This is a genomic window from Bifidobacterium psychraerophilum (assembly GCF_000741705.1).
GTDB classification, from domain to species: domain Bacteria; phylum Actinomycetota; class Actinomycetes; order Actinomycetales; family Bifidobacteriaceae; genus Bombiscardovia; species Bombiscardovia psychraerophila.
The window spans coordinates 115,344-173,014 of sequence record NZ_JGZI01000002.1 but is presented as its reverse complement, the minus strand read 5'-3'; the positions used below and the strand labels follow the sequence as shown (position 1 = coordinate 173,014).

At 59.4% G+C, this 57,671-nt stretch carries 45 protein-coding genes (1 of these 45 only partly in view); 19 read left to right on the top strand and 26 right to left on the bottom strand.

Annotated elements, in window-relative coordinates; all coding sequences use genetic code 11:
* Nucleotides 1-53 precede the first annotated feature (53 nt).
* From yicI to BPSY_RS01090, 3 genes are read left to right on the top strand one after another with little or no spacing between them, the layout of a single operon-like run.
* The gene (gene yicI / locus BPSY_RS01100; RefSeq protein WP_033495924.1) at nucleotides 54-2,081 is read left to right on the top strand and encodes an alpha-xylosidase; all 2,028 of its coding nucleotides are present in this window, start codon (nucleotides 54-56) and stop codon (nucleotides 2,079-2,081) included.
* Nucleotides 2,082-2,122: 41 nt separating this feature from the next.
* A complete protein-coding gene (locus tag BPSY_RS01095; protein ID WP_081884045.1) occupies nucleotides 2,123-3,685 on the top strand; it encodes a glycoside hydrolase family 43 protein in 1,563 nt (520 codons plus the stop codon).
* Nucleotides 3,666-5,642, top strand: a complete 1,977-nt coding sequence (locus BPSY_RS01090; RefSeq protein ID WP_238556761.1) for a beta-galactosidase — start codon at nucleotides 3,666-3,668, stop codon at nucleotides 5,640-5,642. Before BPSY_RS01095 ends, BPSY_RS01090 begins: the two co-directional genes overlap by 20 nt.
* A gap of 99 nt (nucleotides 5,643-5,741) precedes the next feature.
* Here the strand turns inward: BPSY_RS01090 and BPSY_RS01085 are convergent, their stop codons facing one another.
* The gene (locus BPSY_RS01085) at nucleotides 5,742-6,566 is read right to left on the bottom strand and encodes an alpha/beta hydrolase (RefSeq protein ID WP_033495926.1); all 825 of its coding nucleotides are present in this window, start codon (nucleotides 6,564-6,566) and stop codon (nucleotides 5,742-5,744) included.
* Between the two features lie 81 nt (nucleotides 6,567-6,647).
* A complete protein-coding gene (locus BPSY_RS01080) occupies nucleotides 6,648-9,143 on the bottom strand; it encodes a glycoside hydrolase family 94 protein (RefSeq protein WP_033495928.1) in 2,496 nt (831 codons plus the stop codon).
* A gap of 268 nt (nucleotides 9,144-9,411) precedes the next feature.
* On the opposite strand from BPSY_RS01080, the gene BPSY_RS01075 reads away from it, so the two are divergent.
* Nucleotides 9,412-10,233, top strand: coding sequence for a TetR/AcrR family transcriptional regulator (locus BPSY_RS01075; protein WP_033495930.1), 822 nt, complete (start codon nucleotides 9,412-9,414; stop codon nucleotides 10,231-10,233).
* Between the two features lie 159 nt (nucleotides 10,234-10,392).
* Here BPSY_RS01075 and BPSY_RS01070 read toward each other — a convergent pair whose 3' ends face one another.
* The gene (locus BPSY_RS01070) at nucleotides 10,393-11,964 is read right to left on the bottom strand and encodes a dolichyl-phosphate-mannose--protein mannosyltransferase (RefSeq protein WP_238556760.1); all 1,572 of its coding nucleotides are present in this window, start codon (nucleotides 11,962-11,964) and stop codon (nucleotides 10,393-10,395) included.
* 116 nt (nucleotides 11,965-12,080) lie between these two features.
* Between BPSY_RS01070 and rsmI the strand changes: the two genes are divergently transcribed.
* A complete protein-coding gene (rsmI, locus tag BPSY_RS01065) occupies nucleotides 12,081-13,160 on the top strand; it encodes a 16S rRNA (cytidine(1402)-2'-O)-methyltransferase (RefSeq protein ID WP_238556759.1) in 1,080 nt (359 codons plus the stop codon).
* Nucleotides 13,161-13,204: 44 nt separating this feature from the next.
* Here the strand turns inward: rsmI and BPSY_RS10845 are convergent, their stop codons facing one another.
* Together BPSY_RS10845 and BPSY_RS01055 are read right to left on the bottom strand one after the other, a co-directional pair.
* Entirely contained in the window at nucleotides 13,205-13,507 is a 303-nt protein-coding gene (locus BPSY_RS10845) for a variant leucine-rich repeat-containing protein (protein ID WP_081884042.1), read from the bottom strand.
* 87 nt (nucleotides 13,508-13,594) lie between these two features.
* Nucleotides 13,595-14,215: a hypothetical protein gene (locus BPSY_RS01055; protein ID WP_052118884.1), complete on the bottom strand. Its 621-nt coding sequence runs from the start codon at nucleotides 14,213-14,215 to the stop codon at nucleotides 13,595-13,597.
* A 228-nt stretch (nucleotides 14,216-14,443) separates the two neighbouring features.
* Here BPSY_RS01055 and metG point away from each other — a divergent pair, with 228 nt between their 5' ends.
* The 7 genes from metG to gndA all read left to right on the top strand — a co-directional run bounded on the left by metG (nucleotide 14,444) and on the right by gndA (nucleotide 26,965).
* Nucleotides 14,444-16,315 (top strand): methionine--tRNA ligase, encoded by a 1,872-nt coding sequence (gene metG / locus BPSY_RS01050; protein WP_033495933.1) that lies wholly within the window; start codon nucleotides 14,444-14,446, stop codon nucleotides 16,313-16,315.
* Nucleotides 16,316-16,895: 580 nt separating this feature from the next.
* Nucleotides 16,896-18,740, top strand: a complete 1,845-nt coding sequence (locus tag BPSY_RS01045; RefSeq protein WP_033495935.1) for an ABC transporter ATP-binding protein — start codon at nucleotides 16,896-16,898, stop codon at nucleotides 18,738-18,740.
* Between the two features lie 10 nt (nucleotides 18,741-18,750).
* On the top strand, nucleotides 18,751-20,655 hold the full coding sequence (locus BPSY_RS01040; RefSeq protein WP_081884057.1) for an ABC transporter ATP-binding protein: 1,905 nt from the start codon (nucleotides 18,751-18,753) through the stop codon (nucleotides 20,653-20,655).
* Between the two features lie 47 nt (nucleotides 20,656-20,702).
* Entirely contained in the window at nucleotides 20,703-21,659 is a 957-nt protein-coding gene (locus BPSY_RS01035) for a TatD family hydrolase (protein WP_033495937.1), read from the top strand.
* A 277-nt stretch (nucleotides 21,660-21,936) separates the two neighbouring features.
* Complete coding sequence (locus BPSY_RS01030) at nucleotides 21,937-24,462, top strand: KUP/HAK/KT family potassium transporter (RefSeq protein ID WP_081884041.1); 2,526 nt, start codon at nucleotides 21,937-21,939, stop codon at nucleotides 24,460-24,462.
* A gap of 71 nt (nucleotides 24,463-24,533) precedes the next feature.
* Nucleotides 24,534-25,403, top strand: coding sequence for a class II glutamine amidotransferase domain-containing protein (locus BPSY_RS01025; RefSeq protein ID WP_033495939.1), 870 nt, complete (start codon nucleotides 24,534-24,536; stop codon nucleotides 25,401-25,403).
* 92 nt (nucleotides 25,404-25,495) lie between these two features.
* The gene (gndA, locus tag BPSY_RS01020; RefSeq protein WP_033495941.1) at nucleotides 25,496-26,965 is read left to right on the top strand and encodes an NADP-dependent phosphogluconate dehydrogenase; all 1,470 of its coding nucleotides are present in this window, start codon (nucleotides 25,496-25,498) and stop codon (nucleotides 26,963-26,965) included.
* A gap of 569 nt (nucleotides 26,966-27,534) precedes the next feature.
* On the opposite strand, the gene pgl is transcribed toward gndA, so the two are convergent.
* Genes pgl through zwf form a run of 3 tightly spaced genes read right to left on the bottom strand, consistent with a single transcriptional unit; the run spans nucleotide 27,535 to nucleotide 30,781 of the window.
* Nucleotides 27,535-28,326 (bottom strand): 6-phosphogluconolactonase, encoded by a 792-nt coding sequence (pgl, locus tag BPSY_RS01015; RefSeq protein ID WP_033495943.1) that lies wholly within the window; start codon nucleotides 28,324-28,326, stop codon nucleotides 27,535-27,537.
* A 50-nt stretch (nucleotides 28,327-28,376) separates the two neighbouring features.
* On the bottom strand, nucleotides 28,377-29,303 hold the full coding sequence (locus BPSY_RS01010; RefSeq protein WP_033495945.1) for a glucose-6-phosphate dehydrogenase assembly protein OpcA: 927 nt from the start codon (nucleotides 29,301-29,303) through the stop codon (nucleotides 28,377-28,379).
* Entirely contained in the window at nucleotides 29,300-30,781 is a 1,482-nt protein-coding gene (gene zwf, locus BPSY_RS01005; protein WP_238556766.1) for a glucose-6-phosphate dehydrogenase, read from the bottom strand. The genes BPSY_RS01010 and zwf overlap by 4 nt, the downstream gene beginning before the upstream one ends.
* A gap of 252 nt (nucleotides 30,782-31,033) precedes the next feature.
* Here zwf and BPSY_RS01000 point away from each other — a divergent pair, with 252 nt between their 5' ends.
* The gene (locus BPSY_RS01000; protein ID WP_033495949.1) at nucleotides 31,034-31,717 is read left to right on the top strand and encodes an HD domain-containing protein; all 684 of its coding nucleotides are present in this window, start codon (nucleotides 31,034-31,036) and stop codon (nucleotides 31,715-31,717) included.
* A gap of 51 nt (nucleotides 31,718-31,768) precedes the next feature.
* Here BPSY_RS01000 and BPSY_RS00995 read toward each other — a convergent pair whose 3' ends face one another.
* Together BPSY_RS00995 and BPSY_RS00990 are read right to left on the bottom strand one after the other, a co-directional pair.
* Complete coding sequence (locus tag BPSY_RS00995; protein WP_033495951.1) at nucleotides 31,769-32,401, bottom strand: TetR/AcrR family transcriptional regulator; 633 nt, start codon at nucleotides 32,399-32,401, stop codon at nucleotides 31,769-31,771.
* Between the two features lie 197 nt (nucleotides 32,402-32,598).
* Entirely contained in the window at nucleotides 32,599-33,678 is a 1,080-nt protein-coding gene (locus tag BPSY_RS00990; protein ID WP_033495953.1) for a hypothetical protein, read from the bottom strand.
* Nucleotides 33,679-33,862: 184 nt separating this feature from the next.
* Here BPSY_RS00990 and spxB point away from each other — a divergent pair, with 184 nt between their 5' ends.
* The 3 genes from spxB to BPSY_RS00975 all read left to right on the top strand — a co-directional run bounded on the left by spxB (nucleotide 33,863) and on the right by BPSY_RS00975 (nucleotide 38,099).
* A complete protein-coding gene (spxB, locus tag BPSY_RS00985) occupies nucleotides 33,863-35,608 on the top strand; it encodes a pyruvate oxidase (protein ID WP_033495955.1) in 1,746 nt (581 codons plus the stop codon).
* 493 nt (nucleotides 35,609-36,101) lie between these two features.
* Entirely contained in the window at nucleotides 36,102-37,361 is a 1,260-nt protein-coding gene (locus BPSY_RS00980) for a CE1758 family FMN-dependent luciferase-like monooxygenase (protein ID WP_238556758.1), read from the top strand.
* Between the two features lie 18 nt (nucleotides 37,362-37,379).
* Nucleotides 37,380-38,099, top strand: coding sequence for a CE1759 family FMN reductase (locus BPSY_RS00975; protein ID WP_033495957.1), 720 nt, complete (start codon nucleotides 37,380-37,382; stop codon nucleotides 38,097-38,099).
* Nucleotides 38,100-38,157: 58 nt separating this feature from the next.
* Here the strand turns inward: BPSY_RS00975 and BPSY_RS00970 are convergent, their stop codons facing one another.
* The 3 genes from BPSY_RS00970 to BPSY_RS00960 form a co-directional block, all read right to left on the bottom strand.
* A complete protein-coding gene (locus tag BPSY_RS00970) occupies nucleotides 38,158-39,576 on the bottom strand; it encodes an MFS transporter (protein ID WP_033495959.1) in 1,419 nt (472 codons plus the stop codon).
* Between the two features lie 91 nt (nucleotides 39,577-39,667).
* On the bottom strand, nucleotides 39,668-40,150 hold the full coding sequence (locus tag BPSY_RS00965) for a DUF1801 domain-containing protein (protein ID WP_051921355.1): 483 nt from the start codon (nucleotides 40,148-40,150) through the stop codon (nucleotides 39,668-39,670).
* A 66-nt stretch (nucleotides 40,151-40,216) separates the two neighbouring features.
* Entirely contained in the window at nucleotides 40,217-41,608 is a 1,392-nt protein-coding gene (locus BPSY_RS00960) for an Nramp family divalent metal transporter (RefSeq protein WP_051921354.1), read from the bottom strand.
* A gap of 240 nt (nucleotides 41,609-41,848) precedes the next feature.
* Between BPSY_RS00960 and BPSY_RS00955 the strand changes: the two genes are divergently transcribed.
* Nucleotides 41,849-42,595, top strand: coding sequence for a metal-dependent transcriptional regulator (locus BPSY_RS00955; protein ID WP_051921352.1), 747 nt, complete (start codon nucleotides 41,849-41,851; stop codon nucleotides 42,593-42,595).
* Nucleotides 42,596-42,673: 78 nt separating this feature from the next.
* Here the strand turns inward: BPSY_RS00955 and BPSY_RS00950 are convergent, their stop codons facing one another.
* From BPSY_RS00950 to ptsP, 7 genes are all read right to left on the bottom strand, one after another.
* The gene (locus tag BPSY_RS00950; protein ID WP_033495961.1) at nucleotides 42,674-43,666 is read right to left on the bottom strand and encodes a putative RNA methyltransferase; all 993 of its coding nucleotides are present in this window, start codon (nucleotides 43,664-43,666) and stop codon (nucleotides 42,674-42,676) included.
* Nucleotides 43,667-43,837: 171 nt separating this feature from the next.
* A complete protein-coding gene (locus BPSY_RS00945) occupies nucleotides 43,838-45,220 on the bottom strand; it encodes an ATP-binding cassette domain-containing protein (protein ID WP_033495962.1) in 1,383 nt (460 codons plus the stop codon).
* Nucleotides 45,217-46,539: an ABC transporter permease gene (locus BPSY_RS00940; protein WP_033495964.1), complete on the bottom strand. Its 1,323-nt coding sequence runs from the start codon at nucleotides 46,537-46,539 to the stop codon at nucleotides 45,217-45,219. Before BPSY_RS00940 ends, BPSY_RS00945 begins: the two co-directional genes overlap by 4 nt.
* Before the next feature lie 354 nt (nucleotides 46,540-46,893).
* On the bottom strand, nucleotides 46,894-48,414 hold the full coding sequence (locus BPSY_RS00930; RefSeq protein ID WP_033495968.1) for a PTS ascorbate transporter subunit IIC: 1,521 nt from the start codon (nucleotides 48,412-48,414) through the stop codon (nucleotides 46,894-46,896).
* Nucleotides 48,415-48,475: 61 nt separating this feature from the next.
* Nucleotides 48,476-48,748, bottom strand: a complete 273-nt coding sequence (locus tag BPSY_RS00925) for a PTS sugar transporter subunit IIB (RefSeq protein ID WP_033495970.1) — start codon at nucleotides 48,746-48,748, stop codon at nucleotides 48,476-48,478.
* 46 nt (nucleotides 48,749-48,794) lie between these two features.
* Nucleotides 48,795-49,244 carry a PTS sugar transporter subunit IIA gene (locus BPSY_RS00920; RefSeq protein ID WP_033495972.1) on the bottom strand — a complete coding sequence of 150 codons (450 nt, stop codon included), beginning with the start codon at nucleotides 49,242-49,244 and terminating at the stop codon, nucleotides 48,795-48,797.
* 71 nt (nucleotides 49,245-49,315) lie between these two features.
* The gene (gene ptsP / locus BPSY_RS00915; protein WP_033496144.1) at nucleotides 49,316-50,965 is read right to left on the bottom strand and encodes a phosphoenolpyruvate--protein phosphotransferase; all 1,650 of its coding nucleotides are present in this window, start codon (nucleotides 50,963-50,965) and stop codon (nucleotides 49,316-49,318) included.
* 240 nt (nucleotides 50,966-51,205) lie between these two features.
* On the opposite strand from ptsP, the gene BPSY_RS00910 reads away from it, so the two are divergent.
* Both BPSY_RS00910 and BPSY_RS00905 read left to right on the top strand, forming a co-directional pair.
* Nucleotides 51,206-51,475, top strand: coding sequence for an HPr family phosphocarrier protein (locus tag BPSY_RS00910; protein WP_033495974.1), 270 nt, complete (start codon nucleotides 51,206-51,208; stop codon nucleotides 51,473-51,475).
* Between the two features lie 70 nt (nucleotides 51,476-51,545).
* Nucleotides 51,546-52,580, top strand: coding sequence for a LacI family DNA-binding transcriptional regulator (locus BPSY_RS00905; RefSeq protein WP_033495975.1), 1,035 nt, complete (start codon nucleotides 51,546-51,548; stop codon nucleotides 52,578-52,580).
* Nucleotides 52,581-52,696: 116 nt separating this feature from the next.
* Here the strand turns inward: BPSY_RS00905 and BPSY_RS00900 are convergent, their stop codons facing one another.
* The 6 genes from BPSY_RS00900 to BPSY_RS00875 all read right to left on the bottom strand — a co-directional run.
* On the bottom strand, nucleotides 52,697-53,389 hold the full coding sequence (locus BPSY_RS00900; protein WP_033495976.1) for an L-ribulose-5-phosphate 4-epimerase: 693 nt from the start codon (nucleotides 53,387-53,389) through the stop codon (nucleotides 52,697-52,699).
* A 51-nt stretch (nucleotides 53,390-53,440) separates the two neighbouring features.
* Nucleotides 53,441-54,808, bottom strand: a complete 1,368-nt coding sequence (locus tag BPSY_RS00895; protein ID WP_202961752.1) for an MFS transporter — start codon at nucleotides 54,806-54,808, stop codon at nucleotides 53,441-53,443.
* 49 nt (nucleotides 54,809-54,857) lie between these two features.
* On the bottom strand, nucleotides 54,858-55,817 hold the full coding sequence (locus tag BPSY_RS00890) for a sugar kinase (RefSeq protein ID WP_202961751.1): 960 nt from the start codon (nucleotides 55,815-55,817) through the stop codon (nucleotides 54,858-54,860).
* Nucleotides 55,818-55,966: 149 nt separating this feature from the next.
* Nucleotides 55,967-56,839: an L-ribulose-5-phosphate 3-epimerase gene (locus tag BPSY_RS00885; RefSeq protein ID WP_033495977.1), complete on the bottom strand. Its 873-nt coding sequence runs from the start codon at nucleotides 56,837-56,839 to the stop codon at nucleotides 55,967-55,969.
* On the bottom strand, nucleotides 56,836-57,507 hold the full coding sequence (locus BPSY_RS00880; protein WP_202961749.1) for a 3-dehydro-L-gulonate-6-phosphate decarboxylase: 672 nt from the start codon (nucleotides 57,505-57,507) through the stop codon (nucleotides 56,836-56,838). The genes BPSY_RS00885 and BPSY_RS00880 overlap by 4 nt, the downstream gene beginning before the upstream one ends.
* A gap of 5 nt (nucleotides 57,508-57,512) precedes the next feature.
* Nucleotides 57,513-57,671 carry the final stretch of a phosphotriesterase family protein gene (locus tag BPSY_RS00875; protein ID WP_033495979.1) on the bottom strand. It continues 831 nt past the right edge of the window, so 159 of the gene's 990 nt are visible here — the last part of the coding sequence; its start codon lies beyond the right edge, outside the window — the gene reads right to left on this strand; it ends in the stop codon at nucleotides 57,513-57,515.

Below are 57,671 nucleotides of genomic sequence, written 5' to 3'. Positions count from 1 at the left end.
CCACTGCACAGGGATTGCACTGCACACGAGAAGGTATCAAAGGAGACACAGTCATGAAATTCCTCAACGGCGGATGGATGGTCAAAGACGGTTTTGACGTCAGGTACGCAGCCAATGTGTATGAGGCGGATGTATCGGACGGCTCACTGACGCTCTACAGTCCTTTCGGTTCACCGATCCACCATCCCGGACAGACCTTGGATGGCGGGCTGCTGACCATCGAGGTGAGCAGCCCGCGCCCGGACGTGATCACCACCCGTTTGATCAATCATCGTGGTGGCCCGGATCGTCGGCCCGCCTTCATCCTTGACGAGTGCGACGCCCAGGTGGACATCAGCGAGGATGATGAGGCCTGGGTCTTCACCTCGGGCAGATTGTCCTTGTACATCGCCAAAGGCGAAGCGATGGATTTCAGTTACCGATATGACGGCAAGGAGATCGCCCATAGCGGGCCGCGCGCCAAAGGACTGGTGGACGATCCGGACGGGCTGCTGCACGTCTGCGAGCAACTCGATCTGGGCGTGGGCGAGAAAATCTACGGACTGGGCGAACGCTTCACCAATTTCGTGAAAAACGGCCAGAGCGTTGACATCTGGAACGAGGATGGCGGCACAGGAACCGAGCAGGCCTACAAAAACATCCCCTTCTACCTGAGCAACAAGCGCTATGGCCTGTTCGTGGACACCCCTGGACGGGTCGAATTCGAGATCGGCTCGGAAAAAGTCTCCCGCGTGCAGTTCTCCGTTCCCGGAGAGGAACTGAAATATTCGGTGATCGGCGGCGCCGATCTCAAAGCCATACTGAACACATACACCGATCTCACCGGGAAGCCGCCTCTGGTGCCCGATTGGAGCTATGGGCTCTGGCTTTCCACATCCTTCACCACCGACTACGACGAAGCAACCGTCATGAGTTTCGTGGATGGCATGGCTGAGAGGAATATCCCTCTGTCGGTGTTCCATTTCGACTGCCGTTGGATGAAAGAGCTTGAGTGGTGCAACTTCACGTGGGATGAACGCAAGTTCCCCGATCCTGAAGGGATGCTCGCCAAGCTGCATGAGCGCGGTCTCAAGGTCTGCGTCTGGATCAACCCCTACATCGGCCAGAAGTCACCACTATTCGCCGAAGGCGCGAGCAAGGGGTATTTCATCACCAACACCGATGGAAGCGTCTGGCAGTGGGACAAGTGGCAGGCCGGGATGGCCATCGTCGATTTCACCAATCCGGAGGCGGTCTCGTGGTACCAAGGCAAGCTCAGGCATCTGATGGACCAGGGGGTCGATTGCTTCAAAACCGACTTCGGCGAGAGAATTCCGACCGAAGGCGTGCGATACCACGATAATTCGGATCCCGAGTTGATGCATAACTATTACACCCAGCTGTATAACCAGGCTGTATACGACCTGGTGGCAGAGGTCAGGGGCAAGGACGAGGCGATTGTCTTCGCGCGTTCCGCAACGGCCGGTGGTCAGCAGTTCCCGGTCCATTGGGGAGGGGACTGTTCATCCAATTACGCCTCGATGGCCGAATCACTGAGGGCGGGTCTCTCATTCGGCATGTCAGGCTTCGGGTATTGGAGCCATGATATCGCCGGATTCGAGGACAAGGCTTCGCCGGACCTCTACAAACGCTGGACCCAATTCGGCCTGCTCTCATCCCACTCGCGTTATCACGGTTCGACCGAATACAAGGTGCCCTGGCTCTATGGCGACGAGGCGGTGGAGGTCACCCGCGAATTCACCGAGCTGAAGCTGCGTCTCATCCCGTATCTGCGCACGGTGGCACAGGAGGCGCATACGACCGGGGTCCCGATGATGCGGGCCATGGTGTTGGAGTTCCCCGATGATCCCTCCTGCGAGGACATCGACACGCAGTACATGCTTGGCGGCGATCTGTTGGTAGCGCCGGTTTTCAGCCCTGATGGCGTCGCACGCTTCTATGTGCCGCAGTCCGAGGACGGTGGATTGTGGAGGAATGCGCTGACCGGCAAGACATACGAAGCGGGATGGCACACCGAAGCTTTCGATTACCACACACTGCCCGTGTTGGTCCGTCCAGGAACCCGGCCGATCGAAGGCTAGTGCCGGCGTAGGACGCGATAAGCAAAGCGAGAGGATCACCGATGACTTTGTTCAACTGCAAGCCGGCACATCGCATAGTGTCCGGTTTCCACCCTGACCCGAGCATCTGCCGTACCCCTGAGGGACGGTATCTGATGGTCAACAGTTCCTTCGAATTCTTTCCGGGGCTACCGGTATTCGAAAGCGAGGATGGCGAGCACTGGACGAAGATCGGCGATGCGCTCGCCAGATCCAGCCAGTTCGTGTACGAGAGGATCGGCAACAGCCAGGGCATGTATGCGCCGACCATCAGGGTGCATGACGGTGTCTACTATCTCATCGTCACCAATGTGAACGCGGGGAATCTGATGCTGACCGCCTCCGACCCACATGCCGGTTGGTCCGACCCGGTATGGATCGACGGGTGGCCCGGGATAGACCCCAGTCTCTTCGTTGATGATGACGGCACGGCATACATCTGCGGCAATGAGGGTGCGCAGACGCAGGAGGATGGTGAAGCTGAGCCCGCCGGCATCTATATGTCGCGTATCGATCTGTCGACAGGCAGGGTTCTGGATGCGCGTCGACGCATCTGCGCGGGCATCACCGGTTCCAATCCCGAAGGTCCGCATATGTACAAACGCGCAGGCATGTATTACCTGATGTGGGCCGAAGGAGGGACGGAATCCGGTCATATGGAGAACATGGCCCGCGCTCGTGACCCTGAAGGGCCATATGAGATGTATCCGGGAAATCCCCTGATCACGAACCGCAGCACCCATCTGACCTTGCAGGCGATAGGGCACTGCGACTGTGCGGATTTCGAGGATGACCGGAGTTTGATGGTCTTTCATGGGACCAGGAACAACAACGAATACCCCGCACAGGGGTGGATCGGCCGTGAGCCATATGCCGTCCGTTTCACCTGGAAGGGTGGATGGCCCGATCTGAGCGACCAATCCTATGAGACGCAGCTGGAAGGGAAGGGTGATGCGCTGGAGCGCGCCGTTGCCTGGATCACTCCGGGAATCGATGTCGCCGGACGGCATAGGGTGCATCACCATGCCGACTCGACCTCGGTCGTCATAGCCGCGGGCCGTGCGACCTTCGACCCCGCTTATGGGGCACCGCTTATCGGTACCAGACAGACCGATATGATGTGCGACTTTTCGGCGGTACTGCTTGACCCAAGCCGGATCCTGGCCGGAGAGGCGGGAATCGTCATCTATGCGAATGCCGGGCACTACATGACCTTGTCCGTGCAGGCTCCGAGAGATGGCATGTCCCTCATCGAGTGCCGTGTGCACAACGTCGGCTTGGATAGCATCGTCGCCTCGGCACGTCTTTCCGACAGGTATCCGGTACGCGTTGGTGTGCGCGGTGACGATACAGGGTATTCCTTCCGCGCGAGCAGCGAACCCGGGAGCGGCATCGATCTGGGGCATGCTCCCGGCAAGGTGCTCAGCTTCACGAATGCCGGTGGTTTCACGGGGACGCTCCTCGGCTTCTACGCGCATGGGGAGGGGCTCACGGTGTTCGACGATGTGGAATACACGCTGGCGGAAGGTGTCACGGGCGCTGCGACGTCACATGAGGAAGGAAGGCATGATGAAGGCGATGTTTGACCGTTTTCTCTTCGGAGGGGATTGGAATCCCGAGCAGTGGGACGAATCGACATGGGAGCGCGACATCGTCATGCTGGAACACGCCCATATCAACGAAGCCACGATCAACGTGTTCTCATGGACCCAATTACAGCCTGAGAGCGGTCGATACGATTTCGCGACTTTGGACCGCATCATCGCGCTGCTTCAGGCACATCACTTCGGCATCGTACTGGCCACATCCACGGCCGCCGTGCCCGCATGGATGTCCCGGGAGTTCCCCGAGGTGATGCGAGCCGGTGCGGATGGCGTCAGACGGGTGTTCGGAGGCCGACATAACTTCTGTCCCAACTCCTCCGTCTTCCGCAAGTTCTCGCATGCCCTGGCGGGTGAGCTCTCACGACGGTATGCGGGTATGCCGGGACTGCTGGTGTGGCATATCGGCAACGAATACGGCGGCGGTGGAGGTATGTGTTACTGCGATCGCTGTGCCGAGGCCTTCAGGGAATGGCTCCGGGACAAGTACGGCAGCGTCGCTGCACTCAACGAAGCCTGGTGCGCGAACTTCTGGAGCCATACCGTCACGGACTGGAGGGACGTCGTTCCGCCCAGCGAATATGCGGACGGCATCGGTACCGAGAAGGCGGTCATATCCGGACTGCTGATGGATTACAGACGTTTCCAGAACGACTCACAGCTCGCATGCTTCATCAACGAGCGTGAGGCCATTCGGGAGTTCGATGCCACCACCCCGGTAACCACGAATCTTATGGGTGCTTTCAAGGACCTCGACTATTTCCAGTGGGGACGTGAGATGGATGTGGTCAGCTGGGACAACTATCCGGGTATGGATACCGAACCCAGCTATACCGCCATGTGCCATGACCTGATGCGCGGTGTGGGTGGTGGGAAGCCTTTTATGCTGATGGAGCAGACACCCAACCAGCAGAATTGGTTCCCCTACTGCAAGGTCAAACGGCCCGGTGAAGTGAGGGCGTTGAGCTGGCAGGCCGTCGCCCACGGCGCCGATACCGTCCAGTTCTTCCAACTCAAGCAGTCCCTCGGCGGATGCGAGCGATTCCATGGTGCGGTCATAGGGCATGACGGTAGCGAGGAGACCCGTGTATTCAGGCAGAGCGCCGCACTCGGTGAGGAGCTGAAGGATCTCGGAAGGGATGTGATGGGTGCGCAGACCAGATCGGCGGTTGCGGTCATATTCGATTGGGAAAGTTACTGGTCGCTTGAATCGTGTGTGGGACCGACCACGGGTTTCTCATACCCTCAGGAGGTGCACCGTTTCTACCGTGCGCTGCACAAGCTGAATATACCGGTCGACATCATCGCCAGCACCACACCACTGGAGGAGATGCGACGCTATGCGGTGGTGGTGGCGCCCGCACTGATTATGATCAAGCCCGGTGTGGCGCGGACATTGGAGGCCTTCGTCGACGAGGGCGGCCACCTGGTGACCGGCTATATGAGTGGTCTCCATGATGAGCATGATCTGGTGATTCCTGGCGGTTACCCGGGTCCGCTGCGCGAGCTGTGTGGCGTGTGGGTCGAGGAAATCGACGGTCTCGCCCCGGAGGAGTCGATTCCGGTGGTCTTCAACGGGGATGGGACGACGACGCAGGGAACAATCGTCGCCAGCATCATGCATCTGGAAGGTGCCGAGGCCGTGGCCGATTACGGTGGCGAGGATTTCTACGCCGGCACCCCTGCCGTGAGCGCCAATGCCTATGGCGATGGACGGGCCTACTATGTCGGCACGCCTCTGGATGAGCGGGGTATGGATATGCTGATCAAATCCGTGATCCGGCATGCCGGTGTCGAATCGATTGAGACGCCGGATGGGGTGGAGCTGTGCAGGCGGTACGGCGATGACGGACGTGTCTTCACCTTCACGATCAATCTGACCGGTGCGGTGCGGGGCGATATGCAAGCCTATGAGGTGAGGGTCACGTCGGACTCGGCCTGAAGGAGGCCGCGCGCCTTCCTCCTGATATAAGAGGTGGATTCCCGTATCGCCCGGCATCCCGGAAAGGATGATGCCGGGCGATACGCGAATCCGGAGGTCTCAGGACTTCTGGAACAGGCGGGACAGCCAATCCAAAGCCAGCTTGGGCCAGATCTGTATGCATGGGAAGATGTTGCCGGAGCCGCCCCATGCCGTTTCGGCTGTGCCCAGCGCCAGACCGTGGCCGCCTTCGGGGAAGAGGTGGGCCTCGACGCTCACCCCGGCATCCTTGCAGGCCTGAATGAGCATCAGCGAATTCTCGACGGGTACGGTGTCGTCGGTCATGGTGTGCCATACGAAAACAGGCGGGGTGCCGCCGTCGATATGCCTTTCGATCGAGAGATCATCCAGCAGGCCCTGATCGTCCCGATGATCTCCCAGCAGGTTATCGAAGCTGCCCTTGTGGGCCAGGGGACCCGATGTGATCACCGGGTAGGCCAGCATCAGGGCGTTCGGCCTGGTCAGCTCCGGGTCATAACCATGTTGGGACAAGGTCCCGTCCCCTGCACTGGTGGACAGGTTGGCGGCAAGATGACCGCCGGCCGAAAAGCCGAGAACCGCTATCGCAGCAGGGTTCACATGCCATTCATCGCTATGTTCGCGAATGAGCCGCATCGACTCCGCCGCCTGCAGCAGAGCCACGGGATAGGTGCTGGGCGCAACGGAATAGCGCAGCACGAATGCGTTGTATCCGGCACCGACGAAGGTCAGCGCGATGGGTTCCGCCTCCCTGTCGGAGGTCATCGCATAACCGCCTCCGGGGATGATGAGCACGGCGGGACGGTGCCGCTCCATGTCCACCTCGGGGCTGTTGTCTATGCAGTAACCGACTAAGCGGCCCTCGCTGCCGTCCGTGCCAGCGATGTCTGTTTCGAAATATCTCATGCCTGTACCTTTCCTAGCATGCCGTGTTGTTGTGGAGTATAGCCGCTTCGCATCAGGCCTTCATCGGATGCGAAGACATCCTCAGAAGGTGGAGAGCACATTCACCGTGGTGACGCCTTCATCGGGCAGTGGGACGGTGCTGCCGTCGACGCTCTGTCCGTCCACGCTCAGCGTGCGTTCGCCGCTTCTGCGCAAAGCGATGTGATAGGTCACGCCGCGGTACACCCGCGTGACCGACAGGTCGTCGAATCCGCCCGGGAGATGCGGCTCGACGGATAAGCCGTCCAGCGTCGGGCGGATACCGAGCAGGTATTGGGAGACATTGACGAAGGTCCACGCGGCGGTTCCGGTGAGCCAGGAGTTCTTCCCCTCTCCGGGATTCGCCGCCTCGGGGCCCGCAACCATCTGGGAATAGACATAGGGTTCCACTTTCCTGATGTCCGAATGCTCCTCCACGTAGGCCGGGCAGTTTCGACGGTAGATGGCGAAGGCCTCCTCGTCATCGCCGATAAGCGCATTGGCGATGGATATCCACGGATTGTTGTGGCAGAAGATGCCGCCATTCTCCTTGTATCCCGCAGGATATGTCGAGATCTCGCCGAGCTCGATGCGGTAGGTGGAATAAGCCGGGGCCAGAATCGCCGTCCCCCATTCGCTGGTGAGCCTGCTCGTGACGCTCTGCAGCGCGCGGGCCGCCTTGCCGTCCTGTACGCCGATGCCCGCCATGACGCACATCCCCTGTGGCTCGATGTAGATGCTGCCTTCCGGGTCCGCATGACTGCCGACCGGATGCGAGTAGGCGTCATAGGCCCGCAGGAACCACTGACCATCCCATCCGGCGGTTTCCACCGTCTCGCTCATCACCCGCACCGCCGTACGTACGGAGGCGGTCTCCTTCGTGATCTGCTCCGTGGACATCGAGCATGCGGATCCGTAGCGCTCGATGATGTCGGCATACTGGCCTCCATAGAGCACGAACATGCCTGCTATGAACACGGATTCGGCCACGTCGGTGTTGATGTTCTCCACGGTCTGGAAGCTTTCCCCCGGGTCCTTCGAGAAGCAGTTCAGATTCAGGCAATCATTCCAGTCCGCGCGGCCGATGAGCGGCAGCTTGTGCGGGCCTGTATGCGTGAGCGTGAAGGCGACCGATCTGCGCAGATGTTCCAGCAGCGGGGATTGCGTCCCTTCGGCATTGTTGAAGGGGACCTCTTCGGTGAGTATGGAGACGTCGCCCGTCTCCGCGAGATAGGCGTGGACGGCGGCGATGAGCCAGAGGGGGTCGTCGTTGAAGCCGCCGCCGATTTCGGCATTGCCCTGTTTGGTCAGCGGTTGGTACTGGTGCCACGCCGATCCGTCGTCCAGCTGTGTGGACGCGATGTCGATGATGCGTTCCCTGGCCCGCTCCGGGATCAGGTGGACGAAGCCGAGGATGTCCTGGTTCGAGTCCCGGAAACCCATGCCCCGGCCGGTTCCCGACTCGTAGTAGGAAGCAGATCTGGACATGTTGAAGGTGACCATGCACTGATACTGGTGCCATATGTTGACCATGCGGTCGAGTTTGGCATCCGTGCTGCTGACCTTGTATGTGCCCAGCAGCGTCGTCCAGTGTTCGCGGAGCTGCCGGAACGCCGCATCGACCTTTTCGACGGTGTTGAAACGGGCGAAGAGTTCGTGTGCCGGTCGCTTGTTGATGATTCCTGCCGAGGCGGGCCCGTCCCACTTCTCATCGGGATCCACCTCCACATATCCGAGTGTGAACACCAGGCTGCTGCGTTCGCCGGGCATCAGCCGGATGCGCACGCGGTTGGCGGCGATGGGGTACCAGCCATGCGCCACGGAATCATGCGCCCGTCCTTCCGTGATGGCCTGTGGGGTGTCCCAGCCGTTGAATATGCCGAGGAAAGAGTCCCGATCGGTGTCGAAACCGCTTGTGGCTGCGTTCACGCCGAAGAAGGCGTAGTGATCGCGACGCTCCTTGAATTCGGTTTTGTGATAGAGCAGTGTGCTGTCGTCGTTTCGCTCGATTTCGACCTCTCCGGTCGAGAGGTTGCGTTGGAAATTGGTGGAATCGTCCACAGCATTCCAGAGGCACCACTCAACCGATCCGGTGATGTCGAGAACGATCGGGAAATCGTTGGTATTCGTCACATCCAGGCGGTTGATTTCGGCATTCGCCTTCAGTGGGACGAAAGCGGTCAGTGAGCTGGCGACACCATGAAGGCTGCTTTCGAAAACCGAATATCCAAGACCGTGCCGGCATCGGTAGCTGTCCAAGGGGGTTTTGGCAGGCAGGAATGCAGGAGACCAGGTCTCGATGGGTGAAGCAGCCTCAGCGTCGCCGTCCATCAGGCTGATGTAATAGTTGCGCGCGCCGCTGTCCGCCGGCACATCGTTGTACCTGTACCTGGTGATGCGCCGTAATTTGGCGTCCTTGTAGAAGGAGTAGCCGCCCGCGGTGTTGGAGATGAGCGAGAAGAAATTCTCACTGCCGAGATAGTTGATCCAGGGCAACGGTGTGGCTGGGGTGTCGATTATATATTCGCGTGCCTCATCATCGAAGTGACCATACTGCATTGTGTGTTTCCTTTCCGAGCTGCATCGTTGCGGCTGGCGGCCTGAGCTGACGGGTTGAGGCCAGACTGCTTTGTTATTGACCACCTTATAGATAAGATAGCACTTATTTATAGACTTATAAATAAGATGTCATGGCTCGGTTACAATAGGAGTGAACAATCAGTGATACGCCTAGGCATCACAGGAGATGCCATCATCGTCGCGGCAGTCGCCGATCGTTCGAGCGCATGGCGTTGAGACGCGGGCGCCTTCAGGACAAGGAGCAGATATGGCGGTTAGAGGGTGGAGCAGATTCCGGGAGCAACAGCATCTTGAACACATTGACGCGGCGTCGGTTGATTCGACCTTCTCCAGCAATCCGCAGGCCAGGGAGGTATTCGGCACCAGCAGCTTCACACGCCGAAAACGTATGAGCCCTGCCGATCGACGGCGTCAGATCACCGTGGCCGCGGCTAAAATCATCGCGGCGAAAGGCTTCTGGGGCATGTCGCTTCAGGATATAGCGGACGAGATCGGGATCACCGAATCGGCCCTGTACCACTACATCAGCACCAAGAACGATCTGCTCGGCATGGTCATCGAGGAACTCTACGATTCATCGGCGGCCGACGAATACATCTACGGCAATGCGAGGGGGGAGGACCGGGACGGGCATGAGTTCTTCTATTTCCCGCGCTTCTGTCTGGACAACGTCCTGTTCAACATCAAGAGGCCCGAGATGGTGAAGCTCTTCTCGATACTCAACGCCGAAGCCCTGAATCCCGAGCATCCCGCCCATCTCTACTTCATCAACCGCCAGCAGAAATTCTGGCGGCAGATCTCCGCGATGAACTGGGTGCTGCCCGAGCCCTACCGCACCGACATCAACCGTTTCCGTCACCTCTGGAGTCTCTCGATGAGTGCGATGGACGGCCTGCAGTTGCGATGGCTGGCCGATTCGTCGGCGAATCTCGTCGAGGAGTGGTTCGCCTATTCGGAGGAGTTGTTCCCCGAGAATGTCTGGGAGGGGTTTTCGGACCCCAGCGAATACGGTTCCAAGGATGCGGCGTGCCTGCTCCCCAAAGGACTGCAAAGCTCCAAACGACCGTAAAGGCATCGCGTAGCGGTCACGGAATATTTATATCCAGCTGTTTATATCCAGCTGGGGAACCACATATGCCGAGCCGTTCAGTGTACAGTCCGGTGGACTGTACACAGGCGAGGTGAGAGCCTTGCGGGCTCGAGGGCTCATGTGTGGTTCCCCAGCTGCTTATATCCAGCTGGGGAACCACATATGAGCAAGCCAGAATTCGTAGGGCACCGGTATCGCGGTCCAGATCGGATAGAAGAACAACGAGACCAGGGCGATCAGGCCCAGAGCGGCGCCGACCGAGCTGCGATAGACGGTGGCTTTCACATTCTGCCGCAGCCAATCGGCCATGTAGCAGATCGCCAGCACGATCCAGGGCAGAATGACGATTGAGTAGAAGGTGAAGGTGGTGCGGTGTATGTACTGCGCCCATGGGAGCCAGCCGCCGATGAAACCTATCAGCACGGCCCACATCCGCCAGTCCCCTTTACGCAGGAGCACCGCCACGACGATGCCCACCAGCACGCATGCGGATCCGAGCCACCAGATGAGCGGATTGCCCAGTGACGTGACCGCGCTGATGCATTTGGAGTTCTGTGCTATCGCGCATAATCCGGGATGGTCGTTCAGCTCTTCCCAATAGAAGCTGGTCGGACGTGTCTGCAGGGGCCAGGTGAGTGGATTCGCCATATAGCTGTGCGGTGTTTCCAGCGTGGTGTGGAAGTCCCACATCTGCCGGTGGTATTCCACGAAGGAACGCAAGGTCTGGGGGAGCCATGTTATGCCTTCACCGGGGTTCTCAGCCGCCCAATTGTGCATATACGAGTCGGAGTGCATGAACCAGTTGGTCCAGGAAGCCAGATATGTTCCGGCCCAGATCGGTACCATCACCAGCGCGGTAGGAAGGCCGTCCTTCCAGATGCCGCTGAGCAGCCACATGCGATACCCGGCCTTATGTCTCTCCCATGCATCCAGCAGCACGGAGAACAAGGCGAAGGCCGCGAAGAAGTAGATGCCGGACCATTTGGTTCCGGTGGCCAGTCCGAGCAGGACCGCCGCGACGACCCGCCACCATGAGAAGAACACCGCTGGCCCGGGGGAATCGAGCATGAAGCGGGTGTGGCCTTTGTGCTTCCCCCATCTCGGGGTGACGGGTATGAAGCGCGCGGAGCGTTTTTGAGAGTCCGCCAGATAGGCGGCCTGCAGTCTCGATGCCGTGCGGTCACGGTGCGCCAGCAGACAGGCGAATGCGCACAGCACGAAGATCATGATGAAGTTGTCGAGCAGCGAGGTTCGGCTCATCGTGATGCCCAGGCCATCAACGGAGAGCAGGAATCCCGCCATCAGTGCTATCGGCAGGTTGTGGAACAGGCGGAGCGCCACACGGCAGAGCACCAGTATGGCCAGGGTGCCCACCAGGGCCGTTGAGAAACGCCAGGCGAATGCGCTGTCCGCGCCGCCGAAGAGTTTGAGCCCGATGGCGATCATCCATTTGCCTATCGGCGGATGAACCACGTACTCGGCTGTGGCGAGCCACTGATTCGTGTCGCCCTGAGCGAACAAGGTGTCGATCGGTATGTTCGCCGGCCCGATTTCCTTGGGCCAGTTTCGTGCCTCGCCGGTCATCAGCATGGTCCAGGCGTCTTTGACGTAGTATGTTTCGTCAAATACGATGGCATGCGGGGAACCAAGGCGGATGAAGCGCAAAGCGCCCCCGAAGGCCGCCATGAGCAGTGGCAGCAGCCAGCCCATCAGTCGTGGTCCGAGCCATCTCGGATGCAGTAGCAGCCGCCGGTCGCGTGCCGGGGTGTTTTTAGAATTAGTATTTGCAAAGCCCATCAATACTAAGATTAGGGGATACTGGAGCTATGCATACCGAGTCCGCCCAATCCACACAACAATTTGGAGAAAACGACACCCGACTTGACCGTGTCGATGATGTCGAATCCCTCCCCCCGCAGCACAGACAGGAACACGGAAGCCAGGATCATCAGGCCTCCCCGAATACTGATTCGGATGAGGGTTCGCTTGCCGCCGATCATGCTGCCGTTGCTGGCCGCAATCCGGTTCCCAAAGGGACCGTCGTGCTCGCCGCCACCCCGATCGGCAATGTGCTCGATGCATCGGCCCGACTGGTGGCGTTGCTGAAGGACGCCGATATCGTCGCCGCAGAAGACACGCGCAGACTGTATGATCTGGCGAATCGCCTGGGCGTGCATGTCAACGGCAAGGTCATCGCCTATCACGACCATAACGAGCAGGAGAAATCCAAGCGGCTGTTGGATCAGGTCGAAGAGGGCGCCTGCGTGCTGGTCGTCTCCGATGCGGGCATGCCGACGATTAATGATCCCGGTCTGGCGATTGTTCGCAGAGCCATCGAGCGTGGTATCCCGGTGACTTGCGCCCCAGGTCCCAGCGCGGTGCTCGATGCGCTCGCGCTTTCCGGGCTCCCCACCGATCGTTTCTGCTATGAGGGTTTTCTCCCGCGCAAGCATGCCGAACGCATGCAATATCTGCGAAGCATGCAATCTGAGCAGCGGACGATGGTCTTCTATGAAACCTTGCACCGCATCGACGATTCGATGAAGGATCTGTTGGAGACCTTCGGTCCCAACCGCCCTATGGCCTTGTGCCGCGAGTTGACGAAGGATTATGAGGAGATTCGCAGGGCGTCCATCGCCGAGGTGCTGCATTCGGTTCAGGAGAACCCGCCTCGCGGTGAGATGGTGCTGGTCGTCGCCGGCGCTTCCGATGATGAAGCCCTGGCTGCGGCACCGGCCGCCTTGCCGATCGAGGATCTTGCGGTTCTGGCGATTGACCGGGCTCTGGAAAACGGTTTGCGCATCAAGGAGGCGATCGGCCAGGTCATCGCCGAGCATCCGCTGCCGGATGGTTCCTTGCCCAGCAGGAAAGAGGTCTATTCGGCTGTGCTGACGCTGAAGCACTGAGCCGCGATCGCCAAGGCCCGACGCCGTTGTGTGCGTCGGGCCGTTCAGTCATCGCCATGTTCGATGGATTCCAACAGAATATCCAAAGCGTGCGCAACGCCGGGTCCTCCTGACTGGGCGATGTATTCCAGCAGTTCGGCGTCGGAGGCGGGATTGGCCACAAGCCACCGGCGGAGTTCGGGGTATGACCGGGCGAATTCCCACAATGTGCTCTGCGGCGTGCGGGGGTCGCATGCGTGGATCGGGGTGGGTTGCGGCGGTGGCGCCGGTGGGGCCGAGGGCGGTGCCTCCCGGCCTCGGCCCTGCCGCTGTTGCGTGCTGCCGTCCTCGTCGGCGGATGCTTTCATCCGGTCGAGCCGTGTGTTGCGCCGTCGGTTGTGGCGCCCATGCCGGTGAGGGTGCTCTCCTTGCGGGAATGGTCTCATCATGTACCGCTAAGAGTCGAAGTCATGTTTCATCGCGTTGAACAAGGCCACCCCTCTGGCGTGCCCGGGCCACCGTGGATTGCTTGCAAGCAGATGCAGGCAGGCGGAGGGTGTGAGCTGGTGCTGGTGGAGCACCGCGCTGATGATCCGGAGCAGTTCGGGGCCGCCGTGCCCATCGTCGCAGGCCAGATCGCATGCCGTCCGCTGCGGGGATGTGACCCATAGCCGCCCCATGCGCATCAGATGGTCCGGTGGGATGTTCCGGTTGTGCACCCTGATGAGATGCCCGTGGACAGGTGCCCGATAGTGTGACTGTGAAACGATGTCAATGGTTTCGGGGAATGGGCCGCCGGTCCAGATCCAAGCGGCCAGCAGTGTGCACGCCGCCGATCCGGTGGGCACCAGTGCCGATGCCACGGTGGCCCGCCCATACAGCGAGCCCGCATCATCGCTGAGGAACGCGCTTCCCTCATCAAGAGGGATCACGATACCCAGTTCATGCAGCCATCTCATGCTCAATGGCCCTGGAAGATCGTTTGCCAGTATCAGAGTCCGTCGTGTCCGTGATTGAAGCTGGGCGGGCCTTGCATCCGTGCGCTCCAATATGCCCTGTCGTGATGATGTTTCCATGAACGGACGGTATGCCATTACGGTGCCTACCGTGCTACGGGCGGCTCGATAATGTGGAAATGTGGACAATATGGGTGATTTTCGGGTCTTTCTGTGCATAACGGCAGCTTGCAACCGTGCGTATGTGCATAAGAGCAGGGGTGATATCAGGGTCCGCCGCCTCACAGGACGCAGTCACCGCTCCCAGAGCTGCTGAGCTGTCCTCGCCGCCGCCAATAATCGGAGATTATGAGTCATATCCTTGTTGCCGTCGCATGGCCTTATGCCAACGGACCACGTCATATCGGGCATGTTGCAGGTTTTGGTGTTCCTTCGGATGTCTACGCACGCTATGAGCGCATGAAGGGCAACGATGTCCTGATGGTGTCTGGCACCGATGAGCACGGCACACCCATTCTCGTGCAGGCCGAAGCCGAGGGCGTGAGCGCGCAGGAACTCGCGGATCGGTACAACAAGGTCATCGCCAAGGATCTGTGCGATCTGGGATTGAGCTACGACCTCTTCACCCGCACGACCACCGGCAACCACGAGCGCGTGGTGCAGGAAATGTTCAGGCAGTGCCTTGCCAATGGCTACATATACAAAGACAAGCAGCAGGTCGCCATTTCGCCTTCCACGGGGAGGACGCTGCCCGACCGCTACATCGAGGGCACCTGCCCGATCTGCGGCGCCGCGGGTGCTCGCGGCGACCAGTGCGACAACTGCGGCAATGAGCTCGATCCCGATGAGCTCATCAATCCCGTTTCCAAGATCAACGGCGAGACCCCCATTTTCGAGGAGACCGAGCATTTCTTCCTGGACCTGCCCGCACTCGCCGAAGCCAACCTCACCTGGCTCAAGGGCACCGAGGGATGGCGCACGAACGTCATCAACTTCTCGATCGGACTGTTCAAGGAAGTCAAGCCCCGCGCCATCACCAGAGACATCGATTGGGGCATTCCGGTCCCCGTGGACGGGTGGATCGATAACCCGAACAAGAAACTCTATGTATGGTTCGACGCCGTCATAGGCTATTTGTCGGCATCCATCGAGTGGGCACGGCGTCAGGGCGATCCCGATGCCTGGCGCCAATGGTGGAACGACCCCCAGGCCCCGGGCTACTACTTCATGGGCAAGGACAACATCACATTCCATTCCCAGATCTGGCCCTCGGAACTGTTGGGATACAACGGCGAAGGATCCAAAGGCGGGGAGCCGGGTGAATTCGGGAAGCTCAACCTGCCGAAGGAAGTGGTGGCCAGCGAGTTCCTGTCGATGGAAGGCAAGAAATTCAGCTCGTCACGCGGCATCGTCATCTATGTGAAGGACATCCTGGCCCGCTACCAGGTGGATGCCGTGCGTTATTACATCTCGATCGCAGGCCCCGAGACGTCCGACGCCGATTTCACATGGGCTGAATTCGTCCGTCACAACAATGAGGAACTGGCCGCAAGCTGGGGCAATCTGGTCAACCGTGTCGCCAATCTGCTGCACAAGGAGTTCGGCCGCATCCCCGAGGTGGATCCCGGTGATCTGCACGATGAGGACCGCACCCTGCTCGCACATATGAATGAGGCATTCGACACCGTCGGGAACCTGATCGAGCAGCATAAGCAGAAAGCCGCTTTGAACGAGGCCATGTCCTCGGTCGCCGCGATCAATCGCTACATCTCCGCGATGGAACCGTGGAAGATCAAGGATGATGACACACGTCTGGCCGTGGTGCTGCATACGGCCGCCCAGGCCGTCTCCGATGCCAACACCCTGCTTGCACCGTTCCTGCCACATTCGGCGCAGCGTGTGCACGAGACGATGGGTGGTACCGGCGTCTTCTCCCCGCTGCCCCATATCGAAGAGGTGGAGGATCTGGACAGGCCAGGATTCCGTTACCCGGTCATCACCGGGGAATACCGCCTTGGAGAGAATGTGCATCCGTGGAAGCGCGAAGCGATCAGGGATGGCGTTCCCATTGCGAAGCCGACCCCGATTTTCGCCAAAATCCCCAAGGAGGCCGTACAGGAGGAACTCGACCGTTTCCAGAGCGAACTCGATGCACGACGAGCGAAGGAGTCGGAGAGACTCGCTGCGGAGCAGGCGAAGTTGAAGCAGGGTGAGGACTGAGATCGGATCTGGCGCTGAAGCGGGAAGGATACCTGAATCGCCGATGCACACGATGCGATTACAAGATTCACAGAGTTCTTTGAGCTTACCGCATCACATTTCCAAGAAAGCGTTGCTTATATAAGAGATGTCAGCAGATAGCACGTTGGCGAGGTTCCACCCAGAACCCCATAATTGAACCCTTCTTCTCTCTTCTCTCAAGCCCGGCGGTTCCCTCCGCCGGGCTTATCCTTTTGTGGCGTGGCGTCCTGCACGCATCGATTGTTCCCACACATGCATCAGCGGAAGCCTTCGGATCGCACACCCATATGTCATGCCTGATTCGCGTGGAGCGAATATTGCATATCCGCCATACTCGATGAATCTTCCCAAGCCCTTGTGCGGTAACGAAGAGACGTCGTGACACGCCGAAGAACCGCCGGTTGAAAAGCGCTAGGTCTCGCATAGAATATTGCGAGCTTACGTATTCGACGGGGAATTTTGGGAACGGACATCACCATTCGAACTTCGTTATACGAGCGGGGAATCCCGGAGAGAACCGGGTAGGAGAGAGCAACAAGGAACGCGGGGGTTGTCCCTGATGTACGTCGATCCGAACAACAATCAACAAGCCAGCAACATGCGCTGGATACTGCCATACTGCAAACCAGATCTGCCGAGGATAATCGCCGTTTCCGTGCTATTCGTCATCGACAAGGTCCTGGTGATGATCATGCCGCTGTTGGCGGGGATGATCGTCGATCAAGTCATCACACAAGGTCATCATGACCGTCTGCCGCAATTCTGCTTCGCCATGATCGCGGTCACCCTGGTGAGGACCGTCGTTCGATACGGCTACCAGATGTTCATGGAGCGATTCGGACAGAACACCATCTATCGTCTGGTATCAGACGAATACGAGAAGCTCCACAGCCTGGACTTCACCTACTTCAACCACACCCGTATCGGCGACATCATGAGCCGCATGACCTCCGATACCGATGCCATACGCCATTTCCTGTCATGGGTAACCTACAACGTCGCGGACTGCGTGATCCTCTTCGTGGGCTCCCTGTGCGTCATGGTCACCATAGACTGGCGTCTGGCGCTCGCGCTGGCCTGCGTGACGCCTTTCCTCTTCTTCTTCACACGTGCGCTCGCCAGCCACGCGCACCCGCTGTTCTTCGACATCCGCAACTCCCTCGCCCGTCTGAACTCCATGGTCGAGGAGAACATCGAAGGCAACCGCGTCGTCAAGGCCTTCGTGCGTGAGCCCTTTGAAACGAAGAAATTCGACGAGCACAACGACGACTACATGCAGCGCAACATGAAGCTGGCCTACAACAGCCGTCGTTACATGCCCTGGCTCGATGGCTCATCCTTCATGCTGCAGCTGATCATCCTGGTCTTCGGTGGCTGGCTGGTGATCGAAGGCATGATGACCCTGGGTGACCTGGTGGCTTTTGACAGCTTCCTGTGGATGATCGATGGGCCGGTGCGCCAATCGGGATGGCTGATCAACGACATCCAACGATTCAACGCATCCTGCATCAAGATCAGGCGTCTGCTGACCTCGCATTCAAGAATCGTCGAGCGGCCGGATGCCGAGTCGTCGGTCGAACACGCCAATGCCTTGCTGGCGAAGATCAGCAACACCGAATCGAAGGCGCCCGAACGCATCGGTGGCGAAATACGTTTCGACCATGTCAGCTTCGCCTTCCCGGACGATCCCGAGACCCCGATCCTGAAGAATCTCGACTTCTTCGTGCCCGCGGGTTCCAAACTCGGCATCCTGGGCGAAACGGGATCAGGCAAATCCACCCTGGTGAGCATGATCTCACGTTTCTACGATCCGACGGTCGGCCATGTCTTGATTGACGGGATCGATGCCCGTGACTGGCCGCTTTCCACCTTGCGCTCCCAGGTCAGCATCGTCGCGCAGGACACCTTCCTGTTCTCAGACACCATCGGCGGCAATATAGCCTTCGGCGCCACCGCCAACGATGAGGATTTCGTCAGTCGTGTGGCTGCGATAGCAGGGGCCGATGGTTTCATCCGGAGCATGCCGGAGGGCTACAACACCGTCGTGGGAGAGCGCGGTGTGGGTCTTTCCGGAGGGCAGAAGCAACGTCTGAGTCTGGCTCGGGCTCTTGCGGACGATCCATCCATCCTGGTGATGGACGACACCACATCGGCCGTCGATATGGAGACCGAAGCGGAGATCCAGAGACATCTGAGCGAGTTGGAGACCAAGAAGACGATCATCACCATCGCCCACCGCATCTCCTCGGTGAAGGATGCGGATCTCATCCTGGTGCTGGAGCATGGTGCAATCGTCGAGCAGGGGACGCATCAGGATCTCGTTGAGGCCCACGGGCGCTATTGGGAGATATATCGCAAGCAGCTTGGCTTGCAGTCCGGTCAATCCGCCGGTTTCGAGGAGTAGGGGCATGCACATGGCAAGACGTAACGGTGCACAGAGAAAGAATGCACGGCGCAGCGCGGACGAGGCGGCGAAGGAAAGCGTGCGCAGCAACGGACAGCGACGCAACACCTTCCGTGAGGACGAGGAGCTCGAAGAGCAGATCAACCTCAGGGACATCATGCGTGTGGGGGTGTATCTCAAACCATACATCGGCGAGGTCGTGAGGATTCTCACGGTGGTCATCCTGATGAGCGGCATCCTGGTGGCGGTGCCGTACCTCATCAAAATCATCATCGATTCAGTGATCCCGAACAAGGACGTATCCCAACTGCTGCTGTTGGGTGGCGTCTTCCTCGTGGCGATCGTGATCTACGAACTCTGCCTGCGCTACCGCACGGTTTCGATCACGCGCGTCGGCCAGCTGATGCTCAAGGACATGCGACGTGATCTGTTCTCGCACATCCAGACGCTTCCCTTCTCGTATTTCGATTCGCGTCCTCACGGCAAGATCCTGATCCGCGTGGTCAACTACGTGAACACCCTGTCGGACACCCTGAGCTCCGGGCTGATCAACGTGATCTCCGACGTGTTCACCTTCATCATCACCCTGGTGGTCATGTCGGTCATCGACTGGAAGCTCACGCTCTGGTCGCTGATACTCTTCCCTGTGCTCATCATCTGGGTGCGGGTGCTGCAGTTCTTCCAACGCAAGGCGTATCAGAAGCTCTCCAACAAGCAGAGCAACCTCAACGCCTACATCCATGAGTCGATTGCAGGTGTGAAGACCACACAGACCTTCGCCCGTGAGCGCACGCAGTACGAGACCTTCCAGGAGCAGCAGGGCGAGGTCCGTAAATCGTGGATGACGGCTGTCCACATCCAGTTCCTCATGTGGCCGGGTGTGCAGAACATCTCCACGATGACGATCGCCTTCATCTACTACGTGGGCGTCATGGGATTCGGCGGCGTCAATGTGAGCACCGGTGTTCTGATCGCCTTCATCGGGTATGCCAATAACTTCTGGAACCCGGTCATCAACATCGGCAACTTCTACAACCAGCTCATCACCTGCTCGGCCTACCTGGAACGCATCTTCGAGACGCTTGACGTCGTGCCGGAGATCCAGGACAAACCGGGCGCCGCCACACTCCCTCAGATCCGTGGCAAGGTCGATTTCAACGATGTGGTGTTCCGGTACGAGGAAGGTGGGCGCAACATCCTGAATCTCGTGGACTTCCATGTGGAGCCGGGACGCACCATCGCATTGGTCGGCCCGACCGGGGCGGGCAAGACCACGATCATCAACCTGCTCTCACGCTTCTATGACGTCTCCGAGGGTTCGGTGACGATCGACGGCTACGATGTCCGCGATGTCACCCTGGAGTCCTTGCGTCGCCAGATGGGCGTCATGCTGCAGGACACCTTCATCTTCTCGGGCAACATCAGGGACAATATCCGATACGGCAACCTTGATGCGAGTGACGAGGAGATCGAATCCGCGGCCAAGGCCGTGCATGCGCATGAGTTCATCATGGAGATGCCCAATGGGTATGACACGGTGGTGGAGGAGAGGGGAGCCACGCTGTCGGCAGGACAGCGCCAGCTCATCGCCTTCGCCAGGGTGCTGCTGGCCGATCCACGGATCCTCATCCTCGATGAGGCTACGAGCAACATCGACACCAGAACCGAGGAGGCCCTCCAGGCGGGGCTGGACCATCTGCTCAAGGGAAGAACATCCTTCATCATCGCGCACAGGCTTTCGACGATCGAGAACGCCGATGAGATCTTCTACATCGACCATGGGCAGATCATGGAGCACGGATCGCATGATGAGTTGTTGGCGCTCAAGCAGGCCTACTTCAGGTTGTACGAGTCGCAATACGCGATGATCCGTGTGGCCAATGGCGGTGAGGCCTTGCAGGCCGAGCAGGCATGAGGGGGGGTTGGTGTTCGGGGCCGCTGCTGGTGTACTGTGCAGGAGCTATGAGCAAGCATCATCGCAAACGCAGTTGGGCACCGGCACCTGAAGCACTGCCGGAAGGCGTCGAAGTGGTGGATGACCATACGCATCTCGCATCGGTCATCCCCTTCGTGGCCGCCATGTCCGAAGAGGCGCAGGCCAAGGGGCAGGAGGCGGTTCCCGTCTACTCGGTGGACCAGATGCTTGATGCCTCCGCCCATGTGGGTGTCGGTGCGATCATCGATGTCGGGTGCGAACTGCCCCATCTGCAGACAGCCGTCGACATGTCCACCACCCATCCGGGCAGGGTGTGGGCGGCGCTGGCCATTCATCCGAATGAGGCGGTGCTGCACGGCCATCGTGGTGTCCCGGGCCCGGATGGTCTGCCGGTGCGCTATCAGGACTGGCATGAGACGGCTTTTGATGATGCATTGGCCGAAGTGCATCGGCTGGCCGTGGCGAATACCGACCAGGTTGTCGCCATCGGTGAGACCGGTATGGATCTCTTCCGCACAGGGGCCGCTGCCACGGAGATCCAGCGTCAGGCCTTTCGCGAGCATATAGCGCTCGCGAAGGAGCTCGACCTGCCGATGCAGATCCACGATCGTGATGCGCACCAACAGGTCATTGAAACGCTGCTGAAGGACGGTGCTCCTCGCAAGACCGTGTTCCATTCGTATTCGGGCGACGCCGAGATGGCGGAGATCGCGAAGGAACAGGGCTGGTACCTCAGTTTTTCCGGTACCGTTTCCTATAAAGGCAATGACGGCATACGCCAGTCCTTGGCGATCGTAGGTCTGGACCATGCGATGGTCGAGACGGATGCCCCGTACCTGACGCCGATGCCCTATCGGGGTCGAAGCAACGCACCCTACATGATTCCGTACACTTTGGCTGCGATGGCCGCCGCGGTTGACAAGCCGATCGAGGCCGTCGCCCGTGCGACCCGGGAGACCACCCATCAGGTATACGGCATCTGAGTACCTTGCCACGCTGCGCCGACAGCTCCGCTTGTTCATCCACACCTCACGGTACCCGCTTTCCCACGCCTCCTACGGGTATGCTCAGGCCGGTGTTTCCGGGGTGCATCGAGCGGGTGTGTCAGCCGACGGGCAAATACCAGGAAGCCAATGGGCACAGGGCTTGAGCACTACTGTGAAGTTTTCGGGTAGATAGTGGGCACCACAGGTGCTAACGTAATGCGGACGTGTGAAAAAACGCGTAGGCAGCGCGCTTGACCTGCCATTGGAGGGGTGTATGTCTGAGAAGCAGCATGAGTCACAGTCCGTTGACGGTGGCATCGGTGACGAGAAGGAGACCGGCGACGAGTCGGACCATAACTTATCGCGGCACCATATCGACGCCGGTACGGGGGATGACACCGGCGCGCAGCCTTCGGATGATGGCAGCGGTGTCGACAGTGCCAATGGCGACAAGACGGATGATGGCGGAAAAGCGGATGCCCAGAAAACCGTGAAGACCGGGGCCTCGGATGCTTCCGATGAACGCCAGAACAAGCAGCCCAAAGCGGTGATCGAGGATTCGATCCTGCCGCCCGAGAGCATCACCAAAGCGCCCAAGGTCTCGCATCAGGCCCGTACCCGCGAGGAGCGGATCGCGCTGAAGGCGGAGCGCAAGGCGGCGATGAAACTCGCCGCGCAGCGCAAGAAGGCATCAAGCCGTGGCCCCTTGGGCCGCCTGTGGATCAGGATCCAAAGTTCACCGGACAAGGTGAGTCTCGGGATGGCCATCGTCGCCCTCGGCGTGGTGTATGGCGATATCGGAACATCCCCGCTCTATATGTCGCAGACCTTCCTCAGCGGACAGGGCGGCATCGGGAACGCCGACCGTCCGGCCGTGCTCGGCATGCTTTCGCTGGTGTTCTGGTCGATCACCCTGATCACCACAATCAAATACGTATTCATCGCCCTGCGCATCGACAACAAGGGCGAAGGCGGCATCTTCGCGCTGTACAGCCTGGTCAGGCGTCATGCGAAGTGGCTGGTCATACCGGCCATGCTTGGTGGCGCGGCCTTCCTGGCCGATTCGGTGCTCACCCCGGCGGTGTCGATCTCATCAGCCGTCGAGGGTCTGAAGACCCTTCCCCTGCTGGAACCCGTTTTCAACGATAACGAGAACCTGACCCTGATGATCACCGTCGTGGTGATTCTCATCCTGTTCTCGGTGCAGTCGAGGGGGACCGAGCGCATCGGCAAGGTCTTCGGAACCGTGGTCATGATCTGGTTCGCCTTCCTCGCGGTCGTCGGGGTCGCCAATCTCGGCAACGATTGGACCGTCTTCGAGGCTCTGAACCCGATGTACGGTCTGCGGTTCCTCTTCAGTTCGGGGAACGTCGCGGGTCTGGCCATCATGGGGACGGTCTTCCTGTCCACAACCGGTGCCGAGGCACTGTATTCGGACATGGGTCATGTGGGACGTGGCAATATCTACATCACCTGGCCGTTCATCAAGATCGCGCTGGTGCTCAACTACTTCGGCCAGGGCGCCTGGATGCTCAACAATCAGAACAACCCTGATCTTAAGAACGTCCAGAATCTCAATCCTTTCTTCCAGATGATGAACCCGAATGTACGTTACGTGGCCGTCGCGCTTTCGGTGACGGCAGGCGTGATCGCCTCGCAGGCCCTGATCACCGGGGCGTTCACGATGGTCTCGGAGGCCACGGGCCTCAACTGGATGCCGCATCTGCAGGTGCGTTACCCCGCGAGGACCCGCGGCCAGCTGTATATCCCGGTCGTCAACATGGTGCTCTGCGCCGCGACGCTGATCGTGCTGGGCATCTTCCGGGATTCCGAACATATCGCGGCTGCGTATGGTCTGGCCCTGACCATCACGATGATCACCACAACCGTGCTGCTCGCCGTCTATATATGGTTCAAGGGCAGGAAGTTCTGGGCGGTGGTGTTCACGGTGGTGTTCCTCGCCATACAGATGCTCTTCTTCATGGCTTCGATGGCCAAGTTCCTGCATGGCGGCTGGTTCACGATGCTGCTGACCTTGGCGATCCTCTTCATCATGTACACATGGAACGAAGGCACGAAGGTAGAACGCTCCCAACGAAGGCATATGGCCCCGAAGGAGTGCCTGCCCGCGCTCGACATGCTGCACAACGACTTCCGGGTGCCGTATTACGCGGATAATCTGGTGTATCTCACCTCCGATACCGAGATGTGCCGCCTGGACACCGACATCTTCTTCTCGATCTTCGCCGATCACCCCAAGAGGGCCCGTGCCTGGTGGGCGGTTTCGGTGCAGACGACCGACGATCCCTTCACCCGTGACTACTCGGTCGAGAATTTCGGGACGAACTATCTCTTCCGCGTCAGGATGAGGCTCGGATTCAAAGTCGATCAGAATGTGGCGACCTATCTGCACCAGATCATGCATGAGCTGATCGACAGCGGTGAAATGCCCCAACAGACCTCGGTATATCCCAAGGTCGATGAGGATCCGCAGATCGGTACGATCAAGTACATCCTGATCCATAAGGCCCTGATGCCCGAGTCGAAGATCACCACCGGCAGGGCGCTTGCCTTGCAGGTCAAATATGCGATCAGGCATGTCGCCGGATCGCCGGTCAAATGGTTCGGACTGGCGCCCTACAACCCAATCGTCGAGGTGCAGCCGCTCTTCGTCACGACGCGCAGAGTGCCGCGTCTGCAGCGGGTGACCCTTCGCAGGACGAAACGTCAGCAGGCCATGTTGCAGGAGGCCAAGAAGGACAAGAAGGATTCGAAGGAAGCCAAAGACAACAAGGAATAGATTCGCTCGCGATCAGCATGATCTGAGATGAGCGGGCAAGCAGCTATTCCGATGCGTTAGAGTGAAGTGATATGTGCAGATTACTGGGGTATGCCACCAACGGAAGCAATATGAGTCTGAGCGATGTGATCGGGAAGAAGGATGTCGCCCAATTCCGTTCGATTTCGAGAATCCATAACGATGGTTGGGGAGCCTCACTGCTGGCACAGCCGCCCGAAGGCGCGCATAAGCGCGACGGTGGAGCCCCCACGCCCGAGACGGCGGCGAATTTCTATCGTTCGACCCTCGCCGCCCACTTCGACCCTGCTTTCGAAACCATGTCCGAGCAGGGTGCCCGCGGTGGATTGTTCCATTTGCGTCTGGCCTCATCGAATCTCCCGCTGATCATGGAGAACCAGCAGCCCTTCTTCGCGGATGGGCTGAGCTTCATCCACAACGGCGATATCAGCGATGACCGGGGAGTCAACATCATCGATAATCGTGATTTCGATTTCGATGAGAATCTGATGCTTGAAACCGGTGGCAAAAGCGATTCCGCCCTCTTCTTCTCACTGGTGCTCAGGCACGTCGGCGAGGGGTACGCATTGGCGCAGGCGGTGGCGCAGGCGGTCGCCGATCTGAGGAAAAGCTACCCGAAGTCCTCGTACAACTGCATCGTGCAGAGCCAGAACGAGCTCGTATGCTTGAGGGCCGCCGGACGCACCGATATCCCGCCCCGCATCGCCGATATCTATGAGCGTTACGACCAGTCGGAATACGTGGATGATTACCGTGTGATCAGATACCGGGAGATCCCCGATGACGCCAACAAGCCCGCGGGCGTCGTCGTGGCATCATCAGGCTTTGAGCAGCGTACCGAAGATGGCTGGAAAGATTTGAAGAACAACCAGATGCTCGTCGCGTCTAACCAAACAGGGGAGTATTCCTTGCGCGAGTTGTGAAAGCACAGCCTGCACACCTCGAAGGGCAATACACTGTTTGGGGAGTCCGCAGACGGTAGCTGGGACGAATATCGTAATTGAAAGGGTATGGGATGAGCGAAGAACAAGCGAATATCGGAGTGGTGGGCCTTGCCGCCATGGGAGCGAGCCTTTCAAGGAACCTGGCGCATCACGGCAACACCGTGGCTGTATACAACCGTCATTATTCACGCACGGAGGCGCTGATCGCGGAGCACGGTTCCGAAGGGGCGTTCATCCCGGCCAAAACCGTTGAGGAGTTCGTCTCCTCCCTGGCGAAGCCCCGCACCGCAATCATCATGGTCAAGGCCGGTGCGCCGACCGATGCCGTCATCAATGAACTCGCGGATGCGATGGAACCCGGAGACATCATCGTCGACGGCGGCAACGCATACTTCGAAGACACCATCCGCCGCGAGAAGGACATCCGCGCGCGCGGCCTGCACTTCGTCGGCTGCGGTATCTCCGGTGGCGAGGAGGGCGCCCTCAAGGGACCCTCGATGATGCCGGGTGGAACGGACGAGTCCTGGAAGACCCTGGGCCCGATTCTCAAGAGCATCGCCGCCGTGGCCGAAGGTGAGCCCTGCGTGACCCATATCGGCACCGATGGCGCCGGTCATTTCGTCAAGATGGTGCACAACGGCATCGAATACGCCGATATGCAGGTCATCGCGGAAAGCTACGATCTGCTCCGCCGAGGTCTTGGCATGGAGCCATCCGAGATCGCCGAAGTGTTCGCTGAGTGGAACAAGGGCGACCTGAACTCCTACCTCATCGAAATCACGGCCGAGGTCCTGGGGCATAAGGACGCCAAAACCGGCAAGCCTTTCGTCGATATCGTCGTCGATCAGGCGGGTATGAAGGGCACCGGCACATGGACGGTGCAGACCGCGCTGTCGCTCGGCACCCCGGTAACCGGTATCGGTGAGGCCGTATTCGCCCGTGGGCTCTCCTCGGAGGCCGCATTGCGTGATGAGGCTGCCAGCAAGGGGTTGGAAGGTCCGGATCCGGAGGGTGCATTCGCCGAGGCACTCAAGGATGATGAGTCGCGCAAGGCCTTCATCGAGGACGTTCGTCAGGCCCTGTACGCATCGAAGATCGTCGCCTATGCACAGGGATTCAACGAGATCGAAAAGGGTGCCAAGCAGTATGGTTGGGACATCGATTTGGGTGCGGTGGCTCGCATCTGGCGCGGTGGCTGCATCATCCGCGCGAAGTTCCTGAATCGTATTTCAGACGCCTATGATTCCTCCGAGACCTTCGGATCGCTGCTCTTCGATCCCTTCTTCAAGGATGCTGTCGCCAAAGCCCAGACCTCATGGCGCCGCGTGGTGTCGAAGGCCGCCGAAGCCGGGGTCCCTGTACCCATGTTCTCCAGCTCCCTGGCATACTACGACGGTCTGCGTTCGAAGCGTCTCCCCGCGGCCCTGATCCAAGGACAGCGCGATCTCTTCGGAGCTCACACCTACTTCCGCGTCGATGAATCCGGCGCATTCCATACCTTGTGGGCAGAACCGGGCCAGAAGGAAATCGAGCAGGGCTGATTTCCTTCGGGAGGCGGCAGTCCTGTGGACTGTCGTCAGGTTCTGTGTGAGCGGCCCTTGCGGGGCTGCGAGCAATTGTTGAGGCCGTGCGTCTGTGGCGCGGTCGTTTGTTGCTGGGTCAGAACCGGGCCAGAAGGAAATCGAGCAGGGCTGATTTCCTTGGGGAGGCGGCAGTCCTGTGGACTGCCGTCAGGTTCTGTGTGAGCGGTCCCTGCGGGGCTGCGAGCAATTGTTGGGACCGCGTCTTGCGGTCCTTGGTTGCGGGGTCAGAACCGGGCCAGAAGGAAATCGAGCAGGGCTGATCTCCATCAGCATCATGGCTGAGCCGTTAAACGGGAAGCCTGTGGGTTTCCCGTAGGCGAAGTGAGCACCTGCTAACGGCGCGAAGAATCACGTGGCGATTGCCGCGCGTCATACCCCTGACTTTTTCCTCTTACGTGGACACAGCAGGCCCACATTGGCCTTGCTGTGGCCCTTTCGTTATTCCTGACGACTTCGCGGTGCCCTGTTCCACGCCTCTCCCACACCCCTGGAATGGGGATGAGGCCATAACTGCACGGATAGGCCCGTCACAGGGTGGAGGCGGCGGCTTCCTCATCGAGGAGCCACAAGGTCTCCTGGGTGCCGCTGGCGAAGGAGCTTGGCACATGCGGGTTGTTCACCGAGGATAACGCGCTGCGCACTGCGGGTGCTTTGCGTGGTGAGGATGCGAGTATCCAGAGTTTTCTGCTGCGTCTGATGAAGGGCACGGTGAGGCTCAGACGCAATGGCGGCATTTTGGGCGAATCGCTGACACCGGTGACGAATACATCCGGATCGTTGATGACGACTTGCGGAAAGTCGGGGAAGAGCGATGCGAAATGACCATCGGGGCCCACGCCGAACATCGCCACATCGAATGCCGGGTTGTCACCGAGTTCACGGATGAGTTCCTGTTGGTAGGTGTTCGCGGCCTGGTCGAGGAGATGGTCGTTCTCCTCAGGGTTCGCCACGGCGATCTCCTGAGGCTTCCGCTGATCCGCAGGCATTTCGTGGATATGCGATTCTGGCAGCAGCCCTTGTGAGACCAGGTCCCCGAACCATGCCTCTCGTGCCTGTTTGGCGTTCCGGTCATCGCTGTCCGCCGGGACGAATCGTTCGTCGCCCCACCAGAGGTGCACGCAGCTCCAATCCACGGCTTCGTTCAGGGGGTTGCTGGCGATATGCCTGAGTACGGCATTGCCATCAGTGCCACCGGTCAGCGCGATGTCGGCCCTGTGCTGCGTGGCGATCCGGTCGCCGATCTCGATGAGAAGCCGAGATGCGATGGCGGTGTGCAGCAGCTCGGGATTCGGGTATGCAATGGCAAGTCGTTGAGGCAATGTGTCCTGATTCCTATCTGGTGGGTGTGCGTTCCTGCTTGGCCGGCTGTTTATTCGTGGTCGACCATACCCCAGCCTTTGGTGATGACCTCCGCATACACCTCATCCGGGTCAAGGCGTCGCATCTCCTCGCTGAGGCATTCCTCCAGCGTTCTCATGGGCATGGCCACGTCCTGCTGGGATTCCCCAGGCTGGCAGATGGTCGCCTGATCCTCGTAAGGACGCTCCATGCTGAGCACACCGTTCTCACGCTCGAAGAAGACGCCGGTGATGGCGTTCAGATCGTCGCTGCGTTCGATGGTGACCGGGACGTCCAGGCGGACGGCGAGCCACGCGGCGAGCAGATCCAGTGGGATGTAGTGGGACTGGCCTTGCACGCGTACCGATGTGATCGGCAGATGCGGTGGCTGGTCCAGCATGGATGCGAGCATCGCGCGCCAGACGGTCAGGCGCGTCCAGGACATATCGATATCGTGGCATGACCAATGGGCGCGCAGGGCGGTGAATGACGCGTCCGGGTTGGCTGAACGGATCGCATCGGTGATGCGGCTTCGAGCCATCTTCCCGATGGGGTCCTTCGAAGGATCTTCCGGCGCCTTGGAGGGCCACCAGGCGACGACGGGTGCATCCGGCACCAGCAGCGGGATGACGAGGGTGTCCAGGTGACGCTTCAAACCGTCGAAGGGCTTGAGCACCACGATTTCGCCTGCACCTGCATCCGCTCCGAAACGCACCTGGGCGTCGAGTTTGGAATGTTCGCCTGCATCCGAGCCGTCGGTCACGATGGCGATCACACGGCAGGGATGCTCCCTGCTGGCGGCGTTGGCCGTTTCCAGCGCTTCCTCAAGCTCCTCCTCGGAAGTGCTGATCAGCAGCGTGAGCACGCGGCCAAGTGCCGCTTCTCCGCGTTCTTCGTGCAGCGCATCGATTTTTCTTGAGATTTCCGCGGTGGCGGTATCCGGCATTTCGACGATCATGGCATCCTCCAGTGGTTTCCATCGCGTGCGAGCATCTCATCGGCCTGTGCCGGTCCCCAGGTTCCTGCCCGGTAGGGTTGCGGCTGTCCGAGTGTGCTCCAGTAATCTTCGATCGGATCGAGGATGTTCCAGGAAAGATTGACTTCTTCTGTGGTTGGGAACAATGGCGGATCGCCCAGCAGCACATCGAGGATCAAACGTTCGTATGCTTCGGGCGAGGCCTCGGTGAATGAGCGTCCATAGCTGAAGTCCATGCTCACATCGCGTACTTCCATGGCCGTTCCGGGCACTTTGGCGCCGAATCGTATGGTCACGCCTTCGTCTGGCTGCACCCGGATCACGACGGCGTTGGCGCCGAGTTCACGGGTCGCGGTCGTTTCGAAGGGAAGATGCGGCGCAGGCTTGAAGGCCACGGCTATTTCGGTGACGCGCTTGCCGAGTCTTTTGCCCGTTCGCAGATAGAAGGGTACCCCGGCCCAACGTCGTGTATCGACATCCAGGCGGATGGCGGCATAGGTCTCGGTCGTCGAATCCCGGCTGATGCCTTTTTCATCAAGATAGCCGAGCACCTTGTCGGAGCCTTGCCATCCTGCGGAGTATTGACCGCGAGCGGTGTGCTCGGCCAGGTTCTTGGGCAGCCTCACGGCGGAAAGCACTTTACGCTTTTCGGCGGTAAGATCCCCTGCGGAGAAGGAGACGGGCTCCTCCATGGCGGTAAGCGCCATCAACTGTATGAGGTGGTTCTGGATCACATCGCGGGCCGCGCCGATGCCATCGTAATATCCCGCTCGACCGCCGATGCCGATGTCCTCGGCCATGGTGATCTGCACGTGGCTGACGTAGTTCGCATTCCACACGGGCTCGAACATGGTGTTGGCGAAGCGCAGTGCCAGGAGGTTCTGCACGGTTTCCTTGCCGAGGTAATGGTCGATGCGGAATACGGAGTCCGGTTCGAAGACTTCGGACACCACGCGGTCAAGCTCTTTGGCGCTTGCCAGATCATGGCCGAAAGGTTTCTCGATGATCACTCGACGCCATGCGCCTTCGGTGGAGTGCGACAGGCCGGAATCGGCCAACTGCTTCGATACCAGAGGGAAGTCGCGCGGTGGTACCGACATGTAGAAGGCGTGGTTGCCGCGTGTGCCGCGGTCCCTATCCAATTCGGAAACCGTGTCCGAAAGGCGTGTGAAGGCTTCGGAGTCATCGAAGGTGCCGGTGACGAAACGCATGCCATCGTGCAGGTGCTCCCAGGTCTTCTCGTTGAAAGGCGTCCGGCAGTGCGCCTTCATGTTCTCCTTGGCGAAATTCGCGAATTCCTCATTGTCCCACTGACGGCGTCCGAAACCGATCAGGCCGAATCCAGCCGGCAACAGTCCGCGGTTGGCCAGATCGTACACGGCCGGTAGCAGTTTCTTCTTGGCCAGATCGCCGGTAACGCCGAAAATCACCAGTGAACACGGACCTGCGACGCGCGGCATGCGCAAATCTCTCGGATCCCGTAGCGGATTAGACCAGGCACTTGCCGTCTGCTGGTCGGCTGCAGTGCTGCGCTGGGCGGAATACTGTTCGTTCCCCGAAGTCCCCATGTCACCCCTTTTGCTTGTTGTACGCTCTGATTCTACTGTCTAAGTGCTTTCACCGACCGGATAAATTCGCATACAGCGAGTATCCGAATGGACGGCGCGAGGATTATGCCGCACTGCCCTCTCCTGCCAACATATGATGTCGGTATGAGCACAAGGCTTCCTGGAGTAGAAGAAATAGACCGTCTGCATCGTCGTCTGGCCCCTTCGGCAGCGGCATACGAATTGGTGCACACCCATTGCGTCATTGTGGCGGAGCTCTCACGGCAGATCCTGCAGAGCTACATCAGGGCTCATGGCGATGCGGCGGCCGATGACGACTCCGCTATCGATGTGGATGAGCATCTGATGGTGGTGGGCGCGCTGGTCCACGACATCGGGACCTATCGTGTATTCGCCGATGCCGGGGCAGACGGGGGTGAGGGTGACGCGAAGCAGGGGAGCGGTCTGCGCTTCGATTCGAAACGCTACATTCTGCATGGGATGATCGGATACCGGCTATTGCTGGATGAAGGTTATGGGCGCGATATCGCGGCCTTCGCGCGCAACCATACGGGGGTGGGCATCACCAGGCGGCAGGTGGTCGAACAGCATCTGCCCTTGCCGCCGGACGATTACGTGCCACGGACGCCCGAGCAGGAGATCGTGATGTATGCCGATAAATTCAACAGCAAATCGCAGCCGCCCGCCTTCGTGTCCGCGGAGACACAGGAGAAGCGCTGCGCACGTTTCGGCGCGGATAACCTGGAACGTTGGCATGCGCTTGTGCGGCGGTACGGCGTGCCGGATCTTCCGCCGATGGCCCGTCGCTATGCCATGCGCATCAAATAGGCTCCCGCATCATCGCCGGCATCGGCATCGGCGATGACGCGGGAGCGGCGTTCAGGCCTTAATCGATTGAAGGATCCATTCGATCTGTGTGCGGGCCACTTTGAGATAGTCAAGACCATAGAATTTGCTCAGCTCGTCCTTGTTCTTGAAGGTGAAGGACACCGTGCCGAGGAAGGCGTAGTAATACGACACCACAGTCGAGTCGGGATCAAGATCGGCTTTGACACTGCCGTCGTGGAAATGCTCCGTGAACATCCTGATGGTTTTCCCCGGGCGCCAGTTCGAGGTGTTGTAGGGATTGTCCCAGAAATCCTCGGGCTTCGCATTGGCCGTCGCGAAGATCGTATGGAAGAGGTCGAAGAAGATCGCGAACGTTGGGTCCTCGTTGTAGTACTCGTAATTCGCCTCGGCGTAGGCCCTCAATCGTTCGAAGGTGGTGTTGGCGTCTTTGAATTTCTCGTTCAGCCGCAGCAGCAGACCATCCATCTTGCCGAAGAAGATGGCCCAGAGGATATCCTCCTTGCATGAGAAATAGTTGTAGACCGTCGCACGGGTGATCTCCGCCCCGTCGGCGATGTCACCTATCGTGAAGCCTTCCATGCCGCGTTCCATGTAGAGTCGTTCCGTGATGCGGATGATCTTGTCCGCCTGCTTTTTCTGATGCTGTACATAGCCTTCAGCCATTGCGTATCCCCTTTGGTATTCAGTGGGGACGCCTCAGCGTCCCGTTGCCCCATAGACCAATAGTGTACAGACAATTGTCAAATTGGCCGACTTTGGACTTCGTGGCTAATGTCGGAAAGGCTAACAAATGTTGCTGAAGGGATGCTGATACCTTCCCTGCCGCGCTCGCCGCAGCTGCCCTTCCCGCATCGTTGCCGTTATTCCGGCGAATTCCCGCCATGGTGAGACTCATGGATGAAGCGCGCGCCGAAGCGTTCCTCCATCCAGGGGTCTGGTCGGTACAGGTGGGATTCCTCAACCTGCTGATTGTCAGGGGTGACAAGTCCGTCAGCACTCCGTGCTGTGCTTGCCGGTACGCGCAGTGAACATCCCGATATGCTCATCAGCAGCTGATCCGTCTGACTGCGGCTATATGCGTATGGAGGGGTGCACCACATCGGCAGCGCTTCAAGCACCAGGGCACTGGAATCCATACGAAAAGCGATGTTGAGAACGGTGCTCCTGACGGTCATCCGTGAAGCCGCACGTACCGCCAGCTCCTCGGCCGGCATCCTGTGTTCGTTGGCAAAGCGCGCGCCGTCAAACACCGATAGGACGCTCCTGCTGTCACTCGGATCGTGCACGCAGTATCCGCTGGATGCTATCGCGTGCCCGTCGTGTACGGCCACCATCCATTCCTCGGTGATGTCTGCCACATGTTCGCTGACGAGTATCAGGGAGTCTGCCGGGGCTTGCACCAGCGCCGATTGCAGATCCTCCAAGCTGCGTTGGGCCGCAGGGAAGGTGTCTACCCGGCCGTTCGCCAGCTGTGACCAGGGGCGTGCGCCCGCATTCACGGAGTCTCGATGCGGATCGCGTTCAGGGATCCCCGCTTCGCGGTAGGACACCCATTGCAGGATGGTTGAGGCACGGGCGGTGATGGCGGTTCGGCCCATCAGGCTCATCCCCAATATCCCGGGCCATCTCTGTGGCGGGGCGAGCATCAGCATCGGGTCCAGACCGCGGGATCGCATTCTGGCGTTCTGCGCGATGAGAAAGGCGGGCGGAGCCCATAGCGCATCACCGTTTCGCAGATCATCGATGGGCCAAAGCCCCAGGGATCTTCTCGGCTTTCGCGGATTCCGCATGGCTCCGCTTGGCTCGGCTGGAGCGCCATTGCCCGGGGTCATCCCCGCATCCGACGGGACGGTGAAGGCATCCCAAATCCAGTCCTGCTGACAGACGATGGTGCAATCAGTCATGGTGGAGCGCCGGCCTTTGCCTATGGGAACCGTCACGACAGCGACGGTGCCATTCGAGATGTGATATTGAACACAGGGTATTGTACATAGCTCACAGCTAACAATCTGTTATTTCCAATCTCCGCGTAATACGATGCCATCAAAGGTCGGGAAAACCCCAGACGCATACGGGGTGTATCAACGTCGATCAAGTGCAAGTCCTACAGGGAGGTAGCTGACAATGTCCGCAACAATCAATGCTGGCGATGCGGTTCTCAAGGTAATCGAGGAATGGGGGGTTCCACGAATCTACGGACTGCCCGGAGGCTCATTCGATTCGATGATGAACGCCTTGTACAACGAGCGTGAGCGCATCGATTTCGTCCAGGTCAGGCATGAGGAAGCGGGTGCAATCGCCGCTTCTGCCGAGGCGAAGCTTACCGGTCGCATCGGTGTCTGCTTCGGCTCGTCGGGCCCCGGTGCCGTGCATCTGCTCAACGGCTTGTATGATGCGCGCGAGGACCGTGTCCCTGTGCTCGCCCTGGTCGGCCAGGTGCCGCAGGCCTTCATGAATATGGACTTCTTCCAGGCCATGGACGAAGAGCCTATTTTCGAGGATGTCGCCGTCTTCAACCGCACCGCCACCAATGCTGAGGGACTTCCCGCGCTCATCGATGAGGCGATACGACAGGCATACAAGTACAACGGCGTGTCGGTTATCACAATCCCGAAGGATCTGGCCTGGACCCCCATCGAATGGCAGCCCGTCGCATCCGCGAAGAACTTCCGCAAGCCGCTTCCTCTGCAGCCGCATCACGATCTCATCGAAGAGGCGGTGGATCTGATTGCCGGCGCCAAGGCACCGTTGCTGTATTTCGGCAAGGGTGCAAGCACCGCCCATGACGAACTCATCGAGATGTCCGAGAAATTCAAGATGCCGATGGTCTCGACACATCCGAGCAAAGGCGTTGTCGAGGATACGCATCCGGCCTTCCTCGGTTCTTCGGGCAGGGTCGCAACCAAACCCGCCAGCGAAGCCAGCTATGCGGCGGATGTGATCGTCTGGGTCGGCAACGACAATCCTTTCGCCTCCAAACTGGTCGGCCCGCAGGCCCGGATCATCCAGATCGACAATGATTCCGAGAAGCTCGGCAAACGTCTGCAGGACCGCATGGCCGTGGCCATTCTCGCCGATGCCAAACTGACCTTGCGGGAGATGATCGACGCGGGTAAGGAACTGCCGGGAACGGCTTTCTACCGCGCGTGCCTGGCCAACAAACGCAATTGGGAGGATTGGATCGCATCCTTCAATGAGGATGATCGGGTGCCGCTGCGCCCCGAACCGATTTTCGACATCATCAACGCCCAGACGGATCCGGAAGACATCTTCATGATCGACGTCGGCAATGTGAATATCAATTTCGCGCGACTGTCGCATCTGGTACCCAGCAACAAGTGGGCCACCTCGGGCAAGCACGCGACGATGGGATTCGCCGTGCCCGCCGCCCTTGCCGCCAAGCTCGAATATCCCGATTCGACGGTCTACAGCCTGAGCGGGGACGGAGGTTTCGCGATGCTTTCCGAGGAGATACTTGCGCAGGTCAAATACAAGACCCCGGTCATCAATGTCGTGTTCTCCAACCAGACGCTAGGCTTCATCGAGGCGGAGCAGCGCGATGATTCACACCAGCCGCTTTCCGGCGTCGACCTCATCGACACCGATTGGGCGAAGGTGGGAGAAGGCTATGGTGCCCTCGGTTTCACCGTACGCACCAGGGAAGAGGCCAAGGAGGCCTTCGCGGCCGCCAAGGCCTCCGGCAGGCCTTCGGTCATCGATGTGAAGCTCACCGGTGAGATGCCTTTCACCACGATGTACATGCATCTTTCCGAACACGATGATCCCGAGGCGGTCCGCGAGTTCAAGGAACACTATGAGGCCCAGCCGCTGAAGGCCCTTGACTACTGGATCGAGCAGGAGCAGGACTGAGTGTGAAACGGTAGCCTTCCCCTCGGAGGGCTGTGGTTGCGGTAAGGGCCTGGTCGGATGACGACCGGGCCCTTACCATGCGCCGGGCAGCGCGTCGAAGGATCCCGTCGGTCACGGAATGCGCGGGAATTCCTCTCGCGTCCCTTGGATGAAGAGTTGGCTCGGATCACTGTCCGTGTTGCTTGGGCGGCGGGAGTGTGGATGCGAATGCTGCGGAGCGAATTGAAGTGAATTGAAGCAAAACCAAGCGTATGTCGTCTTCTGTTAGCGAAGTGTGAGCTCAGTCTCTGGCTGCCGTGAGTCCGGGGTGATACATTGCCCACAGTATGGAGTGCTGTAGCCGCAGGCAGTTGGCTTTTTCGGCATCCATTCGTCTTGGCCGCGCGGATAATCATGCGATGGCAGTATAGAGCGATCCGGGTCGGCAGGCCTGGGTCCGTCGAAGGAAACGGTGCGGAAGATGGCCGCATCAATAACGGAAGGAAATGCGACGATGGTTGATTCCATGGACGCAATCATTGAGGCGAACAAGCGACAGACCCCGCCTGCGCGTCCGGGGCCGATGGAATTCGGTGTCATGAGTGTCTCTGACGTCACCAAGGATCCGGTCAGCGGATATGTGCCTTCCGAGGCCGAGCGTCTGCAGGCCACGATGAAACAGGCTCTGACCGCTGAGCAGGCGGGTTTCGATGTATTCGCGATAGGGGAGCATCACAACCCACCGTTCTGGTCGTCGTCGCCGACCACATTCCTGGCGGCCGTGGCGGCACAGACCAAAAGGATCACGCTGTCCACCTCGACAAGTCTGATCACCACGAACGATCCGGTGAACCTGGCCGAACAATACGCGGTTCTTCAGCATGTTGCCGGTGGCCGGGTGGACCTGATGCTCGGACGCGGCAATACCGCACCGGTGTATCCCTGGTTCGGAAAAGACATCCGCCAGGGTCTGCCGCTGGCCCTGGAGAACTACAATCTTCTGCATCGCCTGTGGCATGAGGATGTGGTCGATTGGTCGGGGAAATTCCGTACCGCACTGCAGGGCTTCACCTCGATACCGCGTCCTTTGGATGACGTGCCGCCCTTTGTGTGGCATGGCTCGATACGCACACCGGAAATCGCGGAACAGGCCGCATACTACGGTAACGGCTTCTTCGCCAACGGCATCTTCTGGCCCGTCGACCATTTCCGTCGTCTGGTCGCGCTGTACCGCAACCGTTTCGTGCACTGGGGCCATGGAAGTGAGCAGCAGGCCGTGGTAGGTCTCGGCGCCCAGGTGTTCATCAGCAAGCATTCCCAGGATGCGTTGGACGGTTTCCGTCCCTACTTTGATTTCTCGCCGGTATACCGGGGCGGGCCAAGTCTGGAGACGATGGTCGAACAAACCCCGCTGATGGTCGGATCGCCGCAGCAGGTGATAGACCGTGTGCTTGAGCAGCGCGAGGTCTACGGGGATTACGCCCGTCAGATGTTCCTTGTCGATCATGGCGGTCTGCCCGCCGATATGGTGGAGCGGCAGCTTGATCTGCTGGGCGAATACGTGCTCCCGGTGCTCAGGCGCGAGCTGTCGGAGATCCGGGATCCCAACGCCGTGGCCACACCCTCGCATCAGGATATGGTCAAGGCACGTTATGGCGATCAGGAAGTGCGTCAGCCGAAGCCGAACGAGAACCGTGGCGATAATGTCACCGGAACCAGTCCGTATACGGATTCCAACCCGGAGCAGCGGGTCGAATTGCCTAAGGTGTACTAAAAGGATGAGGATGAATTCATGAATCATGCCGAAACGAACAGACGCCATATCACCGTGGTGAGTGCAGGTGTTGGAGAGCCTTCGACCACAACGAAACTGGCTGAGGGCATAGCCGAAAGAACGGTTGTGCGTCTGAGGGATCAGGGTATTGCGGCTCAGGTGAATGTGATTGAGCTGAAGAACCTCGCCCAAGACATCTCCACGGCGGCGGTCAGTTGGAAGATCACGCCGCAGTTGCAATCCGCCTTGGATATCGTGTCGCAAAGTGATGCCTTGGTCGCCGCAAGTCCGGTATTCAAGGCATCGTATTCAGGTCTGTTCAAATCATTCTGGGATATCGCTCAGCAGGATGCGGTGCTTGGTATGCCGGTCGCGGTTGTGGCCACGGGCGGCAGTGAACGCCATGCCCTGGTCCCCGACACCTCCATGCGTTCCCTCTTTGCGTTTCTCAGGGCTGTGATCGTGCCAACCGGTGTGATGGCGGCAACGGTCGATTGGGGGTCTCCTGGACTCGTCGATCGTCAGACGCGAGTAGCGGGGGAGCTCGCCAGTCTGGTGCAGGCCGATATACGCAGGACCTTGCTCGCTGCCGTCGGAGAGCATTACAGCAGCAGCGAGGATGGCCTCGCGTCCCAGCCCGTGAGCGATGACACCCATGCTGATGGCGAGGTCGATGACGTCTCGCAGGACTTCGATTTTGATAGCTCGCTGATGCGGCTCGCCGCAGGTGGGCGCTGACGGACCGAGGCATCGACAGGCGGAAAGGCCGGGGTGTTCCCGCCTGAATGACGGTGCTTCAGATCTCGATGCTCTCCAGTGTGGGTTCCTGCTGCTTCCCGGAGATGCGGGCCGCAAGCAAGGCGCAGATCAGACCGCATGCCGCCAGCACCGATAGCAGCAGGAAATCGCTCTGTCCACCATCCCGGACCGCGGATGTCGCATCCGGGTTCACTATCTGGGCATGGGTGATGACTGCGGAAAGCGCAGCCGTTCCCAGCGATCCGGCGAACTGCTGCAAGGTGTTGAACAAGGCGTTGATGTCGCCTTTTTCGTGAGCCTGAACATGTTTGGCGGCATCGGACATGGTGTTGCCGAAGCTGAAATTGAAGCCGAAGCGCACGAATACATACAGACACATCAGGCTTACCGCGGTCAGCGAGTGCGTGAAATACCAGAGCAGCAACGCGCCGATGAGCATGGACGCATTGCCGACGACCAAAGGTAGTGTAGCGCCCTTTCTGTCATAGATCTTTCCAGCGATGGGGGATACCAGCGATCCGACCAGGGAACCCGGCAGCACGATCAGACCGGCGCTCAGGGCATCCATATGCATGGCATTCTGAACGAAGATGGGAATCAGGAAGGACATGCCGATGTTGGTGAACTGCAGCAGGAAGAAATTCGTCGCGCGCAGTCCCAGGATCGGCCGTGCGAGCAGACGGAAGTCCAATATCCGTTGTTTGCCGTGAACCATGTGCCAGATGAACAGCGCGAGGCACAGCACCGCCGTAAGAACGAAGGCCCAGAGGCGGTAATCGGAGGCCTTGGCGTTCCCGAGACGGTCGCAGACCTCGATCAGGCTGTACATGAGTACACAGAGCGTGATGAAGCCATACAGATCGAAGCGTTTGTCCAATCGGCGCAGAGGGAGTCTGATGGCCACGATCCCCAAGGCCAATGAGGCGAGCACAACCGGGAGGATGAACCAGAAGATCATTCTCCAGGACATGGCGTGGGTGAGTATTCCTCCGTACGTGGGGCCGAGTGCCGGTGCGAAGGAGGTGACCATGCTGGCGATACCGACGTAGGTGCCCAGTTTATGCAGCGGTATCGTTTCGAAAACGATGTGGAACATCAGGGGAGTCGATATGCCGGTCGCCACGGCCTGCAGCAGGCGTCCCAGCAACAATGGCGTGAAGGACGGGGCGAGGGCGCACACCAGCGTACCTATCGTGCAGGCCAGGGCCGCGAAGACGAAGAGCGTCCGGGCGCGGAAACGCTGCACCAGGAATGAGGCCATGCTCATCACGAAGGTGACGGTGAGCAGATATCCGGAGGTCAGCCATTGGATCGTGCTCAACGGTTTGCCCAGTTCGGTGATCAGGGCGGGGAAGGCGACGGTAAGGGAGGTTTCCGTCAGAATCCCTATGAATGTCAGCGCACCTGCCGCCAGAATGGCGAGTTTTGCGCGTGTTGTGACCACTTCTTGAGACATGAAAAGCTCTCGCCCCCTGCAACTGTATGTGTAATGACGCACGTGCAGGGGCGGGCCCTATCAGTCGCGGATATCTCGATATGCGCTCAGGCTAATCACCTTGGGGCCGGTTCTGCACGGTGCTTTGGACCGCGTTGGTGATTGTACGCCGGATCAGTGATTCCGTTTCCTCACCCAGGCCCGTGATCGCATAGGCCACCGGCCAGGCCTCGGCCTCATCAAGCCGCGCGCTGTCTTCGAATCCCAGGGTCGCGTATCGGGTATGGAATTTCCCTGCGGGCAGAAGATGCATGATGACCTTGCCATTTTTGGTGAATGCGGGCATGCCGTACCACAGCCTGGCCTTCAGTTCCGGATCGACCTCATTGGCTATGCGTTGCACGGCGAGGGCGATGGTCCTGTCCAACTCGTCCAGGCCCGCGATGGATGTCGCAACCTCCTCGGCCTCGAGGGCCTCGCGTTCCGCCTTGCTGATGCGTTTTTTGCTTTGGCGCAGTTCGCGTGCACGGTCTTTGACCGCCTGTTGTTCTTCCTTGCTGAGACCAGATGCCGAAGAGCTTGATGATGCTGCCATGATCCTCCCCAAACCGTGATGTACGGTACCGGTCGGAGCAATTGCCTTGCGCCGCCGGACACTCGATTACATCAAGTATTGCAGCAATTGACCGACATCCTGAACCAGCAGCTGCACATTCAGCCCTGTAAGAACCACGACCACGATCCAGGCGATTGCGGCAAGCCACCACGGGTTGGCATATTCCTTACCCATGATCCGTTTGGACGAGGTGAACCAGACCAACGGCACCATCGAAATGGGCAGGGCGATGCAGAGAAACACCTGGGAATAGACCAGAAGACTATCCAACGAGGATTCCTTGCCGCCGAACAGGATCGCGCACAACAGGACGGGGATAATGGAGATCACACGCGTGACCAGACGACGGAGCCACATGGGGATGCGCATGCGGATGAAGCCTTCCATCACGATCTGTCCGGTCAGCGTTCCGGTAATCGTCGAATTCTGACCGGATGCGAGCAGCGCGACTGCGAAGAGGGTACTGAGCGCTCCACTGGCGACTGGGCCTGCGATTTTCTGATCACCCAAGGCATTGTAGAGGGAGGTGAAGGTGTCCAAGCCATCGCCATGTCCGAAGAAGAGGGCTGCGCCGAGCACCAGCAGCAGGCAGTTCACCAGGAAGGCAACGGTGAGTTGGATGTTTGAGTCCCAAGTGGCGAAGCGCAGCGCATGCTTCACCTGCGTATCGTCGCCGCGATCGAATTTTCGCGTCTGCACGATTGAGGAATGCAGGTACAGGTTATGCGGCATCACCGTGGCACCGACGATGCCCAGTGCCATGGTCAGCTGCCCGTTCCCGAAGATCTCCGCCCGGGGGATGAATCCTTGCATCACTCCGGCCATATCCGGCTGTGCCAGCGCCACCTCGTATATGAACACCGCCATGATGACGAGGATCAGGCACATCACGATGGCCTCGATGCGACGGAATCCTATCTGCATCAACAGCAGCAGGATCAGCACATCGAATACGGTCAGGGCCACGCCGAGCACCAGGGGGATGCCGAAGAGGAGATTCAGCGCGATCGCGCCGCCGATCACTTCCGCGACATCGGTCGCCATAACGGCGAGTTCCGTGCAGATCCACAGCACGATGCCCAGTTTGCGTCCGGTGTGCTTCCTGGTGGCCTGTGCGAGATCGAGGCCCGTCACGATGCCCAGCTTCGCCGACATGTATTGCAGCATCATGGCGATCAGGCTCGAAAGCAGGATCACCGACATCAGCAGATAGCCGTATTGGGCACCGCCGCCGATGGAGGTGATCCAATTGCCCGGGTCCATATATCCGACGGCCACCAGTGCCCCGGGCCCGGAGAAGGCAAGAAGGTTCTTCCAGAAACCCGAACTGTGTTTGGGGACGCTGATGGTGCTGTTGATCTCCTCAAGCGAAAGGCCGTTGGCCGTTTCGATCAGGCCGTGGCCGCGGACGGCCGTATCTTCCCCGGTGCTTCCCATAACTGTCGTTCCTGACCGCATGAATTCCCAATTCCCCATATCATCGTAGACCGCGTGAACATCAAGGAGATGTCCAGGTATCTAGCCCTAGAACAATTATCTTGTACCCCTAGAAGTATAGGACATGCCATGTTACATCCACCGTCTTCCATACCCGGATTGCGGTTCGCATATGCACGCTATTGTCCCCTCCGTTGGGGGCCGTCACCGGAAATACCGCGTGATGAATACACTGGAGACATGACTTTCCAAAGCCTCTCCTCCAATTCGCAGGACTACCTCAAGGTGATTTGGGATCTTCAGGAATGGACGCACGAGCCGATTCAGCCTGCGGCGATAGCCAAAAGGACGGGCATGAAGCCCTCCACCGTTTCCGGTGCCCTGGGCCGTCTGGTGGTCAGCGGTCTGGTTCAGCACGCACCTTATGGGGCCGTGACACTCACGGAACGTGGGGAACGGTATGCGGTGAAAATGGTCCGTCGCCATCGTCTGCTTGAACTGTTTCTGGTCAATACACTCGGCTATCAGTGGGACGAGGTCCATGACGAAGCCGATTCACTGGAGCATGCGGTTTCCGACATGATGATCGAACGCATCGACGTTGTGCTCGGACACCCCACGAAGGATCCCCATGGTGATCCCATCCCCGGCGAGAATGGTGAGATGAGCGAAGTGCACAGCGTGCTGCTCTCGGATGCCCGGCAAGGCTCCGTCGTGCGCATCGATCGGGTCAATGACGAGGATCCTGATCTGCTCCGATATCTCGACAGTGAGGGATTCGGAATCGGCAAGGATGTCCGCATCGGAGCGATATCGCGGTATGCGGCTTCGATGAGTCTGAGTCTTGTCGACGGTCCCGAGGACGCCGCACCGATGGCGCTCGGTGTGAAGGCGGCCCGGCAGATCCGTGTTGTTCCGCTTCCATCCGAAGACGGCGGGCCATCATCTGAATCCGAATCCGGGGCCCCCTCGAATCCGGGGCAGTAGCCTGCTCGTGCCAGGCCCAGCGCCGGCGCAGGCCACGGCTGGGGCGCGAATGAGTGCCACGATCCCAGCGGAGATAGGTCAGAGGGTGGCGACGATCACTTCGGCATCGACCGTGACCTCGTGAATGGACTGCAGGTCCAGTTGCTCCGGATCGATATGGAACATCACGGGTGTCATGGCCATGAAGTCGCGTAGCAGCACCTCGTTCACCGCAGTGGTCGCGCGTATGGACTGTGTGCCGATGATGTTCATGTGCTCGCTGATTCCCTCGATCACCTTGCTGTTCGAGTATTCGGCCTCGTCACGCAGCCCGGCCCTGGCTATCGCCCGGCGTAGCTCCTGCACGTGTGAGGGGCCGGGAATCACTTTGATGAGCCTGCCCGAAGGGCGGAGCACCCGTGAGAACTCCGCATAATTGGCCGGGGAGAAAATGTTGATGATGCAATCGACCGTCTGGTCGAGCAAAGGGATACGGGCGAGGTCTGCGACGAACCATTCGATTTCGCCTCCGCCGCGGGCTGCCAGCGTAACGGCTTCCTTGGAAAGGTCGAAGCCCATGAGATCGGTCGTGAGGTCACCGTGCTGTCCGAAACTGTGCTGTCCGGAATCGTGTTCTTCGGAATTGTGTTCTTCGAAATCGTGCCGGTGATCGGGATCACGGAGCGCCGATTCCACAAGGCGCAGATAATGGCCTTCGCCGCACCCCGCATCCACAATTCTCATGGTCTCCGTGGCGCGGGACCCAGAGTCGTGATCGTCCGGAGCGCTGCGGCTTCGCGCCTTCGCCGCGGTGGCAAGCAGTTCCAGCACATCGGCGATAAGCGCTTCCGAGACATGCTGATAGATTCCCGCTTCGAATACAGCCGTTCGGTGTTCGAAGAAGTTTTGATCGTAGAGGTCGCTGCCATTCGGGGCTGACCGCAGTAAGGACACCACGCCTTTCGAGGAGATATCGAAGGTGTGACGGTTCCTGCACAGCAGACTGGCCTGGTCCAGCATCAACGCTTCGGAACATATCGGGCAGCGGTACACCGCTTCGGCGTGACCGAATTTGGTGATGGCACGTCTCACGCAGACCCTCCCTCACGTAGCCGTCTTCTTGTCGCTGCTATGAGTGTAGACCTTTGCGGCTTCCCGCCGAGGGCGTTGCGGTCATCGCTCCCGGACGAGTCAGCTCCCCGTCGGTGCGCAAAACCGAGGCCACTGCGAAGAAGGATCTCCGCAGTGGCCTCCTTGCAGGGGCTACGCCTCGTACGTCGTCTCGCCGTATTGGGCGATATCGTCCTGTGAGGTCAGCACCACGACGCAGCGTCGATTTTCCTGTGTGAGACCGGTAAGCAGTTTCATGATGCTTGCGGCCTGTTCCTGCTCCAGTCCGCCGGTGGGCTCATCAAGAATAAGCACGGTGGCATCACAGCACAGCGTGCGGGCGATCTCCGCACGACGTCTGTTGACGGGATCCACGGTGGATATCGGGTCGTTGATCAGGTCCTTGGGGAAATCCGTGCGCTCTAGTGTCTCCTTGGCGACAACCGGCATCGGTTTGAGGAAGTTGCGTCCCGAAGCCTCCATCGTCAGTACCAGATTGTCCAATGCACTGAGCTCATCGCGGCTTGAATACTGCTGGAACATGATGCCAACGCGATGGCCGCGGTATTCGGAGGGCTCCATCTCCGTCAGGTTCTTGCCGCGGAGCTCCACCTGTCCCTCGGTTGGCAGCAGCAGACCGCTCAGCAGACCCATGATGGCCATGCGGGCCTCATCCGAATCCGTCAGCACGGTTTGCAGGTGGCCGGCGTAGAAGGACCAGTCGATCCGATCGAGAATCGCGTACCTGCTCTTCTTCGGGAAATAGGTGATCCCTTTGAAGGAGAGCACCGGGTACTCATCTATGCGGAGCCTGCTGCGCTGGTGGATCTCCGCATTGATCCGGGATGAGACCTTCATCAGGGGATCGGAGGAGGACGGCCGGAGCGCTGACGTTCCGGTGTTTGCGGCGGCCGGAACATCCGTATCCCCGGCGCCATCCGCAATGTCGTCGACCGTATCTGCGCCGTCCGCAGCCTTGGTGTTCTGACCGGCGTTGCCTTCGTCGCCGCCATCCGCCTTCCCCCGAGCGGAACCCGGCAAGGCGGTGTCCGCCTCAGCGGTGTCGGCCCCGGTGGTGTCCGTTTTGGTGGTGTCGGCTGTCGCGGCACCACCTGCAACGTCCGGCTCCGCCGCTGTCGGATTGACGGCTGTATCTTCTACAGAGCTGTCTTCCACCGCTGTGTCTTCTACTGGGGTGTCCGCATCGGTCGTGACCCCGATTGCGGTGTCCTCGATGGCTGTGTCATCGTCTTCCGCATCATCTTCGAATACGATGGAGAAGCTGACGGACGGGGTCTGGGGTTTGGGGTCCTCTTGTTCTTCCGGATCGGTATCCTCCGCGACGGTGCCTTCTGCTGATACCGCTGCCGTGTCATCCGTGCCGTCCGCATCGGTGTTTGTCGTTTCAGGGTTCTCGGTCATCTCGGAACTCTTCTCTGTCTCGGCTGTGCTGTTGTCATCCGTATTGTTGACGTCCAAGGTTATGCCGTCCTGGGTGCCGTCATTCTCGATGTCCTTGTCCGCATGCTTCTTCATGACTGCTCCCCCTTTCTGGGCATCAGCAAGTTCTGTTTTCTGAATGCCACCACTCTCGCGATCGAGGAAACGATGCACAAGGCGCATAGACCGAGCGCAGTGAGGAGCAGTATCTTCCATATGTCACCATCGGGTTTCGCTTCGACGATGCTGTACGCGGGAATCCAGCGGGCCACCAGACGATTGATGCCGAATCCGGCGCCCAACCCCACGAGAATGCTCGGAATGACCACGATGAACATCTCCACGATGAGGCGCCATGAGATTCTGCCTTTGCCGACGCCAACGGCCATCAGCATGCCGATCTCCTGTTTGCGGTGGCGCAGGGTCAGGAATCCGCAGGCCAGGATGATGATCGCGCCCACGGCTGCCAGGGCGATGAGTGCATAACGGGTCCATGTTGCAAGATCGGTGAGTGGGGCCACCGTGGCGTTGTACCGTTCCAGGCTCGGCGACGTTATGGTGTAATCGCCGCTCAGCCCGGCCTTGCGCACATTCTTCTTGAAGGTGTTGAAGTCCTTCGGTGTGCTGAAACCGAAGAGCATGTTGAGTGTATGCCCCGTCGTGCCCGGACTGGTTTGCGTGTCCAGGCCCATGCTCATGAAGCTGTAATAGCTGGTGTAGATGGCGTTGTCGGGATTCGCCGCATCGGCCGAGTTGGAGCTGGTGTCATTGGAATTCACATAGATGCCGGATATCTTGAGCTTATGTGTTGTGGAGGCCTTCTTCACGTCGGCGACCGTGATGGTGTCTCCCACCTTGAGCCCGTTCTTCTTGGCCAAGGCCTGGGATATCAGGACGGTGTTGCTGGCCGAGGTCTCCGAATAACTGGGGGATTTACCGGAAACGACTGTGAATGAGCCATTGTCGGCGTTCTTGGCGGAGGCCGCGGACGAGAATCCGACAACCGAGAGGCCCCCACGTCCTTCCGTCTTCTTGTCGTCGGAAGCCTTCCCTGAATTCCCGCTTACGGGCTTGATATCCCCGGTCGTCGCCACATCGGAGGATTCGTTGTATTCGGCGGTGAACTGGACGACCGCAGCCTGGGCATAGGTGATGTAGTCCTCCCAGCCCAGCGCGTATTTGGACCAATCCACCGTCTTGTTCTTGTTCTCTTTAAGGACCTTGGCGCGATCGACGCCGAAGACGGCTGTGACGTCCTGGGAGTCGTAATTCGTAGTGGTGGCTGTGTTCTCCGCTTTGAGAATGGACAGCCCCGTCAGCGATGCCACGGAGACGATGACCACGACCAAAGCGGTCAGCGTTGTGCGTCCCTTATGATGGCTGATCGTTGACCATGCTTCTTTCAGAACGAACATACCGTGCCTTCTCCATCGTTCATGCGCGTCGCATCGCAGGCATACGCATGCGATCGCAACAGCTGCTCTTGGTTGGTCATGCTCCGCGTCTGGCGTGGGGCAACACCGACCACTATCGTCTCACCTTTGACTATGAGGGTGTCAAGTGTGAGTTTTCTGGTCTGATTCTTCAATAATGATGCTAGCAAGCTGAAGATTTCCTGATTGCCGTATGGCGAGGGGCTTATTCTCGGGCTGGGCATAGCACCGTCGCACGCATATGCCCCTACGATACGACGCCTGATATGCAAAGCACGGGCCCCGCGTCGAGAACGCGGGGCCCGTGCCATCAATGATATCCGAAAGCGGGAATCCCTAAGCCTTGGTCGCTGCGGTTTTCTGAGCGCTCTTGCGGGCGGCCTTTTCGGCTTTCTCGGCAGCCTTGATGTCATCGATGAATGCGGCATGTTCCTTGGCCGGCATCCATCCCTTGTCCACGACCTTGACCTGCCATACCCAGGCGCCAGCCAAGAGCAGCAGGGCGAAGATCACCAAACCGATGGCGCCTCCGACCGGGCCGAGGTGGGCGATGTTGCCGACGATGGTGCCGAACCATCCGAAGTCCGCATCGCCGAATGTCGAGTTGGCGATACCGAAGCTGCCCATTACGGTCATCAGAGCCGCAGGCAGGAAGGTTATCAACATGCCGTTGATGAATCCACCGACCACGGAACCGATACGACCGCCGGTCGCGTTACCGAATACACCGGCACCGCCACCATCGAAGAAGTGGGGAACCATACCTGGGAGGATCAGGGCGATGCCCCAGACAGGTCCGAGCCAAACGGCGATGATCACCAGCGCGACGAGACCGCCTGCGAAGGAGGAGAGGAAGCCGATGAGCGATGCGTTCGCACCGAAGGGGAATACGATCGGGACGTCCAGCGCGGGCTTGGCCCCTGGCACGACCTTGTTCGCGATACCTTGGAATGCCGGTACCAGCTCACCGAGGATGATGCGGACGCCGTAGAGGATGATGCTCACGCCGATGCCGAACTGCAGGGCCTGCGCGAATGCGGCCATGAAGAAGGCCCCATAGTTGGCGGGATGCGAGGGGAAGATCGCGAATGCGGTCTTGGCGGGCAGCACGATCGCTCCCCAGATCGAGAACACCAGGTACAGCACGATCATGAGCACGGTGGTGGAGACCATCGAATCACGAAGGAAGTTCAGCCCCTTCGGGAAGTTGATGTCCTCGGTGGAACGTGACTTCTTGCCGACCTTGGCGCCGACGGCACCGGAGATGATGTAGCCGAGTGTGTTGAAATGTCCTATGGCCAGCTTGTCGTTTCCGGTGACCCTGTTCATGAAGGGCTGTGCGAAGGCGGGAAGCACGACCATGACCACGGCCATCAGCGCCGCACCCACGAGGATGACCAGCAGCTGGTTTTTCGAACCCAGTCCGACCGACAGCACCACAGCCAGCAGCGTGGACATGAAGACCATATGGTGTCCGGTGAGGAACACGTATTTCAATGGGGTGAATCGTGCGAACAGCAGCATCACGATGAAGCTGAGCACGATGATGTATGCGGAGGTCGCGCCATACTGGCTTGATGCCTGTGCGGTGATGACCTCGTTGGTGGGTACCACGCCCTGTGCCCCGGTGGATTTAAGCACCAGTTCCCCGAACGGTGACAGTGCCGCGGTCACAACCGTGGCGCCCGCGCCGAGGATAAGGTATCCCATGGCGGCCTTAAGTCCGCCGGAAATGACCTGTCCGGCACTCCTTTTGAGTGCGATAAGGCCGATTACGGCTACGATGCCGATCAGGTATGCAGGAACGTTAAGGATCTCCTGGCTGATGAAGTCCAGCACCTGTACGATGACATTCATTTCTCTCCTTTGTTTGTTGTGGTGCGTTTGGTGAGCTGCACGGTCAATGGGCAGCTACTCCTTAGTCGACGTACTTCTCCAGTATGTCTTTTACTTCCTGCTGGTCCATGAAGTTCTCGATCGTCTCGACCGGCACATCGACGCCTTCGAGTTCGGCGGCAAGCTGTGGCGATGTCAGCACGAGATCGCTCTGGTTTGCGGTGCCCTTGGCGCTTCCCGCGTCGGATGTGGTGACGTTGACGTCAAGATCCATATCCGCCGCCACTTGTTCGACGTTGATCTTGAGCAGCACTGAGGTGCCGATGCCGTTGCCGCATACACATAGGATGTTCATGATTACTCTTTTCGTTGTTAGGTTGTTGTCAGCCGGGACAGCTGTCTCAGCCGTTGAGAATGGTTCTGATCGCTTCCGGCGTCTGCGCGTCGTTGAGCGAATCCTTTGCCGCTGGGTTGGAGAGGGCTTTGGCGATTGCGGACATCACCTGAAGATGCTCGTTCTCGTCCCTGCCGGCCAGACCGATGACCAGGGACACGGGATCATTGGCCTTGTTCCCGAAAGGAACCGGTGTGCTCAGCCGGACCCAGCTCAGACCGGTGTGGAGCACCGCCGCAGAAGGACGTGAGTGCGCCAAGGCGAGACCTGGGGCGATAACGATATAAGGTCCCATCTTCTCCACTGTGGCGATCATCTCATCCGTGTACGCGGCTGTGGTGAATCCGGAATTCTGGAGCCCTTCGCCGGCCAGGCGAATGGCCTGCCTCCAGTCCTCGGCGGACTGATCGAGCAGGAATGACGAGTCAGGAAGAAATTCTTGCAGCGTCGCGGTCATTGGTACCTCCCATGGTGTGGACAGAGTGTTGATGTGTGCTGATCTGATGGATGATGATTGATCACGCGTGATCAGCCGCGTGTAAGCGGATAGAACTCGCCTGCGAGCGCCCGTTCGGCCAGCTCGCGGGCCTCGTCGCTGGTATGCGCAGCAAGGTTCGCCCTGACGTCATCCAGCGCCAACGGCGTCATCGACAGTGAGGTCACACCCAAACCGACGAGTGCGAGCGCCAGATCGGGATCCGCGGCCGCCTCACCGCACACGCCGACCGGCATGTGGTGTTTCTTGCCGGCATCGGCGATGAGTTTGATCGCGCGGAGCACGGCGGGGTGCCATGCCGTCTGGTATGCGCCGACCGAAGCGAGGGTTCTGTCCGCCGCGAGGGTGTATTGGGTCAGATCGTTGGTGCCGATGCTGACGAAGTCGCTTACCTGCGCAACCTCATTCGCCATCAGTGCGATGGAAGGCACCTCGGCCATTGCCCCAACGCGTTTGATTCCCTTTTCCTTGCCCAGCTTCACGAAGTAATCGGCTTCGTGTTCGTCGGCCACCATCGGAGCCATGACCCACAGGTCGGCCTCGGTCTGTGCCTGGGCCTGCGCCAAGGCCTCCAATTGATCGTCGAGGATTTGTGGGTGGGTGCGCAGTGTGCGCAGTCCACGTAATCCGAGTGCCGGGTTCGGCTCATTCTCGGGGGTGAGGAACTCGAGTGGCTTATCCGCCCCCGCATCAAGCATCCGGATCACCACCTTCTTGCCGGGGAAACGGCTGAGCAGCTGCACATAGGCTTTGGTCTGCTCCTCGACCGATGGTGAGACGGAGGAGGACATGAACATGAATTCCGTGCGGAACAGTCCCACGCCCTCGGCGCCGTATTCCAACGCGGCGTCGGCATCCTGCGGTTTGGCCACATTCGCGAGCAGCGCTATGGGCATGCCGTCCTTCGTGGCTCCGGGCTTGCCGCGGAGCTGACGTGCGTGCTCCGCGTGCTTGGTGATGCGTTCCGCATCGCGCAGGTCATCCTCCGAGGGATCGACGATGATCGTGCCCTTGGCGGCGTTGACGATCACATGCGCGCCGTTCTCCAAGGTGCCGGCCTGCTGGGCCCCGACGATCGCCACGATTCCCCGCGACCGGGCCAGTATGGCGGTGTGGCTGGTCGGACTTCCCTGGACCGTGATGATGCCGAGGGTCTTTGACATGTCGAGCGCCGCGGTGTCGGCGGGGGAGAGGTCATCGGCGAGCAAGACGAATGGCTTGTCGCTTTGCGGTATCCCGGGCAAAGGGGCGCCGGTGAGCAAAGCGATGGCGCGCTGCCCCACGTCGTGCAGATCGCTGGCCCTTTCGGCCATATAGCCGCCGAGGGCCCGCAGTTTGTCCTCGAATTCGTTGAAACCTTCGAATACCGCCCGCTCGGGGGTCTTGCCCTGCTTGAGGGATGCGGTGATGGCCTGGCTCAACGCCGGATCAACGGCCATCTGCGCCAGTGCGATGAGAATGGGTGCGGCCGCACTCGTCTCCTTGTTCTTCGATGCCTGAGCGGCACGCTCCTGGAGGTCGGCGCTGACTGTGCCCAGAATCTCCTGCACCCTGCCCGCTGCCTGGTCATCCGTGATATTCGAAGACCGTTGAGCATCCGATGGCTCCTCCAACGCCGGTGCCATGCGAAGGACATCTCCGACGGCCACTCCGCGTCCTATACCTGTACCGATGATGTTCATGCGCATCCCTTCTTCGTGCGAGCGAATGTATCCCGACAGCTGCTGCGCTGCGGCCAGCGTGCCCCCAACCCGTATACGTGGCTGCTGATGGTTTACTACGTCCCAAAGGTAACTTCAATGTATCTTTGAAGCGCTGTAATTACTATGGTAAACGATTTCTGAAAAACGTCAATCCGGGGTATTGTGTATGGCGTGTGCACCGATGGTGCACACCTTGATCCCTTATACGAAGGAGTATTGATGGCAACTGCAACACGAACGGTGCATATTGAAGATCCTGTGGGCATCCATGCCCGTCCGGCCTCCGCATTCACGCAGGCCGTGGCCGCGAGCGGATGCTCGGTGACGATCTCGAAACAGCCCGGGACTCCCGGGGTAGACGCGGCAAGCGTGCTGATGGTGATGAGCCTCGGTGTGCAGCAACACGACACCATTGAAATCGTTGTGGAGGGCGATGACGCCGAGGCGGTCGCCGATGGTTTGGTGAAGACCCTGCTGGCCTCGGAATAGGTATTAAGCTGTATATGCCGTCATCCAGTGATGCGGTTGATACATCGGTAGGGTGAATTCGGGGTATTCCATGTCGCACAGAGCGCTGACCAGTGAGGCGTCGATCTCGAATGTTGCCGCCTTGGCCGGGGTGTCGACCGCAACGGTCTCCCGGGTGCTCTCCGGTCGTCGCAAGAAGGACGACGAGCTGAGCAAACGGGTCAGGCAGGCCGCGGAGAAACTCAACTATTCCGTTAACTACGCGGCCAGCGCCCTACGCAGCGACATCACGAACATCATCGCCGTAATCGTCCCGGAGCTCGGCGGCTCGATGTATTCCAGATTCGCCGAGGAGGCGGAGTCGGTCATCAGTGCACAGGGCAAGCAACTGATGCTGGGCATCGGGGGAGATGCCCATGAGCAGGAACAGCGGATCAGAGCCGTGGTTTCACGCCACGTCGATGGCATCATGGTGGTGCCTGTGGAGACGGAAGCCGTTGTGGAGCTTCTGGAAGGTGTCGCCGATCATACGCCTGTGGTGCAGGTCTTCTCGCAAGCGTATTCCAACCGTCTCGATTGGGTGGGTACCAGCAACACGCTGGTCATGCAGCTCATCGCCGAGCATCTGAGTGCCTCCGGAGCCCGTTCCGTCGCCTACCTGGGCAGTTCCACCTCGGATGTGGATGGCATGGGTCTGTTTACCGCCTTCCATATGCAGATGACGGTTTCAGGCTTGACGACGCAGACGGATTGGATCCGCTTCGGATCCAGCGGCATGGACTATGGCTTCACGGTCGCCCAGGAGATTCTATCCGAGGGCGGTCAGCGACCGGACTCCATCATCTGTGCGGACGGCATGACGGCGCTCGGAGTCGTGCAGGCATGCAGGTCCTGCGATCTTGAGGTACCGGGAGATATCAAGCTGGTTGTTCTGCAGGATTCGGCGCTGTGCGAGGACAGCAATTTCAGCAAGCCTTCGCTCACGGCCGTCAGACTCCCCTGGATGCGCATAGCGGGCAAAGCGATGGAGTTGATTTCCGTCGAGCATGAGAGCAAATCCTGGTTGCCTTCATATGTGGAGATGGAGCCCAGTCTCGTCATCCGCGAATCCTCCGCCGCATCCTAAGATCTGGCGTATGCTGCGTCCGGGCGTGAGCCGGGGTCGGAAACGACCCGGAACCGGACAGCCGAGCCCGCAACGATCGGGATCATCCCCGATGCATTGCGGGCTCGGACCGATGTCTAGTGCTGTCCATAGACGTTCCGGTAGCGGTCATTCAGCCTGCCGATATCCTCCGGACTGATTTCGATGACGTCGCCGAGCTGCTCGGCGGCCCATACGGTGTGTGCGACCTCCTCCGTCATGGCCGCCGCCTTGACGGCGTCTTCGGCATCGCTGCCGATGGTGAAGGGCCCATGGTTCCGCATAAGAACCGCAGGCGACTGCGGATACTGCTGCAGGGTCTGCACCACGCCTTCCCCGATGGCTTCCGAACCGATCAGACGGAAGGGGCCCACCGGTATCTGCCCTCCGAACTCATCCCCCATCATGGTGAGGGCGCAGGGGATGTTTCTTCCCGTCGCCGCCCATGCGGTGGCGTATGTGGAATGTGTATGCACGATGCCGTGCACTTCTGGCATATGCCGGTAGATGTAGGCATGTGAGGCGGTGTCCGAGGACGGTGATTCGGCACCGTCGATCGGATTGCCTTGCAGATCGGTCACGACCATGGACTCCGGGGTGAGATATTCATAGCGCACGCCGGAAGGCTTGATCACCATCAAATCCGCAGATCGCAGACGCTGCGAGACGTTGCCTGCCGTCCAGACCACCAGATTCCATCGGAGCAGCTGCGCATGAAGTTTCGCCACAGTCTCACGAAGCTGCTTGACTTCGGTCTGCACTTCGACGGGATAATCACTCAATGAAGACATGGCTTCATCCTTTCCATAACGGAGATGGCCGTATATGCTGCGACGGGCGTCTCACAGGCTTTCAAGTTTCTTGCCTTTGGTCTCCTGCGCGAACAGGTAGGTCACGGCGCCTATCACCAGGCAGATGCCGAAGAAGGTGAAGGCCGTGGTGATCACCGAGATGTCGATGTGCTGCGCGACGAAGCTTCCGCCGACGAGAACGCCCATGAACGCGGGGCCGATGATCTTCGCTATGGCTCCCAGCCCGTATCCGAGCCCAAGGCCGGTGGAGCGTACATCATTGGGGAACTGCTCTCCTCCGAAGGCATTCAGAATGCCGAACACCCCATCCGCGAAGGTCATGATGATGAGGATCGCGATGTAGAACTGCCATCCGGAGTCGTGGAAGAACGCGGCGTAGAAGCAACCGAGCGCCCCGATGATGCCGAAGATGAACATTGTCCAACGCCTGCCGATCACATCGGCAAGCCATGCCGAGCCGAATCTTCCGATGCAGTCGGCGACGGCGACGCCCATGAAGAGATACGCGACCATCTGTGTGGAGTACCCGAAAGCATCCTTCATCAAGGTCTGCCCCCAGGATTGGATGGCGAAGCTGCCGAGGATGAAGCAGAAGGAGCCGAGGGAGATGATGACCAAAGGCCGGAGATGATGGGAGAACAGCTCTCCGTAATCAGCTTTCTTCGTCGTGGTGACCTCAGGCAGCACGCCGACCTGCTCCTTGGGTATCTCCAAGGCCCAGGCCAAGGCTTTGCGGGCTTCGTCATCCTTCCCTTTGGTCTGGTAGAAACGCGGTGATTCGGGTACCCGGTTCAACCAGATGAGCAGGAACACCGGCAGCACCCCAAGAGCGATGAGGACCCTCCAGTTGTCACCGACGATGCTCTGTGAGACCGAACCGAGCAGCAGGCCGAGAGGAATGAATACCGAGGCCAGGCCTGCAAGCATGCCACGTTGCTTCGTTGGCACGAATTCCTGTACGTACGGAATCGAGGTGATGTTCAGACCACCCACCCCGATACCGACCCCGACTCTGAGCAGGGCCAGGAGTATCCAGGCCCTGTTGGGCAGAAAGATGGAGAGCGCGGTAAACACGACGAAGCAGATCACGCACCATTGGAAGGCGTGTTTTCTACCGAAACGGTCCGAAAGGCCTCCCCACATGATCGAACCGACGACCGTTCCAAGGCCGGAGCAGGCCAGGATCACGCCTGCCTCCAGTCCGGTCAGCTTCCATGCGTCGGTAAGCAGCGACACCACGAAACCGATCAGGAACATGTCGAAGAACTCGGAAATGTTTCCTACGATGGTCAGACCGATCAGGCTTTTCTGGTGCCTTGTCAGGGGATTCTCATCAATCTGCTCGTATGCCGTTTTATTATGACCGCTTACGGCTGCGGTATGAACATCATTCATCATTGAACTCTTTCACTTCGGATTGACTCTGCTTGAATAGGGGAGCATGCGCTCAGCGGTTGATGTCGGCGCCGAGCGGAATATGCAGTTCGTCCGGACGTATGCGGGTGAGATCGCCCATATGGGTGATGGCGAATTCGGACGCCTTCTGGCCCCAGGTCACGCCCTCGCTGATATCGCCGGACAGGAAGCCGTGGATCGTCGCAGAGACGAAGGCGTCTCCGGCACCTGGACGATCGACAACCGGCACGGGTGTGGTCACATACGAATTGACCCCTTGCGGCCCGCACAGATATGGACCGTCAAGATGATTGGTGGAGATGACGTACTCGTTGCCGAAGCGTTCCCGAAGGCGCTCGCAGACCTCCTTCGCCGGACCCGTGATGCCGAATACCTTTGATGCGTCTGCAACGGAGCAGAACAACACCCGGGACATCCTGGCTATGGGTTCCAGCACCTTGCAGGCATGCTCGCCGTCCCATAGCTTGCTCCGGAAATTGACGTCGAGGATGATGTCGACGCCGCGTTTCGCGGCTTCATCCGCTGCGTAGCGCACGACCTGGGCCGTGGTGTCCGTAAGTGCGGCGGTGATGCCGGTCAGGAAAATCACCTTCGCATCGAGGATGCGGTCCCAGTCGTATTCCTCGATGCCTGTGGCCCGGAAGGGAGTCCATTCGCGGTCATAGATCACATTGGCCGGCATCGGGGCTTCGCCGGGTTCCATGAAGTACAGGGCCATTCGGCCACCCGGTTTACGTACCATGCCATCCATGTGTACACCGACTGAACGGTATTCGCTTAATACGTATTCTCCCAGGTCGCCCTCCGGTAGGGAGGACGACCATTGGGTATTGCGTCCCAACTGTGAGAGCAATCCGGCAACATTCGCCTCGGAACAGGCGGGATTCATGCGGACGGAGCGGGCGCTCATCAAGCGTTCGCCGCGGTTGACGGTGAGGCGGATCTGGCCTTCACCGATGGTAGAGAGATCGAAGCTTGGGTCGGTCATCATTACACTTCCTTGTGTCGATTTCGATAGTTGTTTCCTGTGTGTTCAATGTCGCGGATATGCGGGATCTGGATGGTGGCCCCAGGGATCCGCAATGGCATCGTTGCGGATCCCGCGAGGGCACTGCAGACGGTTCCCGTACCCGTCGTGTCTTAGCTGCGGCGCTCCGGTCCGTCGGATACCGCGATTCCGGCCTCGTCGAGCCAGCCGGTGAGTCTTCGGCGTGCGTCGACGCAGATGCGGTTTGAATCAGGGGAATCGTCGTTCCACATCTCCAGCATCATGCGGCCTGACCAGCGTTGCCGCGCGAGTTCGCCGAATGCCGCAGGGAAGTCCGCGCTGCCGCTGCCGAGAGGAATCCTGCGCGGTTCGCCGGGCAGGACATCCTTGACGTGAATGGCCAGCATGCGACCCTGACCCGCGTGCAATTCGGCGGTGGTGTCGAGTTGCTGTTCGGCGAGATTGCCGATGTCGGGATACATGGTGAGCCATGCGGAATGGACTTCATCACATATCTCCAATCCCTTGGTGATGGAGGTGACGTCATTACCGTCCACGTTCTCGATCCCAAGCATGATTCCCGCCTGGGCGGCGTACTGCGCGGCCTGCGCGAGACTGTCGACATAGCGCTCGCGCTGACCCGGATCGGGATCTTCGTAATAGGCATAGTATCCCGCCACCTGTATGACCGGTATCGCCGTGTCATAGCAGAAATCGATCGCCTGCCGGAATATCTCGGCCGCACGCCTGCGTGTTCCTGCCGAGGCGGAACCCGGACCGATCCTACGGTGGCAACTCAGACACATCCCTCCGATCTGGGCGCCTTCCTGATGCGCCGCCGAGGCAAAGGCAGCCCGTTGTCTGGCAGTCCATTCGAGTCTGGACAGCCGTTCGGGGCTTTCGTCGATGGATAGATCCATGAACGCGAAACCCGCATCAACGACCTGCCTGAACATCCGATTCCAATCCTCAACGTGGAGCAGGGCCTTCTCATAGATGCCCAGGGTCACCGAAGAGGGGGTCATTGCGGCCACACTTCCCCTATGACGTGTCGGAGCTCACCTGCGGCCCGCAAAGGATCGTCTGCTTTGACGATTCCCCGTCCGGAGATGATGACACCCACCGGTACGCCTGCGAAGAAGGGGATGTCCTTCACCGTGACGCCTCCGGTGATCGTCACCTTGAAGCCCATCTCGTGCAGTTCGCGGATCCGGCGGATATCGTCGTCTCCCCAGGTCAGCTTCCCCGCCGCCTCGGCATCGCGTGAGCGGTGCACGATCACCTGTGTCGCGCCGATCTCAAACCACTTGCGGGCCAGGTCGGCGTTGTATTTCTCACCGAGTTCGATCTGCACCTCACCTGAGAACTCCGCAGCGACCTTCACCACCTGCTCGATGGTGGTGAGGCTGGCTCCGGCGACCACGGAGACCCAGTTGGCTCCCGCTTCAAAGCAGGCACGCGAAATCACGGCTCCGGCCTCGGCGATGCGGACATCGGCAAGTATCGTCTTATCGGGATACAGGGCTCGGATCTCACGGACCGCTTTGAGCCCTTCGGCGATGATGAGCACGGTGCCGCATTCGATGACGTCGATGTTGCTGATCGCGGCGTTCAGAGGGCGAAGCGCACTCGGCATGTCGAAGGTATCAAGGGCGATCTGCAGCTGTGGACGTTCCAACGTTGTGTCGGCCACGAGGATCAGCGCTCCTTTCTGAATGCGAAGAAGGTCTGGGCGTTCTTCATCAGGAGCTTGTCCACATAGTCGGGATCGAAACCTTCGTCGATCATGCGGGGCCCATCGACCGCAGGGTTGTAGTCGACGCCGGAAACCGATCCGTAGGCCTTCTGATAGGAGCG

Coding starts and splice junctions, on each gene's coding strand:
- BPSY_RS00975 (WP_033495957.1), top strand. CDS start 37,380: ATGAATCATGCCGAAACGAACAGACGCCATATCACCGTGGTGAGTGCA.
- BPSY_RS01075 (WP_033495930.1), top strand. CDS start 9,412: ATGGCGGTTAGAGGGTGGAGCAGATTCCGGGAGCAACAGCATCTTGAA.
- BPSY_RS00955 (WP_051921352.1), top strand. CDS start 41,849: ATGACTTTCCAAAGCCTCTCCTCCAATTCGCAGGACTACCTCAAGGTG.
- BPSY_RS00890 (WP_202961751.1), bottom strand. CDS start 55,817: ATGATGACCGACCCAAGCTTCGATCTCTCTACCATCGGTGAAGGCCAG.
- BPSY_RS00970 (WP_033495959.1), bottom strand. CDS start 39,576: ATGTCTCAAGAAGTGGTCACAACACGCGCAAAACTCGCCATTCTGGCG.
- BPSY_RS01030 (WP_081884041.1), top strand. CDS start 21,937: ATGTCTGAGAAGCAGCATGAGTCACAGTCCGTTGACGGTGGCATCGGT.
- BPSY_RS00930 (WP_033495968.1), bottom strand. CDS start 48,414: ATGAATGTCATCGTACAGGTGCTGGACTTCATCAGCCAGGAGATCCTT.
- BPSY_RS01040 (WP_081884057.1), top strand. CDS start 18,751: ATGGCAAGACGTAACGGTGCACAGAGAAAGAATGCACGGCGCAGCGCG.
- BPSY_RS00960 (WP_051921354.1), bottom strand. CDS start 41,608: ATGGGAAGCACCGGGGAAGATACGGCCGTCCGCGGCCACGGCCTGATC.
- rsmI (WP_238556759.1), top strand. CDS start 12,081: ATGCATACCGAGTCCGCCCAATCCACACAACAATTTGGAGAAAACGAC.
- BPSY_RS01085 (WP_033495926.1), bottom strand. CDS start 6,566: ATGAGATATTTCGAAACAGACATCGCTGGCACGGACGGCAGCGAGGGC.
- BPSY_RS01055 (WP_052118884.1), bottom strand. CDS start 14,215: ATGGAAACATCATCACGACAGGGCATATTGGAGCGCACGGATGCAAGG.
- BPSY_RS01095 (WP_081884045.1), top strand. CDS start 2,123: ATGACTTTGTTCAACTGCAAGCCGGCACATCGCATAGTGTCCGGTTTC.
- BPSY_RS00900 (WP_033495976.1), bottom strand. CDS start 53,389: ATGTCTTCATTGAGTGATTATCCCGTCGAAGTGCAGACCGAAGTCAAG.
- BPSY_RS00995 (WP_033495951.1), bottom strand. CDS start 32,401: ATGGCTGAAGGCTATGTACAGCATCAGAAAAAGCAGGCGGACAAGATC.
- BPSY_RS01000 (WP_033495949.1), top strand. CDS start 31,034: ATGAGCACAAGGCTTCCTGGAGTAGAAGAAATAGACCGTCTGCATCGT.
- BPSY_RS01025 (WP_033495939.1), top strand. CDS start 24,534: ATGTGCAGATTACTGGGGTATGCCACCAACGGAAGCAATATGAGTCTG.
- BPSY_RS00980 (WP_238556758.1), top strand. CDS start 36,102: ATGGTTGATTCCATGGACGCAATCATTGAGGCGAACAAGCGACAGACC.
- BPSY_RS00925 (WP_033495970.1), bottom strand. CDS start 48,748: ATGAACATCCTATGTGTATGCGGCAACGGCATCGGCACCTCAGTGCTG.
- BPSY_RS00940 (WP_033495964.1), bottom strand. CDS start 46,539: ATGTTCGTTCTGAAAGAAGCATGGTCAACGATCAGCCATCATAAGGGA.
- BPSY_RS00895 (WP_202961752.1), bottom strand. CDS start 54,808: ATGATGAATGATGTTCATACCGCAGCCGTAAGCGGTCATAATAAAACG.
- BPSY_RS00965 (WP_051921355.1), bottom strand. CDS start 40,150: ATGGCAGCATCATCAAGCTCTTCGGCATCTGGTCTCAGCAAGGAAGAA.
- BPSY_RS01070 (WP_238556760.1), bottom strand. CDS start 11,964: ATGGGCTGGCTGCTGCCACTGCTCATGGCGGCCTTCGGGGGCGCTTTG.
- BPSY_RS01045 (WP_033495935.1), top strand. CDS start 16,896: ATGTACGTCGATCCGAACAACAATCAACAAGCCAGCAACATGCGCTGG.
- BPSY_RS00920 (WP_033495972.1), bottom strand. CDS start 49,244: ATGACCGCGACGCTGCAAGAATTTCTTCCTGACTCGTCATTCCTGCTC.
- metG (WP_033495933.1), top strand. CDS start 14,444: ATGAGTCATATCCTTGTTGCCGTCGCATGGCCTTATGCCAACGGACCA.
- BPSY_RS00905 (WP_033495975.1), top strand. CDS start 51,546: ATGTCGCACAGAGCGCTGACCAGTGAGGCGTCGATCTCGAATGTTGCC.
- BPSY_RS00910 (WP_033495974.1), top strand. CDS start 51,206: ATGGCAACTGCAACACGAACGGTGCATATTGAAGATCCTGTGGGCATC.
- spxB (WP_033495955.1), top strand. CDS start 33,863: ATGTCCGCAACAATCAATGCTGGCGATGCGGTTCTCAAGGTAATCGAG.
- BPSY_RS00945 (WP_033495962.1), bottom strand. CDS start 45,220: ATGAAGAAGCATGCGGACAAGGACATCGAGAATGACGGCACCCAGGAC.
- BPSY_RS10845 (WP_081884042.1), bottom strand. CDS start 13,507: ATGAAAGCATCCGCCGACGAGGACGGCAGCACGCAACAGCGGCAGGGC.
- BPSY_RS00885 (WP_033495977.1), bottom strand. CDS start 56,839: ATGACCCCCTCTTCGGTGACCCTGGGCATCTATGAGAAGGCCCTGCTC.
- yicI (WP_033495924.1), top strand. CDS start 54: ATGAAATTCCTCAACGGCGGATGGATGGTCAAAGACGGTTTTGACGTC.
- ptsP (WP_033496144.1), bottom strand. CDS start 50,965: ATGAACATCATCGGTACAGGTATAGGACGCGGAGTGGCCGTCGGAGAT.
- BPSY_RS01010 (WP_033495945.1), bottom strand. CDS start 29,303: ATGATCGTCGAAATGCCGGATACCGCCACCGCGGAAATCTCAAGAAAA.
- gndA (WP_033495941.1), top strand. CDS start 25,496: ATGAGCGAAGAACAAGCGAATATCGGAGTGGTGGGCCTTGCCGCCATG.
- zwf (WP_238556766.1), bottom strand. CDS start 30,781: ATGCCGCGCGTCGCAGGTCCGTGTTCACTGGTGATTTTCGGCGTTACC.
- BPSY_RS01080 (WP_033495928.1), bottom strand. CDS start 9,143: ATGCAGTATGGTCACTTCGATGATGAGGCACGCGAATATATAATCGAC.
- BPSY_RS01035 (WP_033495937.1), top strand. CDS start 20,703: ATGAGCAAGCATCATCGCAAACGCAGTTGGGCACCGGCACCTGAAGCA.
- BPSY_RS01090 (WP_238556761.1), top strand. CDS start 3,666: ATGATGAAGGCGATGTTTGACCGTTTTCTCTTCGGAGGGGATTGGAAT.